This window comes from Streptomyces sp. NPDC048600 (assembly GCF_055587025.1).
Genome location: NZ_JBVJGZ010000009.1, coordinates 101,768 through 159,438, shown reverse-complemented (window position 1 = coordinate 159,438; position 57,671 = coordinate 101,768). Strand labels below are relative to the sequence as shown.

General features: G+C 73.1%; 43 protein-coding genes, 1 tRNA gene and 1 pseudogene (1 of these 45 cut by a window edge). 26 read left to right on the top strand and 19 right to left on the bottom strand.

Features of this window, described 5'->3' with window-relative positions:
- From ACZ6SQ_RS15195 to ACZ6SQ_RS15140, 12 genes are all read left to right on the top strand, one after another.
- Nucleotides 1-594, top strand: partial view of an ABC transporter substrate-binding protein gene (locus tag ACZ6SQ_RS15195; protein ID WP_469561336.1) — the 3' portion only. The gene continues 1,125 nt to the left of window position 1, outside the view; the window shows 594 of its 1,719 coding nt (coding positions 1,126-1,719); its start codon lies off the left edge, out of view; its stop codon occupies nt 592-594.
- A 2-nt stretch (nt 595-596) separates the two neighbouring features.
- Complete coding sequence (locus tag ACZ6SQ_RS15190; RefSeq protein ID WP_469561331.1) at nt 597-1,679, top strand: ABC transporter permease; 1,083 nt, start codon at nt 597-599, stop codon at nt 1,677-1,679.
- Nucleotides 1,676-2,665, top strand: coding sequence for an ABC transporter permease (locus ACZ6SQ_RS15185; protein WP_469561328.1), 990 nt, complete (start codon nt 1,676-1,678; stop codon nt 2,663-2,665). Before ACZ6SQ_RS15190 ends, ACZ6SQ_RS15185 begins: the two co-directional genes overlap by 4 nt.
- Nucleotides 2,662-4,314, top strand: coding sequence for a dipeptide ABC transporter ATP-binding protein (locus ACZ6SQ_RS15180; protein WP_469561325.1), 1,653 nt, complete (start codon nt 2,662-2,664; stop codon nt 4,312-4,314). The genes ACZ6SQ_RS15185 and ACZ6SQ_RS15180 overlap by 4 nt, the downstream gene beginning before the upstream one ends.
- A 77-nt stretch (nt 4,315-4,391) precedes the next feature.
- On the top strand, nt 4,392-5,765 hold the full coding sequence (locus ACZ6SQ_RS15175) for a hypothetical protein (RefSeq protein ID WP_469561321.1): 1,374 nt from the start codon (nt 4,392-4,394) through the stop codon (nt 5,763-5,765).
- A gap of 90 nt (nt 5,766-5,855) precedes the next feature.
- Nucleotides 5,856-5,928 (top strand) — tRNA-Gln (locus ACZ6SQ_RS15170).
- Between the two features lie 231 nt (nt 5,929-6,159).
- Nucleotides 6,160-6,585, top strand: a complete 426-nt coding sequence (locus ACZ6SQ_RS15165) for a hypothetical protein (protein WP_469561318.1) — start codon at nt 6,160-6,162, stop codon at nt 6,583-6,585.
- Between the two features lie 274 nt (nt 6,586-6,859).
- Complete coding sequence (locus tag ACZ6SQ_RS15160) at nt 6,860-7,726, top strand: DUF4132 domain-containing protein (RefSeq protein ID WP_469561315.1); 867 nt, start codon at nt 6,860-6,862, stop codon at nt 7,724-7,726.
- Complete coding sequence (locus ACZ6SQ_RS15155; RefSeq protein WP_469561312.1) at nt 7,723-12,630, top strand: DNA-binding protein; 4,908 nt, start codon at nt 7,723-7,725, stop codon at nt 12,628-12,630. Before ACZ6SQ_RS15160 ends, ACZ6SQ_RS15155 begins: the two co-directional genes overlap by 4 nt.
- A gap of 145 nt (nt 12,631-12,775) precedes the next feature.
- Nucleotides 12,776-13,936, top strand: coding sequence for an ATP-binding protein (locus tag ACZ6SQ_RS15150; protein WP_469561308.1), 1,161 nt, complete (start codon nt 12,776-12,778; stop codon nt 13,934-13,936).
- Nucleotides 13,933-17,721, top strand: a complete 3,789-nt coding sequence (locus ACZ6SQ_RS15145) for a vWA domain-containing protein (protein ID WP_469561306.1) — start codon at nt 13,933-13,935, stop codon at nt 17,719-17,721. Before ACZ6SQ_RS15150 ends, ACZ6SQ_RS15145 begins: the two co-directional genes overlap by 4 nt.
- Nucleotides 17,718-19,619: a hypothetical protein gene (locus ACZ6SQ_RS15140; protein WP_469561303.1), complete on the top strand. Its 1,902-nt coding sequence runs from the start codon at nt 17,718-17,720 to the stop codon at nt 19,617-19,619. The genes ACZ6SQ_RS15145 and ACZ6SQ_RS15140 overlap by 4 nt, the downstream gene beginning before the upstream one ends.
- Before the next feature lie 103 nt (nt 19,620-19,722).
- Here the strand turns inward: ACZ6SQ_RS15140 and ACZ6SQ_RS15135 are convergent, their stop codons facing one another.
- The 3 genes from ACZ6SQ_RS15135 to ACZ6SQ_RS15125 all read right to left on the bottom strand — a co-directional run bounded on the left by ACZ6SQ_RS15135 (nt 19,723) and on the right by ACZ6SQ_RS15125 (nt 22,351).
- Nucleotides 19,723-20,784, bottom strand: coding sequence for a YeiH family protein (locus tag ACZ6SQ_RS15135; RefSeq protein ID WP_469561300.1), 1,062 nt, complete (start codon nt 20,782-20,784; stop codon nt 19,723-19,725).
- Complete coding sequence (locus ACZ6SQ_RS15130) at nt 20,784-21,362, bottom strand: cysteine dioxygenase family protein (RefSeq protein ID WP_469561297.1); 579 nt, start codon at nt 21,360-21,362, stop codon at nt 20,784-20,786. Before ACZ6SQ_RS15130 ends, ACZ6SQ_RS15135 begins: the two co-directional genes overlap by 1 nt.
- 83 nt (nt 21,363-21,445) lie before the next feature.
- Nucleotides 21,446-22,351 carry a LysR family transcriptional regulator gene (locus tag ACZ6SQ_RS15125; protein ID WP_469561294.1) on the bottom strand — a complete coding sequence of 302 codons (906 nt, stop codon included), beginning with the start codon at nt 22,349-22,351 and terminating at the stop codon, nt 21,446-21,448.
- A 209-nt stretch (nt 22,352-22,560) separates the two neighbouring features.
- On the opposite strand from ACZ6SQ_RS15125, the gene ACZ6SQ_RS15120 reads away from it, so the two are divergent.
- The 4 genes from ACZ6SQ_RS15120 (at nt 22,561) to ACZ6SQ_RS15105 (ending at nt 28,343) form a co-directional block, all read left to right on the top strand.
- Nucleotides 22,561-23,442, top strand: a complete 882-nt coding sequence (locus tag ACZ6SQ_RS15120) for a hypothetical protein (protein ID WP_469561291.1) — start codon at nt 22,561-22,563, stop codon at nt 23,440-23,442.
- Nucleotides 23,442-25,589: a bifunctional serine/threonine-protein kinase/ABC transporter substrate-binding protein gene (locus ACZ6SQ_RS15115; RefSeq protein ID WP_469561286.1), complete on the top strand. Its 2,148-nt coding sequence runs from the start codon at nt 23,442-23,444 to the stop codon at nt 25,587-25,589. Before ACZ6SQ_RS15120 ends, ACZ6SQ_RS15115 begins: the two co-directional genes overlap by 1 nt.
- Before the next feature lie 9 nt (nt 25,590-25,598).
- Nucleotides 25,599-27,884, top strand: coding sequence for a bifunctional serine/threonine-protein kinase/ABC transporter substrate-binding protein (locus tag ACZ6SQ_RS15110; protein WP_469561284.1), 2,286 nt, complete (start codon nt 25,599-25,601; stop codon nt 27,882-27,884).
- 138 nt (nt 27,885-28,022) lie between these two features.
- Nucleotides 28,023-28,343 carry a hypothetical protein gene (locus ACZ6SQ_RS15105; protein ID WP_469561281.1) on the top strand — a complete coding sequence of 107 codons (321 nt, stop codon included), beginning with the start codon at nt 28,023-28,025 and terminating at the stop codon, nt 28,341-28,343.
- A 36-nt stretch (nt 28,344-28,379) separates the two neighbouring features.
- On the opposite strand, the gene ACZ6SQ_RS15100 is transcribed toward ACZ6SQ_RS15105, so the two are convergent.
- Entirely contained in the window at nt 28,380-28,967 is a 588-nt protein-coding gene (locus tag ACZ6SQ_RS15100) for a CGNR zinc finger domain-containing protein (RefSeq protein WP_469561279.1), read from the bottom strand.
- 90 nt (nt 28,968-29,057) lie between these two features.
- On the opposite strand from ACZ6SQ_RS15100, the gene ACZ6SQ_RS15095 reads away from it, so the two are divergent.
- Nucleotides 29,058-29,867 (top strand): MBL fold metallo-hydrolase, encoded by an 810-nt coding sequence (locus ACZ6SQ_RS15095; protein ID WP_469561276.1) that lies wholly within the window; start codon nt 29,058-29,060, stop codon nt 29,865-29,867.
- A gap of 21 nt (nt 29,868-29,888) precedes the next feature.
- Here ACZ6SQ_RS15095 and ACZ6SQ_RS15090 read toward each other — a convergent pair whose 3' ends face one another.
- Together ACZ6SQ_RS15090 and ACZ6SQ_RS15085 are read right to left on the bottom strand one after the other, a co-directional pair.
- Nucleotides 29,889-31,073, bottom strand: coding sequence for a sensor histidine kinase (locus tag ACZ6SQ_RS15090; protein WP_469561272.1), 1,185 nt, complete (start codon nt 31,071-31,073; stop codon nt 29,889-29,891).
- A gap of 95 nt (nt 31,074-31,168) precedes the next feature.
- Nucleotides 31,169-31,831: a response regulator transcription factor gene (locus ACZ6SQ_RS15085; RefSeq protein ID WP_469561269.1), complete on the bottom strand. Its 663-nt coding sequence runs from the start codon at nt 31,829-31,831 to the stop codon at nt 31,169-31,171.
- 87 nt (nt 31,832-31,918) lie between these two features.
- Here ACZ6SQ_RS15085 and ACZ6SQ_RS15080 point away from each other — a divergent pair, with 87 nt between their 5' ends.
- Nucleotides 31,919-33,529 (top strand): DUF1349 domain-containing protein, encoded by a 1,611-nt coding sequence (locus ACZ6SQ_RS15080; RefSeq protein ID WP_469561267.1) that lies wholly within the window; start codon nt 31,919-31,921, stop codon nt 33,527-33,529.
- A gap of 6 nt (nt 33,530-33,535) precedes the next feature.
- On the opposite strand, the gene ACZ6SQ_RS15075 is transcribed toward ACZ6SQ_RS15080, so the two are convergent.
- The 6 genes and pseudogenes from ACZ6SQ_RS15075 to ACZ6SQ_RS15050 all read right to left on the bottom strand — a co-directional run bounded on the left by ACZ6SQ_RS15075 (nt 33,536) and on the right by ACZ6SQ_RS15050 (nt 40,357).
- The gene (locus ACZ6SQ_RS15075; RefSeq protein ID WP_469561264.1) at nt 33,536-34,654 is read right to left on the bottom strand and encodes a right-handed parallel beta-helix repeat-containing protein; all 1,119 of its coding nucleotides are present in this window, start codon (nt 34,652-34,654) and stop codon (nt 33,536-33,538) included.
- 198 nt (nt 34,655-34,852) lie between these two features.
- Nucleotides 34,853-36,064, bottom strand: coding sequence for a vWA domain-containing protein (locus ACZ6SQ_RS15070; RefSeq protein WP_469561261.1), 1,212 nt, complete (start codon nt 36,062-36,064; stop codon nt 34,853-34,855).
- Nucleotides 36,065-36,074: 10 nt separating this feature from the next.
- A complete protein-coding gene (locus tag ACZ6SQ_RS15065; RefSeq protein ID WP_469561259.1) occupies nt 36,075-37,271 on the bottom strand; it encodes an AAA family ATPase in 1,197 nt (398 codons plus the stop codon).
- The gene (locus ACZ6SQ_RS15060) at nt 37,268-39,076 is read right to left on the bottom strand and encodes an ankyrin repeat domain-containing protein (protein ID WP_469561256.1); all 1,809 of its coding nucleotides are present in this window, start codon (nt 39,074-39,076) and stop codon (nt 37,268-37,270) included. Before ACZ6SQ_RS15060 ends, ACZ6SQ_RS15065 begins: the two co-directional genes overlap by 4 nt.
- On the bottom strand, nt 39,073-40,227 hold the full coding sequence (locus tag ACZ6SQ_RS15055) for a leucine-rich repeat domain-containing protein (protein ID WP_469561253.1): 1,155 nt from the start codon (nt 40,225-40,227) through the stop codon (nt 39,073-39,075). The genes ACZ6SQ_RS15060 and ACZ6SQ_RS15055 overlap by 4 nt, the downstream gene beginning before the upstream one ends.
- A gap of 57 nt (nt 40,228-40,284) precedes the next feature.
- Nucleotides 40,285-40,357 (bottom strand): annotated as a pseudogene (locus tag ACZ6SQ_RS15050).
- 367 nt (nt 40,358-40,724) lie between these two features.
- Between ACZ6SQ_RS15050 and ACZ6SQ_RS15045 the strand changes: the two are divergent.
- On the top strand, nt 40,725-41,288 hold the full coding sequence (locus ACZ6SQ_RS15045; protein ID WP_469561250.1) for a dihydrofolate reductase family protein: 564 nt from the start codon (nt 40,725-40,727) through the stop codon (nt 41,286-41,288).
- A gap of 114 nt (nt 41,289-41,402) precedes the next feature.
- Nucleotides 41,403-42,098, top strand: a complete 696-nt coding sequence (locus ACZ6SQ_RS15040) for a hypothetical protein (RefSeq protein WP_469561248.1) — start codon at nt 41,403-41,405, stop codon at nt 42,096-42,098.
- Here ACZ6SQ_RS15040 and ACZ6SQ_RS15035 read toward each other — a convergent pair.
- Nucleotides 42,083-43,525, bottom strand: coding sequence for a multicopper oxidase family protein (locus ACZ6SQ_RS15035; RefSeq protein WP_469561245.1), 1,443 nt, complete (start codon nt 43,523-43,525; stop codon nt 42,083-42,085). The genes ACZ6SQ_RS15040 and ACZ6SQ_RS15035 overlap by 16 nt on opposite strands.
- A 246-nt stretch (nt 43,526-43,771) precedes the next feature.
- On the opposite strand from ACZ6SQ_RS15035, the gene ACZ6SQ_RS15030 reads away from it, so the two are divergent.
- Nucleotides 43,772-44,263, top strand: a complete 492-nt coding sequence (locus ACZ6SQ_RS15030; RefSeq protein ID WP_469561243.1) for a hypothetical protein — start codon at nt 43,772-43,774, stop codon at nt 44,261-44,263.
- Nucleotides 44,264-44,337: 74 nt separating this feature from the next.
- Here the strand turns inward: ACZ6SQ_RS15030 and ACZ6SQ_RS15025 are convergent, their stop codons facing one another.
- The 3 genes from ACZ6SQ_RS15025 to ACZ6SQ_RS15015 all read right to left on the bottom strand — a co-directional run bounded on the left by ACZ6SQ_RS15025 (nt 44,338) and on the right by ACZ6SQ_RS15015 (nt 49,116).
- On the bottom strand, nt 44,338-46,458 hold the full coding sequence (locus ACZ6SQ_RS15025) for a cellulase family glycosylhydrolase (RefSeq protein WP_469561240.1): 2,121 nt from the start codon (nt 46,456-46,458) through the stop codon (nt 44,338-44,340).
- A 250-nt stretch (nt 46,459-46,708) separates the two neighbouring features.
- Nucleotides 46,709-48,433 (bottom strand): acyl-CoA dehydrogenase family protein, encoded by a 1,725-nt coding sequence (locus ACZ6SQ_RS15020; RefSeq protein WP_469561237.1) that lies wholly within the window; start codon nt 48,431-48,433, stop codon nt 46,709-46,711.
- 125 nt (nt 48,434-48,558) lie between these two features.
- Nucleotides 48,559-49,116, bottom strand: a complete 558-nt coding sequence (locus ACZ6SQ_RS15015; RefSeq protein WP_469561234.1) for a PadR family transcriptional regulator — start codon at nt 49,114-49,116, stop codon at nt 48,559-48,561.
- Between the two features lie 277 nt (nt 49,117-49,393).
- On the opposite strand from ACZ6SQ_RS15015, the gene ACZ6SQ_RS15010 reads away from it, so the two are divergent.
- Entirely contained in the window at nt 49,394-50,281 is an 888-nt protein-coding gene (locus tag ACZ6SQ_RS15010; protein ID WP_469561232.1) for a prohibitin family protein, read from the top strand.
- A 112-nt stretch (nt 50,282-50,393) separates the two neighbouring features.
- Here ACZ6SQ_RS15010 and ACZ6SQ_RS15005 read toward each other — a convergent pair whose 3' ends face one another.
- Nucleotides 50,394-51,560, bottom strand: coding sequence for a DNA gyrase subunit B (locus ACZ6SQ_RS15005; protein WP_469561230.1), 1,167 nt, complete (start codon nt 51,558-51,560; stop codon nt 50,394-50,396).
- A gap of 247 nt (nt 51,561-51,807) precedes the next feature.
- On the opposite strand from ACZ6SQ_RS15005, the gene ACZ6SQ_RS15000 reads away from it, so the two are divergent.
- The 4 genes from ACZ6SQ_RS15000 to ACZ6SQ_RS14985 all read left to right on the top strand — a co-directional run bounded on the left by ACZ6SQ_RS15000 (nt 51,808) and on the right by ACZ6SQ_RS14985 (nt 56,265).
- Nucleotides 51,808-53,034, top strand: a complete 1,227-nt coding sequence (locus ACZ6SQ_RS15000; RefSeq protein WP_469561228.1) for a hypothetical protein — start codon at nt 51,808-51,810, stop codon at nt 53,032-53,034.
- A 278-nt stretch (nt 53,035-53,312) separates the two neighbouring features.
- Nucleotides 53,313-53,726 (top strand): Imm10 family immunity protein, encoded by a 414-nt coding sequence (locus ACZ6SQ_RS14995; RefSeq protein WP_469561226.1) that lies wholly within the window; start codon nt 53,313-53,315, stop codon nt 53,724-53,726.
- Between the two features lie 247 nt (nt 53,727-53,973).
- The gene (locus ACZ6SQ_RS14990) at nt 53,974-55,563 is read left to right on the top strand and encodes a hypothetical protein (protein ID WP_469561223.1); all 1,590 of its coding nucleotides are present in this window, start codon (nt 53,974-53,976) and stop codon (nt 55,561-55,563) included.
- Nucleotides 55,564-55,725: 162 nt separating this feature from the next.
- Complete coding sequence (locus tag ACZ6SQ_RS14985) at nt 55,726-56,265, top strand: FG-GAP repeat protein (RefSeq protein WP_469561221.1); 540 nt, start codon at nt 55,726-55,728, stop codon at nt 56,263-56,265.
- Here the strand turns inward: ACZ6SQ_RS14985 and ACZ6SQ_RS14980 are convergent.
- Both ACZ6SQ_RS14980 and ACZ6SQ_RS14975 read right to left on the bottom strand, forming a co-directional pair.
- Nucleotides 56,154-56,825 carry a zf-HC2 domain-containing protein gene (locus ACZ6SQ_RS14980; RefSeq protein ID WP_469561218.1) on the bottom strand — a complete coding sequence of 224 codons (672 nt, stop codon included), beginning with the start codon at nt 56,823-56,825 and terminating at the stop codon, nt 56,154-56,156. The two genes, ACZ6SQ_RS14985 and ACZ6SQ_RS14980, sit on opposite strands and share 112 nt — an antisense overlap.
- Complete coding sequence (locus ACZ6SQ_RS14975) at nt 56,822-57,397, bottom strand: RNA polymerase sigma factor (protein ID WP_469561215.1); 576 nt, start codon at nt 57,395-57,397, stop codon at nt 56,822-56,824. Before ACZ6SQ_RS14975 ends, ACZ6SQ_RS14980 begins: the two co-directional genes overlap by 4 nt.
- Nucleotides 57,398-57,671 lie beyond the last annotated feature (274 nt).

The window sequence follows — 57,671 nt, the reverse complement described above, 5'->3', positions numbered from 1 at the left end:
ACGCCCTACGACCACTTCCCGGCAGGTGAGAGCGGCAACCCGGCCAAGGCGAAGGAACTGCTGAAGGAAGCCGGCTACCCGAAGGGGCTGACCGTCACCCTCACCCACAACACCGAGGAGAACCGCGAGACCGGCCCGGCCACCGCCACCGCCGTGCAGGAGGCACTCAAGGCCGCCGGGATCACCGTCGAGCTCCAGGGGCTGGAGTCCAATGCGTACAACGAGGCGCGCTGGACCACCTCCAAGACGCCGGGCTTCTTCATCTCCCGCTGGGGAGCGGACTGGCCGTCCGGCGGTCCGTTCCTCGCCCCCGTCTTCGACGGTCGGCAGATCGTGACCAACGGCTCCAACTACAACCACGCCCAATTCGACGACCCGGCCGTCAACAAGGAGATCGACGAGATCAACAAGCTGACCGACCTCGACGAGGCGGCCCGGCGCTGGGGCGCGCTGGACAGCCGGATCGGCGAACAGGCCCTGGACGTCCCGCTGTTCCACCCCGTCTACAAGCGCCTGTACGGCAAGGACGTCAAGAACATCGTGATCAGCGACTGGACCGGCGTCCTCGACATCTCCCAGGTCGCGGTCAAGTAACCATGGCCGAGGCACTGTTCACCACGGGGGCCGCCACCACCGAGGCGGTCCCCGGCCCCGCCGCCACCGCCGTCTGGCAGCGACTGCGGACCCGGCGCTCCGCGATCGTCGCGGCCACCGTGCTCGGACTGCTGATCATGCTGGCCCTCGCCGCGCCGCTCCTCGCGGCCCTGGAAGGCCAGTCCGTGAACGCCTTCCACGACGACCTCGTCGACTCCGCCCGAGGCGGCGTGCCGTATGGATCGTTCGGCGGAGTCGGCGCCGAGCACTGGCTCGGCGTCGAACCCGGCACGGGGCGCGACCTGTTCGTCCGGCTGCTCCACGGGGCCCGCGTCTCGCTGCTCGTGGCCACCGGGGCCACCGCGCTGCAACTCGCCGTCGGCATCGCGGTCGGACTCGCCGCAGGACTGGGAAGCCGACTGGCGGACAGCCTGCTCGGCCGCGTCACCGACGTGATGGTGTCACTGCCCACCCTGGTCATCGCCATCGCCCTGACGGCCGTCGTCCCGGCAGACTTCCCCCGGCCGCTGCTGCTGATCCTGGTCCTCGGACTGCTCGGCTGGGGCGGGACCTCGCGGGTCGTGCGCGCCCAGACCCTGACCCTGCGCAAGCTGGACTTCGTCTCGGCCGCACGGCTCGGGGGCTCGGGCACCTGGCGGGTGGCGCGGCGTGAGCTGCTGCCGTCGCTGGCCGCACCCGTCGTCACCTACGCGTCCATCCTGCTGCCGTCGAACATCGTCGCCGAGGCCTCACTGTCGTTCCTCGGCATCGGAGTGCAGCCACCGACACCGTCCTGGGGACAGATGCTGTCGAACGCGCAGACCTGGTTCCGCGCCGACCCCGCGTACGTGCTGCTCCCGGCCGGTCTGCTGCTCGTCACCGTGCTCGCGTTCACCGTGCTCGGCGAGGCGCTGCGCACAGCGCTCGACCCCCGCGAGGCCGGCCGGCTGAGGGGCGGTACCCGCGGCAGAGCCAGAGCCGGTGCCGTGCGCAGGATCCGTACTCCGCGCAGGATCCGTACCACGCGCAAGATCCGTACCACGCGCGGGATCCGTACCTCGCGCAAGGAGGAGAAGGCATCGTGACCCGGTATCTGCTCAAGCGACTCGCGGCGGCCGTGCTGGTGATCCTCGCCCTGTCCGTCGTGGTCTACGCGCTCTTCTACGTCGTCCCCGGCGACGCCGCCCGGATCGCCTGCGGTGAGCGGTGCAGCCCGGCCCAGGTCGAGCAGGTGCGGGAACGCCTCGGCCTCGACCACTCGGTGCTCGCCCAGTACGGCCATTTCCTGCAGGGCCTGTTCGCCGGGCGCGACTTCTCCACCGGCACCGGCGTCCAGCACTGCGACGCCCCGTGCCTGGGACTGTCGTACCAGACCGACCAGGAAGTCACCCAGCTCGTCCTGGAGCGGCTGCCCGCCACCGCGTCCCTCGCCTTCGGTTCGATGGCCCTCGCCCTGCTCATCGGTGTCGGCACCGGCCTGCTGTCGGCGGTGCGCCGCGGCAGTGTGCTGGAGCGGGCGCTGACCCTGCTCACCCTCGCCGGCACCGGCATGCCCGTGTTCATCCTCGGCCTGCTGCTGCTCATGGCGGTCTGTGCCTATCTCCAGTGGCTGCCGTTCCCGTCCTACGTCCCGCTGACCGACGACCCCGAGCAGTGGGCCTGGAACATGCTGCTGCCCTGGCTCACCCTCGGCCTCTTCGAGAGTGCCAAGTACGCCCGCCTGACCCGCTCTTCGACGCTGGAGACCCTCGCCGAGGACCACATCCGCACCTTCCGCGCCTACGGCGTGCCCGAACGGTCCGTCGTCACCCGGCACGCCCTGCGCGGCGCCGTACCGCCCGTGGTCGCGCTCAGCGCCCTCGACCTGGGCACGATGCTGGGCGGGGCCGTGCTCACCGAGTCCCTGTTCGGCATCCCCGGGCTCGGCAAGACCCTCATCGACAGCATCCGGGACGTCGACCTGCCCGTGGTCGTCGGCGTCGTCCTCGTCATCGGCACGGCCGTCGTCCTCGCGAACGTCGTCGCCGATCTGCTCTACGCACTCGCCGACCGAAGGGTGGCACTGACGTGAGTCTGGTTGCCGTATCAGGCCTGACCGTCGACTTTCCGGTGGGGGAGGGACGGACCGTACGGGCCGTGGACGGGCTGTCGTTCGAGCTGGCGGCGGGCCGCGCACTAGGCATCGTCGGGGAGTCCGGGTCGGGCAAGTCCACAGTGGCCGCAGCCCTGTTGGGGCTGCACCGTGACACCGGGGCGGAGGTCTCCGGCTCGGTGCGCGTCGCCGACGTCGACGTCCGGACCGCCGATGAGCAGGACCTTCGGCGGCTGCGCGGCGGCCTCGCGGCCATGGTCTTCCAGGACCCGTTGTCCTCCCTCGACCCGTACTACGCGATCGGCGACCAGATCGCCGAGGTGTACCGCGTGCATCGGCGCGGTGTCTCCCGTCGTGCCGCCCGCGCGCGGGCGGTGCAGGTGCTGGACCGTGTGGGGATACCCGACGCCGCACGACGTGCCCGCTCCCGGCCGCACGAGTTCAGCGGCGGCATGCGGCAGCGGGCGCTGATCGCGATGGCGCTGGCCTGCGAGCCCCGGCTGCTCGTCGCCGACGAACCCACGACCGCCCTGGACGTCACGGTGCAGGCCCAGATCCTGGACCTGCTCCACGAACTCCGCACGGAGGACGGGCTGGGCCTGGTCCTCGTCACGCACGACCTGGGCGTGGCCGCGGGCAACGTGGACGAGGTGTTGGTGATGAGAGACGGGCGCGTGGTCGAGCGCGGTCCGGTGAGTTCCGTACTCACCGCGCCTCAGGAGGCTTACACGGGTGCGCTGTTGGCGGCGGTGCCCAGGCTTGAGCGCGAGGTGTCCGCTGCCGCTCAACCCGCGCGTACGTCGGCGTCGGCGAATGCCCCCTTGCTCGAAGTGACCGCGCTGAGAAAAGAGTTCGGCACAGGGCGTAGAGCCCGAGCCGCGGTCGACGGGGTCGACCTGACCCTCCGCGAGGGCGAAGCCCTGGGCATCGTGGGCGAGTCCGGATCGGGGAAGACGACGCTGGGCCGGATGGTCGTCGGCCTGCTCGCACCCACCCAGGGCATGATCAGACACCGTGGCGACGCGCGTGTCCGCGTCCGACGGGATGTCCAGATGGTGTTCCAGGACCCGGGGTCCTCTCTCAACCCCCGCCGCAGCATCGGTGAGTCGGTCGCCGACCCGCTGCGGGCAGCCGGTGAACTGCCGGACGCCGAGATCCGCGCCAGAGTCCGTGACCTCCTCGCCCGCGTGGGACTCGACCCCGACGCCTACCATCGCTACCCGCACGAGTTCTCCGGCGGACAGCGCCAGCGCGTGGGCATCGCCCGGGCACTCGCGCCCGGCCCCCGTCTGCTGGTGTGCGACGAGCCGGTGTCCGCCCTCGATGTCACCACTCAGGCGCAGATCATCGAACTCCTCGCCGAACTCCGACGCGAACTGGGCCTGGCACTGCTGTTTATCGCCCATGACCTGGCCGTCGTCCGCCAGGTCAGCGACCGGGTCGCGGTGATGCGTCGCGGCGAAGTGGTCGAACAAGGCCCCGTCGACCAGGTGTACGACGCCCCGGCCCATCCCTACACACGCGCACTGCTGGCCGCCGTACCCGTACTGGCACCGGATCTGGCGGCAGAGCGCCGTACCGCGAGACGAGACCGGCGCCGCGGACAGGAGGCAGCGGTGGCTCGCTGAGCCGGGCGAGCCGCGCGGCCCCTGGGCGGACGGATATCCAGTGGTGCCCTGGTCGGGCTGATGACAAGGTGACGCTCATGGCGTCACCTGTTGTCGAACAACTGCTCCGTGAACTGCACGCGACACTCACCCTGCGCAAGCGTCCGGAGGACGTGGCGCGCCTCATCCAGGACCTCCACATCGCGCAGGGCACCGAACTCGACACCGGGACCGAGACGGCGCTCGCCAAGGCCGCCGAGCACTCGCTGCGCACGCTCTGGCACGGCTACACGTCCATGCGGGAGGAGTTCGCCCGCCCCGTCGGCGCGCAGCGCCAGTTGACACGTGCGGCCGCCCTGTTCACCGGCGTCCCGGAGCTGCCGGAGGGCGCCGGGGACGATCCCGTCCGGATCGAGGCGGTGATCCGGCGCGCAGGTGACGAGATCGGTCGGTCGTACGGGCAGAACGACTTCGGCAGGGACCGCCTCGACCGTGACGAGCGCGCGGAGGCGGGCCTCGGCGCGATCTCGAAACGTCAGTACAACAAGCGCTTCAGGCTGCTGCGCCGGATGGAGGCCAAACTGGCCCGGCTCCTTCATGAGCGACAGCGCCGCGAAGTGACGCTGACCGGCAAGGGCGCACTTGCTCACACCCTGCCCTACGAGTTGTTCGCCGCGGACCCGGACACCGCCGCCTTCATCGCCTACTTCACGGCACGCGGCTACATGCGCAGTGTCTTCACCAACGGCCGGCAGCGGCAGGCGTTCGACGAGGTCGCCGAGGCCTTGCTGCAGCGCTTGCGGGACGCTCCCGACCGGACGTACTGGTTCGCGGTCGCCCATGTGTATCCCAAGGCCGACGTGCTGGCTCATGTGTCCGACCAGGACCTCACACAGCTGCTGGTCCGGTGGAACCACTTCCTGCGTCGGGTCGCGGACCTGCTGGAGGACGCCTGGAACCGGCATCCCCTGGAGCGCGACACGATGATCGTGCGCCGCGGCGACGACTCGTCGACGTGGAACCAGGCGGCGCAGGCCTGGAACACGGCGCGAGCCCATTGGTTCTCCCTGCTCGCCGAGTTGGGGCAGGACGACGTCCTGGACCGGGTCTGCCCGGGCAAGGTGCCCCGCCTGATGGCCGCCGACGTCGCGTACTGGCACCGGATGAGCGGCGGCGGGCTGCACCCGGACACCTATGTCTGGGCGGAGCTTCCGCTGCCGTGGGAAGTCCTGCGGGGTGAGAAGGAGTGCCCGCGCTCGCTGGTCGCCGCCGTCTGCGCCCGGCATCGGGTGGACCCGGTGGCCGGTGCCTGGACCGCGCCCAGACCGGCGGCCGCGGCCGAGGAGTTCCGGCGGACGCCGGAGCTGGTGCACGGGGTCGCCGTGGCCGACCCCCTCATGGCCAGCGCGCTCCGCTCGGCGGGGGTCTTCCCCGGAAAGGGGCAACGGGCCGCCGCGCAGGAGTGGTTGTGACCGTCGCCTGTCACCGCCTGGGGCAGGGGCAGCCGCAGGGGCAGTAAATCAGTTGTCCCGCGAGGCGGACCCGGCGATGATCACAGCGGCGACGAGGAAGCTCTGCGGTGGAGCGCCCGGCTCTGATCCCGGGTGGACGCAGGTTCGAATCCTGCCCTCGTCGCCTTTTCGCGTGCAGGTGAAGGGGGCCGCTCCGTTCCAGGTCCTTGCGGGAGGCGGCGAGGTCGCAGGCCGGCCCACGCTCCCCGAGCTCTTGAGGCAGACCGGCCGGTCCGGTACTTGTACCGCTGTGCCTGGCCTGCGCCTGCCCGTTTGCCCGGCGCCTGACTTCCGTTGCCGGAACGCCAGGGGTTGCGGCAGGATCTGCTGGTCGGCAACGCCGGGAGGCAGTCGGATGACCAGCGTCACTCAGGGAGTGAAGGTCACCTCGCCGTGTCCGGCCTGTGGTGGAGTGCTGACCCGTGACGTCGGTCAGTTCATCGACCGGGGTCGACTGTGCTGGGGCGTCGAAGGCCGTTGTGAAACATGTCCCGAGGCATGGTGTGAGACGGGTACCGGTCCCGCACCCGAGGCCATCAGGCGGGCACTGCTGCTCGAGCACGGGGCCGTCCGGCTTCGGCTGGAGACCCAGCAGCCCAGTCGCGTCACTGTGATGAGAGCCTTGCGCGAGATTCGCGGTCTGTCGCTGGGCGAAGCACGGGTGACGGCGGCAGAGCTGGGTGACGGCGGTCTGACCGGCACTTCTGTGGAGATGACGTACCTGGCGGAAGGGCTGCTCATGCGATCCGTCGCCACGACCCGCCGTCCGGCGCGCGGCTGACTGCCCGCTGGGATCCGCTGACTGGCGCGGGCCGAACGGCGGGGACGACATCACGGTTCGAGGGGCTGTCGCGGTGGGAGCCTCGGCGTTTTGCGGAGGGGAGCGCCTCCCCTGCGCGTGGGCCGAGAGGCGGCGGGGCGGCGGGAATTCGGGGGTCGGGAGTCGATTGTCAGTGGGCGGCGCTAGCGTTTCCCACATCGTCGCACTGGGGCCGAAATTCCCTCGGCTGAACTGTGCTTTCTTCTTGTGCTCTTGACGCGGAAGGCTGTGGCTCGTGGGTTGGCTGTCGGCGGGTGACGGGTATGAGGTCGCCCTGGTGGAGGGGCGGGTGGCGGCACGCGCCACCTCGGGCAGGGCTGCGGGGCGGCAGTTGAAAACACTGCCGCGCGCGCTGAAGGACCACCCGGAGGTGGAGCGGCTGCGGCGGTTCGCCGAGTGGCTGGACCGGCACGCGGCCGGGTGCGTCGCCCAGGTCGACGCCTGGATGGTGTCGTCCCTGCCCGTGCCCACCGGCCTGCTGGCCCGGGTCTGGCCGGACGAGGCGTGGCAGTCCGCGCTGCGCGACCTCGCGGTGGTCGGCGACGACCCGGACGAGGTCGGCTTCCTGCGCGGCGCCACCGAGTCCGGCGAACTGCGGATCGTGAACCTGGACGGTGAGACGGTCCGGCTCTCCCCGCGTACGGTGACGCTGCCGCACCCGGTGCTGCTCCCGGACCTCGACGACGTACGCGAGTTCGCGGCGGAGCTCGGGATAGTCCAGGGCGTCGAGCAGATCCACCGCGCGACCTGGCGGCGGCCGGACGACCTCGACGCCAAGGCCACCGAGGTGCGCGACTTCACCGGGGGCACGTTCCGCTCCCGTTTCGCCCTCGCCGCGCGCGCGTCCTCGCTCGGCTACCGCGTCTCCGGCGGGTACGCCACCGCCCGTGTGCGGGACGGCGGGCGGACCGTCGAGGCCTCGGTGTGGATCGGGGAGCCGTACTGGGACGACGAGGTGGAGACGGGGAGCCTCACCTGGCAGGACCAGGACGGCCGGGCCCTGCCACTGCGTGAGGTGGGCCCGGTGGCCTGGTCGGAGGGGATGCGGATGGGCGCGGCGCTGTACGCCGGCCGTGTGATCGAGGAGGGCAAGGACGCATGAGCGGGGGGACCGAGGTGTCGTACGAGGGGCTGTTGACGGCGGGCGGGGTCCTGCCTCCGGACACGGAGGGGGCCGGGGAGCAGGCGGTGCCGCTGACCACGCGGACCTACCGTCACCCGGGGCTGGAGGACAGGGTGGTGGTGCGGCTGGTCGCCGAGGAGCTGGGCGCGGCGGAGGACCTGGCCGCCGGCTACCTCGGGCTCGTCCAGTACGTGGACCCGGCCGTGGTGGGCCTCGCCCAGCGCCAGTCGCTGGGCTTCCCGGAATGGGTGCTGGTGCACCACCCGCAGGACGGCCATCACGCGCTGGGCGTCATGCCGGACCTGGAGCGGGCGGCCCGGCAGGCGAAGTCCAAGCCGAAGGCGGCCCTGGACGCCTACCTCGACCTCGGCACCCGCTTGGCGGCCTCGGTGCCGCACTTCCTGCCCACGTTCTACGAGCAGGCCGGGCGGGTGTTCCTGGGCGAGGAGAACGCCACCTACGCGGCTCAGCTGTTCACCCGCGCCCGTAAGGCGGAGGCGGAGCACGGCCTGGTGGTCGAGGAGGAGCGGCTGGACGCCGTCTTCCTGGAGTTCGCCCTGGCGGGGGCGCTCCCGGTGAAGGTGCTGTCGGCGTACGCGAGGGAACTGGCCGCGCGCGTACCGGCCGACGAGGCGCTCGAGCGCTTCACCCGGCTGTGTCTGCGCCGCACGGCAGGCGGCCTCCCGCCGTCCGCCCAGATGGCGAACGACCTGCGCAGGCTGGCCCGCGCCGCCGGCCGGGACGCGGAACTGACGGAGCAGGAGTATCTGGCCGAGCTGCTCGTTCTGCCGGCCACACTGCGTGCGGCGGCGGGCTGGTGGAAGGGCCACCGGGCGGCCCTCGTGGCACTGGCCGCGCGGCAGCCGCGGATGCGCGGCGCGCTGCTGGACATGATCCCGTCCTGCCACGACGACGAGATGCCCGCGATGTGGCTGGCCGTCCTGGAGACGTCCGGTGCCGTGGCCGGGCTGTGGGACACGTCGCTGCCCGGGGAGGAGCGCCCCCGGGACGGCGCGGCCGGCTGGCTGGAGCGGTTCCTGGCGTTCCGCGAGCGGGTGCGGTCCTGGCGCGGCTCCACCCGGATGACCGAGCTGTACCCCCTCGTGGAGCGGATGGCGGACCATCTGCGGGCCGAACTTGCGTCCGCCGGGCGCGGGCTGAGCGTCGAGCACGACATCGACCTGATCGACCTGCTGCTCTCCCTCGACGTGCCGGTGGCCGCCCCGGAGAAGCGCCACCGCCTGATGCTGGTGCAGTGGGCACCGGGCGAGGGACACCGTGACCTGGTGTCGCTGGGCGCCGACCCCCGTTTCCACGAGGCGTTCCTGCGCGGTGCCGAGGAGTTCGGGGACAACGACCAGACGCTGCGCGCGATCCGCCTGCTGGCGGTGTCGCCGGGCGGTCGCCCGCTGCTCGCGGACTGGGTGCGCGGGGTGGTCCGCCGGTTCACCGCCGTCGGCCTGCCTCAGCTGCCCGACGCGCTGAGCCGCCTGAAGTGGCTGCCCGCCGAGGCGCTGGCGCTCGCCGAGGACGAGGTGCGCGCGGCCGTCGCCACCGACCTCTCCCCGGTCCTGGCACGCACGCTGAAGGCCGGACTCTTCGACGAACTGGGCTGGCCCGCCTGGGAGGACGCGGCGTCCGCGCTGGTCCCGAAGAACGACGTCGAGGACCTGATCGTCGCCGACGCCTGGCCGCACCTCATCGTGGCGGGCGCCGCCCAGGCCCGGGTGATCGGCGCCGAGGGCACCGTCCTCACCCACGATCTGCGGATCCCCGCGAACGACAGCTGGGGCGACCCCGGCTTCCACCACGTCGACGGCGAACTGCTCGTCTACTGGAACAACCGCGGCGACGGCCTGCGCGGCTACTGGCACTCCCGCCCCGACCAGCCCCAGACCCTGCAAGGGCCGCGCTCCACCCGGGGCACCGAGATGGACTGGTACAAGGGCGACCTGCCGATCACCCTTCCCCTGCCCGGCGGCGGCCGCACCACCGGCGCCGGCGTCCTGCACGCCGGGGACACCACCCTGCCGGAGGAGGTCGGCATCCTCTCCGACGGCGTCGGGTACTGGGTGTGGCGTGCCGCCGAGGACGAGGCGGAGCGCGGCTGGTGCGAGTACGACCCGGCCACTGGGGAGACCGGCCGGCCGAGCCGGCCCGCGTTCCTGGCGGACGCCCTGCGGGACGCCCCCGGGGGCAGCGAGTTCGTCGGCGGACGGCTGCGTCCCTCGCCGACGGCGGCACCGGCCCCGGCCTGCGCACCCGTGGACGGGCTGATCGGGTTGCGCGTGGTGCGGCTTCTCGACGGCTCCTTCCGCGCCGAGAACCTCGCCGGGCACACGATCACCCTGCCCTCGGAGGCGGGCAGCCCTGCCGCGCTCGTGATGTTCCCGGGCGCCGACCGGCCCAGCGCCGTCGTCCGCAGCGGCTGGCAGCTCGAACTGATCGACCCGGACGGCGTCGTCACCTCGGTGGCCAAGACCGACCGTACCCCGGGTGTCTTCGGCCAGGGCACGCTGCTGCTGCCGCCCGTGCAGTACTGGGAGTGCATGACTCCCCGTGACCCGGAGGGCTCCGAGGCACTGCGCCGGATCGACCGGGACACCGCGGCGGCCCTGCTGGTGGCGGCCGCGCGGGAGGACGAGAAGGCGCTGCCGCTCGCCGTCCGCACGCTGCTCTCCGTCAGCGACGACGCGCTCGTCGCGGGCATCGCCGGAGTGGTGCGGTACGCGGCCGGACAGCAGGCCGTCCTGGACGCGGCGGCCGACCGGCTGACCCGGGCGCTCGACGGCGACCTGGTGCAGGAGGGCCCGGCCGGTCCGGCCGACGCGGTGATCCAGGACGCGGCCAGCGGTCTCGGAGCCCAGCGCAGCTATTGGTGGGGCCGAGACGACGAGGACGACACCGTCTTCCGCGCCCTGCGCGTACTGACCCGCGCCGCCGGACTCGACGAGACCGCCGTGCCCGCGGAGCGGACCGTGCAACTGCACCTCGACGGACCCGCACTGCCCAGCGGACAGCCGGACCTGGACACGCTGCTGGACCGCGTGACGGCCCTGGCGTTCCGAGCGGCGGCCGGCACCACCACCGAGGAGCAGCGCGAGGTGCTGAGCCTCCTGCTCGCCCGGTTCGACACCCTCGGCCTGACCGGGGCGCCCGGTTCTGAGCACTGGCGCAAGGTGGTCATGCGACTGCCTGCCGGCCCGCTGCGCACCCCGTCGGGCGACTGGCGCGAGGGCACGTGGAACGGAGTGCTCCCGCTGGGCGGCGGGGCGTTCGTCGCCTTCACGGGACGCCGCTCCCTGGACGACGACGGTGGCGTGTTCACCGGACTCTTCCACGACCCGGCCGGGCGGTTCGCCGCACCGGACCCGTACACGCTCGTGGAGTCGGCGCCGCTCGGCGAGTCCGTCGAGGCGGGCCGGACCGTGACGCTCCTCGCCGAGCTGGCCGCCCGCGGCCCGGCGCCGTGGTTCCCGGCGGCGGCCGAGGAGTTCGCCCGGCTCACCGGAGTCACCGAGACCATGGCCCGGCTGATCGTGGCCGGCCTTCCCCGGGTCGACGAGTACGAGCGGACGTTCCTGACCACGGAGGCACGCACCCTCATCGGGGTCAAGGTCGCGCCGGCCGCCGTCGCCAAGGACGAACTGCGTGGTGTGAACGGCGACATCCGGGCCGCCGTGGTGGCCGCACTGCTGCCCGACGACCCGGCCCGCCTGTGGACCGAGGGACCCGACGTGGCGGCCGCGGCCGAGGTCTGGAACGCCCGGGTCGGCCGACGGACCGCAGTCCCCGAGGAACTGCTCAGCGACGCGCTGCGCGCCGTCAAGCACGCCGGGTGGGAGGTGCGCAAGGCGCTCCCGGCCCTGCTGCACCCGGCCGGAGAGCCGCGCCTCACCCAGGACCTGGAGTGGGCGGTGGACGGCGACCGCGTCCGCCCCGTAGGGGAGAACCCGGTCGGGTTCACGGCGGACACGCTGATCGGGTCGGTCGGTCTCGCCGCCTGGCTCGCCCACCGGCTCCCGGCCGGTGACCCGGCCCGCGCGGCACTGCCCTCGGCCCTCACCACCGTCCGCGAGCGGCTGGCCCACCCCGGTCTCGTCCTCGACCTCGGGGAGTACATCAGCCTCCCCGCGTTCCGGAAGACCGCGGGCACCCCGACCGAGACGGGCCAGGGCTACGAGCGGTACGGCGCCGTCATCCTCGCCACCCACGACGACCAGCCCGCTCCGGGCCTGCGCGTCGACCTGCTCGACGAGGCGGGCCAGGACCCGTATCTGCCCGCCCTGCGCGTCGAGCACCAGCGGCCCTACGCGGCCGAGGTGGCGCTGCGCCTGACCCGGTCCACGCGCTTCGCCGCCCTCCTCGCCGACCCGGGCGAGCCCCTCGCGGGCGACCGGGACAAGGACGGCACCTGGTGGCCGCAGGACCCGAGCCGCTCCGTGCCCGACCTGGTCACCCAGGCCGCCAAGGAGTACGGCATCGGCGAGGACGCCGCCACGGTGTACCTGATGCTGCTCGCCATGCCCGACCCCACCGACCGGATGACGGCGCGGTGGACCGGATGGAAGCCGGCCCGGCTCAAGGCAGCCCGCGCCGAACTGGCCGCCACCGACCTGGTGGTGGAGGCCAGCCGCACCCGGGCCGGACGCTCGCTGTTCCTGCCCGGCGGCTGGACCGACCTCGGCGCGCCGCGCGTGCCGCTGGAGCCGTGGAAACTGCCGCTGTACGGCGACCTGATGGACGGCGAGCACACGTCGTTCGGGGTGGTCGTACCGGCCGAACCGGCTGCCGACCTGTACCGCAGAGCCTGGCAGCGGATCCAGGACGGCGACACGCCCCGGTTCGAGGAGCTGAAGGTGCGCCGGGGGCGGCGGCGCTGAGCCGCGGGCGGCGGGCGCGGGGGCGCCGGGTCACACCGGCGTCCCGGCCTGCCCCGGCACACCGCTGGCCACCCCGGCACCACACCCACTCACCGTCCCCATCATCCTGAGCACGACAGACCGACCTACCCAGCAAGGAACTTGAATGCCTTCGACCGACACGGCGACGGCCCTTCCGGCCCGGCAGACCCTGCCCGCCGAGGAGCGTCACGCCACCGAACTCGCCTTCCTCGCCGCCCACGACGAGGGGCCCCGCCCGCCCGGCTGGCGGCTCACCCCGCGAGCGGTGATCACCTTCGTATGCGGCAGCGGCGGTGAGGCGCTGAAGCTGCCCAAGCCGCACGAGACACTGCCCGACAAGCTGGTGATCGCCCCCAAGTTCGTCGGCGAACGCGCCCTCGTGGAACGGTGCGTGGTCACCCTCGCCGGTGAGCGTGGCCTGCTGCTCGTCGGCGAGCCCGGCACCGCCAAGTCGATGCTCTCCGAGCTGCTGTCGGCCGCCGTCTGCGGTACCAGCGCGCTCACCGTGCAGGGCACCGCGGGCACCACCGAGGACGCCATGCGCTACGGCTGGAACTACGCGCTGCTCCTCGCCCAGGGCCCGACCCCGCAGGCGCTGGTCGACTCGCCGGTGCTCAGCGCCATGCGCACCGGCCGCGTCGCCCGGGTCGAGGAGATCACGCGCTGTCTGCCCGAGGTGCAGGACGCCCTGGTGTCGATCCTGTCCGACCGCCGGATCAGCGTGCCCGAGCTGTCGGGCACCGACGACGCCCAGGTGGCGGCCGCCCCCGGGTTCACCGTCATCGCCACGGCCAACCTCCGCGACCGCGGTGTGTCGGAGATGTCCGCGGCCCTCAAGCGCCGGTTCAACTTCGAGACCGTGCACCCGATCGCCGACGTCGACGCCGAGACCGCGCTGGTGCGGCGGCAGGCCACCGCGGCCGTCGAGCGGGCGGGCGCGGCCTTCGGGGTGGACGACGCCGTGCTCGACGTCCTGGTCACCGTCTTCCGTGATCTGCGGGCCGGCCGTTCCACCGAGGGCTGGGACGTGGAGCGCCCGGGCACGGTGATGTCGACGGCCGAGGCCGTGCAGGTAGCCACCTCGCTCGGGGTGGCCACCGCGTACCTGCCGGGCGGCGACGCCCTCGACCTGGTGCCCGGACACCTTCTCGGTGTGGTCCGCAAGGACGACCCGGCCGACCACGCGCGGCTGCTCGGTTACTGGGACGGTCCGGTGCGCCGCCGTGCCGAGGACGGCTCGGCGACCTGGCGCCGTCTGTGGGACCTGCGGGAGAACCTCCGGTGACACTCGCTCAGGACCCGCGGGACGCCGTCGAGGCACTCGCCGGCTGCTCGACGCCGTATCTGCTGGGGGTACGGCACCACAGCCCGGCGCTCGCCGCGGCGGTACCCGCCCTGCTGGACGCGGCCGGCGCCGAGGTCGTCTGCGTGGAGCTGCCCGCCGACTTCCAGCCGTGGCTCGTCCATCTGTCCGCCCCGGGCACCCTGGCGCCGGTGGCGCTGGCCGGGGCGGGCGAGGGCGGGCGGCTCGGCTTCTACCCGTTCGCCGACTTCTCGCCCGAACTCGCCGCGGTCCGCTGGGCGCGCGAGCGGGGGGCCGAGGTCGTGTGCTGCGATCTGCCGATGGCGGATCCGGCCTGGCACGGCGGCGACGGCACCGCCCCGGCAGGGGACACCCGTACCGCGCTCGCCGACGCCCCGCCCGCCCTCTCGCCCACCGCCTTCGCCGACGCGCTCACCGCCGCGGGCAGCGGGCGGGACGGCGACGACCTGTGGGACCGCTGCGTGGAGGTGCTCGCACCCGGCTGTCCGCCGGAGGCGATCAGGCGGGCCGCGCTCGGCGTGGGCTGGGCGCTGCGCCGTGACGCGGAGTCGTCGGGCACGGTGCCGTCCCTGGACCTGGCCCGGGAGACCCACATGCGCGCGACGATCGCCCACGCCTCGACGGGCGGGCGCCGCGTCGCGGCCGTCGTCGGCTCGTTCCACGCACCGGCCCTGACGGCCGGAGCGAACACGACGGACGGGCCGGATGCGGCGGGCGCGGTGCGGGCGCCGGGGGCGGGCGACGGGCCGTCGACCGCGGTCGGTGTGCTCTCGGCCGGTGCGGCCGCCGTCGGGGAGCAGCCGTCGGTCGTCACCTCGCTCGTGCCGTACTCCTTCGACCTGCTCGACTCCCGGTCCGGCTACCCCGCGGGCATCCGTGACCCGCGCTGGCAGCAGGCGGTGTTCACGGCCGCCGGTGATCCCGAGGTGCTGCACGGCGCGGCCGCCCGGGTGATCACCGACGTGTGCCGGGAGCTCCGGGCCGCCGGGCACACGGCGGGCACCGGCGAGGCCGCCGAGACCCTGCGGATGGCCAGCGACCTGGCGAGTGTGCGCGGTCTCGCCGCCCCCGGGCGGAGCGAGGTACTCGAGGCGCTGACGACCGTGATGGGCCAGGGCGAGCCTCTCGGCCGCGGCCGTGCCCTGGCACGGGCGCTCGAGGTGGTCCTGGTCGGCACCGAGCGGGGCCGCATCGCGCCGGGCACTCCCCGCTCGGGACTCGGTCCGTCCGTGGAGGCGGAGCTGGCCGCGCTGAAGCTGCCGGGCCCGGACGACCCCGCCCCGCGGGAGCTGCGGCTCGACCCCTTCCGCTCCGCCCTGGACGGCCGCCGGGAGATCCTGCTCCAGCGGCTCGCGGTGTGCGGAGCGGGCTACGGCGAGGCCCAGGAGGTGACAGGCACGGGCGACGGCACGGCGCTCACCACCCGTTGGCGGCTGGCGTGGACCCCCGCGGTCCCCGTGCGGCTCGACCTGGCCGGGATCCGGGGCGTGACAGCCGCCCTGGCCGCCGAGGGAACGCTGCGGGAGTCCTTCCGACGGGACTCGGCGGACGGCGGGCCCACTTGCGCTCTCGTGCTCGCCGCGCTGCGTGCCGCGGCCCGCTGCGACCTGCCCGCGCTGGTCGCCGAGCGGCTGGCCGGCGCCGCCGCCGTCCTCCCCGCCTCCGCGACGCTTCCCGAACTCCTCGAGGCGCTCGACCTGCTGGACGCGCTGTGCCGCGGACATCTGCCCGGCACCACCGCCGGGGGCCGGGAGGCGGCCGCGACACTCGCCGCCGACCTGCTGGAGACCGCGGTCCGTTCGCTGCCCGGACTCGCGGGAAGTGACGAGGCGGAGGAGGCCGCCGCGCTGATCGCCCTCGCCTCACGGGCCGGTGACCACCGGCTCGGGCTGCGGATGGACGACGCTCTGGGCACCCTCGCACGTACCGGGTCCCCGCTGGTCCAGGGCGCCGCGCTGGCCGCCCGGGTCCTGCTGGATCTCGACGATGCCGGAGAGCTGGGCGCGCGCACCGCCGGCTGGATCGACACGGCCACCGACCCGGAGGGGCGGCTCGCGCTGGCCCGCCGGCTCACCGGACTGCTCAGCGGCGCGGCACCGCTGCTCCAGTCGGCGCCGACCGCTCTGGACTCGCTGCTCAACCGCATCGAAGGGCTCACCGACCAGGGGTTCCTGGACCGGTTGCCCGCGCTGCGCGGCGGCTTCGACACGCTGAGCCCGGCCGGGCGCGACCGTCTGCTGGGCACCGTGACGGAACGCCTCGGCGACCGCCTGGACCTCTCCCTCGGCGCCTCGCCCCGGCTCCTCGCGCTGTGGACGGCGGCCGACGCGGCGGGCCTCGCGGCGGTGACCTCCCTGGGACTGCCGACGGGCACGGAGGCGAACCCGGCCGGGAGCACCGACACCGCCGCCCCACAGGCATCGCCCCAGGCTCCCCCGGCTGCCGCCACGCCCGAGGCCGCCGAACCCGACCCCGAGGCCGCCGAGCCCACACCCGAGCCCGAGGCCGTACCCGAGCCAGACTCCGCACCCGGAGGCGGCACCACGACCGCACCCGGAGGCGGCACCACGACCGCATCCGGAGGCGGCACCACGACCGCATCCGGAGGCGACACCACCCCCGCACCCCACCTTTCCCCCACCGACCGCTGGCGCCTGCTGCTCGGCCGGGAGAGCGAGAAGCTGCCCTCGGGCGCCCGCCGCTACGCACACGCGCTGGACGAGCTGTACGGCACCGGGCGGGGCGAGGGCGCCGCTGACCTCGGCCGGGAAGGAGGCGCGGGCGGCGGCCAGGAGGCGGCCTTCCCCTCGGCCCGCGAGTGGGCCGAGGAACTGGACGCGCTGTTCGGCGCGGAGGTCCGTGAGGAGGTGCTGGCACGCGCCGCGGATCAGGGCCGTACCGATGTGCTGGCCGAGCTGGACCCTGCCTCGGTGCGCCCCTCGGTCGACCTGCTGACCTCGGTGCTGTCCCTGGCCGGAGGCATGCCCGAGCAGCAGCTGGTCAAGCTGCGACCGCTGGTGCGCCGACTGGTCGACGAGCTGGCGAAGGAGCTGGCGACCCGGATGCGTCCGGCGCTGACCGGCCTGGCCACCCCGCGTCCGACCCGCCGCCCGGGTGGCAGGCTCGACCTGCCGCGCACCCTGCGCGCCAATCTCGCGACCACGCGCCGCACCGCCGACGGCCGGACCATGGTGGTGCCGGAGAAGCCGGTGTTCAGCACGCGTTCGCGCAAGGAGGCGGACTGGCGGCTCATCCTGGTGGTCGACGTGTCCGGGTCGATGGAGGCCTCGGTCGTCTGGTCGGCGCTGACCGCGGCCGTACTGGGCGGAGTACCCACCCTGTCCACGCACTTCCTCGCGTTCTCGACGGACGTGATCGACCTGACCGACCGGGTGGACGACCCGCTGTCGCTCCTGCTGGAGGTACGGGTCGGCGGCGGCACCCACATCGCGGCGGGGCTGGCGCACGCCCGTTCCCTGGTGACCGTGCCCAGCAGGACGATCGTGGTGGTGGTGAGCGACTTCGAGGAGGGCTACGCGCTCGGCGGGCTCCTCGGCGAGGTGCGGTCGCTGGCCTCCTCCGGAGTGCACCTGATGGGCTGTGCCGCGCTGGACGACACCGGCAACCCGCGCTATTCGGTGCCCGTCGCCCAGCAGCTCGTCGCGGCCGGGATGCCCGTCGCCGCCCTCAGTCCCCTCGCCCTCGCCCGCTGGGTGGGCGACCGCCTCCGCGGAGAGAACCGATGAACACCGACCAGAGGAACGCCGGACTGCCCCCGGTGACAGCCGACGTGGTCGCCGCCGCCGTCGAGTCTCTGACCGCACGGCTGCGCAAGAAGCTGGACGCCGCGATCGAGTCGTACGCGGCCCTGCCCGTCGAGGCCGCCGACGGCGTGCTGCGCATCAAGTGCGGTGAGGACGCCGAGGTCGCCCTGACGCCCGGCCCCACGGGGGCGGTCACGGACGCCGGGCAGGCGGTGTGCAGCTGTCTGCTTGCGCCCCGCTGCCTGCACCGCGCCGCGGTGCTCGGCGCCTGCCCGGTCGCCGACGCGGACGCCGTCGCCGAACCGGCACCTGCCCCCGCGGACACCGTGCGGGAGACCGGGACACCGGCGGGTGCCGAGGCCGTGGCGCCCACAGGGGACGGCACACCGGACGAGCCCCCGGCACCGACCGGCCCGACCCCCGCCCAGGTCGCCGCCGCGACCGCGCTGTGGGCGGCCGCGGCGGCCGTACTCGCCGCCGGGGTGCCCGCCGCGGGCGCCGTCCCGCAGGCCGAACTGCTGCGCGCGGCGCACACCGCCCGGCTGGCCGGACTGCACCGCGCCGAGGCCGCCGCCCTGCGGGTGGTACGGGGGCTGCGGGCGGCCCGTGCCCGGCACAGTGGGCACCGGCTGGCCGACCTGGTGGCCAATGTGAGCGAACTGCTGCTCACCACCGCCCGGTTGGCGGCCCGGGACCCGGACCCGGGGCTGGTCGGTACAGCCCGCCGCGCCTACCGTCCCGGCGGCGGGCTGCGGGTGCACGGCGTGTGCCGGGAGCCGGTGATCGCGGCGACCGGGTACGGCGGTGTCGTCACGCATCTCGTGTCCGAGGACGGGCGCTGGTTCTCGGTGGCCGACGTCAAGCCCGGCGGTCCGGCGCGGGCCCGGGGTGCGGGCACGGCGAGCGTGGCGCTCGGCTCGGGCGCCCTCGACCATGCCCAGCTCTCCCGTGGCGGGCTGCTGATCTCGGGTGCGACGCTCTCCCCGGACGGCCGCCTCGGGGCCGGCAAGGGCGTGCGCGCGACTCCGGTCGTGGGTCTGCCCTGGACGCAGGGTGCACTCGCCGCGCTGTTCGCCCGTCCCCTGGCCGAGGCGGTGGCGGCGCGGCTCGCGGCGAGAGCGGGAACCGACCCGGAGCGGGCCGGGCAGACGGCCGACGAACTGATCGGCTGCGACGTGGTCCTCGTCGGTGCCGCGGGGGAACACCTGCTGGCCCGGGAATTGACCGCGGGCCGGGCGGAGGAGGACGGCCCGCTGATCCGGCTGGCTCCCGCCAACGGCCACCCGGACCTGGCCCACACGGCCAACTTCCGCCGGCTGGCGTCCCGGCCGGGCCTGCGGCTGCGGGTGATCGGCCGGCTGGACCCCGACCGTGCGGCGACGCTGCGGCCGCTCGCGGTGGGCCCCGTGCCGGACACCGAGGAGACCCTGCGGCTGCCCGCGGAGTGGGATGGCCACGCCGACCTGGGCTACGACCGCATCCAGGGCGCGCATTTCCCCCCGCCCGAGGTGCTGCCGCTCACGGGCGGAGTCGTCGGGGTCCCGCCGGACCCCCTCGCCCAGGCCCCGCTGTGGCGGCTGCGGCGGCTGGTCGAGGTCGCGGTGTCGGGAGGCCGCCGGGCCGTCGCGGAGCCCGCGCGAGACGGTGACAGGGCCGGGAGCGGGGCGGCGCTGCGGCGCGGCGGATTCCGGGCGGCGGCGGACCTGTCGGCCGCGCTCACCGCGGAGGCGGACCGCCGCACCCGAGACGTCTTCGGCCGCACCGCCGAGGCCGACCCGGACCGCTACGCCCAGGTGTGGCTGGCCGCGGCGGTCTATCTGGCAGGCACCGAACAGGCGCTGGTGCAGGCGACCTGGGAGCACGGGGAGGCGCACGTCTAGGGCCCGGCGTCCGGTCGCCGACACGATCCGGAAGACAGCCCCGGGCGGGAGCCCTCGTACGCCGACGGTTCACGCGGGAGCGGTGCGGCCCTTCACAGCCGCCTCACCCCGTGACCAGCAGAACCCCGGCGTACGAGACCCCCGCCACGACCAGCCAGGCGCAGAGGCCCAGCAGTGCCGTGCGCGCGCCCGTGCGCGCGAGGGAGGGGAGGTCGACCGCGCTTCCGAGCCCGAACAGGGCCGCGGCCAGCAGGAGTTCCTGCCCGGTGTGAGCCCCCTCCAGGACTTCGCCGGGCAGCAGCCCGGTGCTGCGCAGGGTCACCGCGGCGAGAAAGCCGACGACGAAGAGCGGTACGAGCGGAGCCCGCTTCCGGCCCGACCCGTTCGCTCCGCCCGGTCCGCCCGCGTCACGGCTGCGGCGGCGCGCGGAGAGCGCGACGGCGGCGACGAGGGGCGCGAGCAGCGCGACCCGCATCAGCTTCACCAGTACCGCCTGGCCGAGGGCCGCGTCACCGGCCGTCTGCGCGGTGGCGACGACCTGGCCGACGTCGTGCACACTCGCGCCGACCCAGCGCCCGAACTCGGCGTCGCCGAGCCCCAACGGCCCGTGGAGCAGGGGTAGTACGGCGATGGCGAGGGTGCCGCAGAGGGTGACCAGGGCCACCGAGGTGGCGGCGTCCCGTTCGTCGCTGCCCCGAGCCTCGCCGACGGCGCCTATGGCGGAGGCGCCGCAGATGGCGTACCCGGCGGCGATGAGCAGGGGCTGGTCACCGGGCAGGCCCAGCCGTCGGGCCAGCCACCAGGTGCCGGACAGGGTGGCCATGACGACGACGACCGTCATGACGACCGTCGCCCAGCCGAGCCCGGCCACGTCGTCGAGACCGAGTTGCAGCCCGAGCAGGACGATGCCTGCACGCATCAGCCGCCTGCCCGCACAGGACAGTCCCGGGCGGCCGGACCCCCGCACCGTCCCGCGCAGGACGGGCAGATGCGCGGCGAGGACTCCGAGCACCACGGCCGCCGTGAGCATGGGTACGGCGGGCAGAAGCCGGTGGACGGCGACGGCGAGGGCGAGGCCGAACGCCGCGAGCAGGAGTCCGGGGCGCAGGGACGGGGCTTCGCGCACCCCGCTGCGCTGCGTGGGCCGGTCCCGGAGGAGGGCCATCAGCAGTCGGTGGGCAGTTGGTAGACCCGCCGTACGCTGCTGCCGAGGCGGGAGATGTCGGCGCCGTAGACGTGGAGGGATATCGCCGTCGAGGGGCCGGGGTTCCAGACCCGGTGGATGTCCCCGGGAGGGGCGAAGCCGCAGAACTCGCCCTGCTCGTTGACCACTTCGGCGGTGGCGACGAGCCTGGCGGTGCCGTCGGCCGCCGGGAGGAGCCGGTAGCGCCGCTCGCGTTCCTGACCCTGGTGCACCCCCGTGGTGCACCAGGACACGTGGTCGTGGATGTCGGTGGCCTGGCCGGGCAGCCAGACGAGGGCGACGACGGAGAAGCTGCCGTCGTGCTCGGCGTGCAGCAGATGCTGCCGGTAGCGGGTCGGATCGCTCTGCCGCTGCTCGTCGGTGAGCAGGTCGGGCGCGCCGAGGTGGGGCGCGAGGCGTTCGCCGACGAGGTGGGCGGTGAGGTCGGGCGGGAGGCCGCGGCCGACGTCCTCTCGTAAGCCGGAGAGCAGCGCTTCGAGACGTTCGGTGGTGCGGGCCGCGGTGAAGGCACCCGGGACGGTGGTCGAGGCAGGAGTCATACACAAGAGCGTCGGACCGTTGCGCTATCACGTCCAACGACAGTTTCTTGGCATATCCCAAGCAGCGCTTATGGGTTGAGCGGTCAGCAGCCCGTCTTCCCTGCGGCCACGGTCTTCAGCTCCTGGAGGACGAGGGCCGTGGCGGGGATGCGCAGATGCTCCCGCAGGACGTAGGCCGAGACCTTGCGCCGGGAAGCGGGCTGGAGCGGCCGGCCGGCCACCTTCGCGCGGTGCATGAAGGTCAGCATCAGCGCGGGAACCATGGCGACGCCGAGCCCTTCCGCCACCAGGCTCTGCACCGCAAGATTGTCGTCCGTGGTGAAGGCGATGTCGGGTACGAAGCCCGCCTCCGCGCACTCGTGCAGCAGATTGGCCCGGCAGCGCGGACAGCCGGCGATCCAGCGTTCCCCTGCCAGGTCGGTGAGCCTGACGACCCTTCTCCGCGCGAGCCGGTGCCCGCTGGGCAGCAGCACGGTCAACTGGTCCTCCAGAAGCGGAGTCTCGACCAGTTCCTCCGGGACGTGTTCGTGCATGCCCGGATAGGTGAACGCCAGGGAGATGTCGCACTCGCCCTGCACCAGACGGCGAAGGCTCTCCGGCGGCTCGTTCTCCAGCAGATCGACCCGTATGCCCGGGTGGGCGGCCGCGAGCCGGGCCAGGGCCTCGGGCAGCAGGGTGGAGTTGGCGCTGGGGAAAGCGCAGACACGGACCCGGCCCGCGTGCAGCTGGGCCAGGGCGTTCATCTGCTCCCGTGCCGCCGACAGCGAACCGAGTATGTCGCCCGCGTGCCGCGCCAGCGTTTCACCGGCCTCGGTGAGCCGCACCCCTCGGCCCACCCGCACGAACAACGCCATCCCGACGTCCCGTTCCAGCGCCTTCATCTGCTGGGTGATCGCCGGCTGGGTGTACCCGAGAGCACGCGCGGCCGCCGAGTACGAGCCGGTCCGCACGACTTCGTGGAAGGTCCTGACGTGCCGGGAATCGAACACCGCTGCATCATAGTGGCGCCGGCAGCGACCCCGCCGATTTCCGGAACCGCACAACCCCGGCGAACCGTAACAGTGCATGCTGATCACAGCGTTGCATGCCGTAGGCGGCCAGGCCGGGCATGCGCGGGGGGTACGGACCGCGAGGGGCGGAGCGGATGAGGCACGCGTCGGGGAGACTTCGGTGCGCGGTGGGGGCGGTGGTGTCGGCGGTGATGCTGGCATCGGGCTGTACGGCCGAGGGGGAGAGCGCCGACAGGGAATCCAAGGGCGGCGGGACGGGGGAGTCCGGGGTCGCGGGAAGGCCCGCCGCTACGCAGAGCAGCGGAGAGGCGGACGGACCGGCGCCCGCCCCCGCGCCGACGGTGGAGGCCGATCCGGCGAAGGTGCCGCGGACGAAGGCCGCGGCCGGGCGGCTGATCGGCCAGGTGATCGCCGGCCCTGAGCTGTTCGGCTCCGAGGCGCGGCGGGACTCGCCCTACGAGAGCGATCCCGACACCTGGTCGGTGCTCGACGAGAACTGCGTCTGGCAGCGCGAACCGCTGCCCGAACGGGTGCTCGCCACCCTCACCCGGCACTTCGTCCGGCCCGCGGCCGAGGGCAAGGGCGCGGTGCGGATGACCGTCACCGTCACCGTGCACCCGGCGACCGCGGACGCGGCCTGGGAGCAGGCCGGAATGCTGGAAGAGGCACTGGGCTGCTCCGAACAGACCCTGAGCGAGGGCAGGAAGCTGTCGAACCTGTTCTCCAACGCCTCGGTCTGGGGCGAGGGCGGCAACAGCTTCGCGGAGGACTCCCTCTTCGAGATCGGTACGTGTTCGAGCGCCGGCGAGGGCGGTCCCTACCCGTATCAGTACCAGCAGGCCACCTTCGGGCCGGTCGTGGTGTCGATGTCCGCCTGCGCCGGCGAGGGCTGGGACGCACAAGGGCTCCTGACCGAGGTGAACGGCCCGGTGCCACGGATGCTGCTGCGGGCGGATAAGCAGATCGGACGGCCCGTGGACGGGACGGGCGCGAAGGCGGACCCGGCCGGATGGGCGGTGCCGGGAGCCGCCGGGGACACGACCGCCACCCCCGCGACGGAGGGCATGTGATGGAGCGCCTGCTGCCCTCGGACCCCTCGCACCTGGGCGGGAACCGGCTGCTCGGGCGGCTCGGAGCGGGCGGGATGGGTGTGGTGTACCTGGCCCGCACTCCGGCCGGAGAGCTGGCCGCGGTCAAGGTGATCCAGCCGGAGTACGCCCAACAGCCCGAGTTCCGCGCCCGGTTCGCGCGCGAGGTGGCCGCCGCCCGCGGCGTGGACGGGCCATGGGTGGCCCGGGTCCTCGCCGCCGACCCGGACGCCCCGGCACCCTGGCTGGCATCGGCCTTCGTCCCCGGGCCCTCGCTCGCCGAGGCGGTGGCCACCTGCGGTGCGCTTCCCCCGCGCGCCGTGCGGTTCCTGGGCTCCGTACTGGCGCGGGCCCTGGACGCGGTGCACGGCGCCGGCCTGGTGCACCGTGACGTCAAGCCGGGCAACGTCCTGCTGGCCCTGGACGGCCCGCGCCTGATCGACTTCGGCATCGCCCGTGCCATGGACGAGCGGACCGCGTTGACGGCGACCGGGCTGGTCGTCGGCTCCCCGGGCTTCTGGTCGCCCGAGCAGGCGCGCGGGCAGTGGATCACTCCCGCGAGCGACCTCTTCTCCCTCGGCTGTGTCCTCACGTACGCCGCCACCGGCCGGCCGCCGTTCGGCCTCGGAGACAGCGCGGCCCTGCTCTATCGCACCGTCCACGACGCACCCGATCTGCACGGCATCACCGACGACCCGCTGCGTGCCCTCCTGGAACGCTGCCTGGCCAAGGATCCCGGAGCACGCCCCTCGGCCGCCGAGGCCGCCGCCGCGCTCGGGGACGGCATGACGGGCACCGACATCGACTGGCTGCCCGACACCGTGGTCCGGATGATCGCCGACCGTGCCGCCGGACTGCTGGCGCTGCCGGGCGTGCAGGACACCGAGGCCGGAACGCCCCGCACGGCCGCCGCGCCGCCCGGTCCCGGCCGCCGGCGCGTGATGGTCTGGGCGGCGGGCGGTGCCCTGCTCGCCGCGGGCGCCGGCGGTGGCGCCTGGGCCCTGCTGCGCGACGACGACACCCCGACCGGACGGGTGAGCGGGAAACGGCGGTGGCTGCTCGGTGTCCAGGCCGACCTGTCGGGTCCGGGCATGGCCCTGGGACGCGAACAGGAACGGGCGGCCCGGCTCGCCGTGGCGGAGCACAACGCCCGCGCCGACAAGCCCTTCGAACTGGTCCTGCGCGTCGAGGACGACGGCGGTGACCTGAAGAAGGCCCGCGCCGCGGCGCGGCGGCTGTCCGGCGACCGGGACATGTTCGCCGTGTTCGGCCCGACCGGCGCGACGACCGCACCCGTGGTGGACATCTACGAGAACGCCGTGCTGCCCCTCGTCACCATGTCCGAACTGTCCATCGGCGCCATGTCGACAGCGCAGTTGCGTCAGCCCCGGCACTACTTCCGGGCCGCGCCCCTGAACAGCTACACCGCGTTCGGTGTCGTGCTGGCACTGGTGCGACAGCACGGGCGGCATCTGGGCATGGTCATCGACCGGGCGGGCCGGATCAGCGGCTGGGAACCGGCCCAGATGATGCACCAGCCCGCGGGCATCGCCGAAGTGTCCGTGACCCACAAGGTCGTTCCCGTCTCGATCACCGACGGCACCCCTGCCGTAAGGGAGTTGCTCGGCCGGGGTGCCGACAGCGTCTACTACTCGGGAACGCCGCAGCGTGCCGCCGACGTGGCCCGGTTCCTGCACGCCAGACGTTTCACCGCACCGCGCTTCCTCGACCCGGGTTCGGCGGGGGAGGCGTTCCTCGAGGCGGCGGGCGAGGCGGCGGAGGGCTGGCAGGCCGTGATGTCCTGCTCCGACCCGGGCGCCCGCGCGGCCCGCGCCTTCGCCGCCGCCTACCAGCGCCGCTACCGTGCCCGGCCGGGCCCTTGGGCCGTGGAGACGTACGACGCCGTCCGCCTGGTCGTCGACCGGCTCACAGCACTCGCCGGCCCCGGCGTCCGACGCCCCTCACGGGACGCGCTCAGCGACGCACTCGGCAAGGCGAAGTACAGAGGTCTCGCCGGTACTTACTCCTTCAACGAGCGCCGTTGGCTCAACGCCGAGAACGTGTACCTCTATCAAGTGCGCAACGGGCGCTTCCGGTTCACGGAGCCGCTCACGGTCGGGGGAGTGTGAGGGCGGGCCATGCACGCGCTACGAGCTGACGACCCGGTCGGCATCGGCGGGCACCGACTGCTCGCCCGGCTCGGCGCGGGCGGCATGGGAGTCGTGTACCTGGCCCGCACCGGCACCGGGGAACTGGTCGCCCTGAAGGTGATTCGCGCGGAACACGCCGCCGACCCGGCCTTCCGCGCCCGGTTCCGCCGCGAGGCCGCGCTGGCCGGGCGGCTCACCGGCCGCTGGACGGTGCCGGTGCGGGCGGCCGACGCCGAGGCCAGGGAACCCTGGCTGACCACCGACTTCGTGGCGGGCCCGTCCCTGTCGGAGGCGGTCACGGCGTGCGGACCGCTGCCCGTCGTCTCGGTCCTCACGCTCGGCGCACGGCTCGCCGAGACCCTGGCCGAGGTGCACGCCACGGGTCTCGTGCACCGGGACGTGAAGCCGGGCAACCTGCTGCTGACCCGTGACGGCCCGCGGCTGATCGACTTCGGCATCGTGCGGGGCGCCGGAGCGACCGCGCTCACCTCCGCGGACACCGTCGTCGGCACACCCGGCTACCTCTCACCCGAACAGGCCCGGCAGTACGGCGGTGAGGTCGGACCGCCGAGCGACATGTTCTCCCTCGGCTGCGTACTGGCGTACGCCGTGAGCGGCCGGCCCCCCTTCGGCGCGGGCGACGCGCTCGCCGTCCTCTACCGCACGCTGCACGAGGATCCCGATCTCGACGGACTGCGTCAACTGCCGCCGCCCGCGAGGGAGATGGTCTCGCGCTGTCTGTCGCGCGACGCCGCCGCCCGGCCCACGGCGCCCGAGTTCGCGGCGGCGCTGTCGGCCACGCGACCCACTCCCGACCCGCGCCGCTCGGGGGTCTGGGGACCGGCGGCGGGACCGGAAGCGGCGTCGACCGGGACAGGGGCGGCCGCCGATATCCCCGCCGACGGACCCCCGGGCCGAGACGCCACCGCGACCGACTGGCTCCCTCCCGGGGTGCTGCGACTGGTCGCCGACCGTGCCGCCCGCGCCCTCGACCCACCGCCGCGCTCCCACGCGACGGCGCCGACGGCCGCGGAGCACCCTGTCGCCGCCCGGCCCGTGACCTCCCGCCGCCGGTTTCTGCTGGCTGGTGGCGCGGGAGCCGCGTTGCTCGCGGTGTCCGGCACGGCGGCCGGGGTGTTCCTCAGCCGCCGTTCGTCCGCGAAGGAGGACAACCGCCCCCTGTACACGCTCGGGCTGCACGCCGACCTGACCGGCCCCGGCAAGGCCACGGGGGAGGCGACCCGCCGGGGTGCCCTGCTCGCCGTGGAGGCCCACAACGCCCGTTCCGACGTGCCGTTCAGGCTCGCGCTGCGCCCGGCCGACGACCGTGGTGAGGCTGGCCGGGCCGCTGCCACCGCCCGGGGGCTGCTGTCCGGCGCGTCCCCCGTCGCGGCCGTGATCGGCCCCATGTCCGAGGCGACCCTGACCGCCGCCGAGCCGGTGTACACGGCGGCCGGGGCGGCGATGGTGCTGGTGTCCTGCGACGGCGGCGGCCTGTCACCGCTGGTGAAACCCACCCTGTACGTGACCCGGGCGACCCGGGCGATGCAGACGATGCCCCTGCTGTACTACCTGACCAGCGTTCGCCCGGTGAGCCGGGTCGCCGTGGTACGGGATCGCGCGGGCGGCCCGGTCGCCGAGGACCTCACCGCCGACCTGATGGAGGCACCGCCCTCGGAGGGGACGACCACGGTGCACCCCGTGGACGCCGGGGACGACGTCACGGCAGCCGTCGCCGCGGCGCTGGCCACGGGCCCCGGCGGGATCGTCTACGCCGGTACGTCGCCCGAGCGCGCCGCCCAGGTCGCCCGGCAACTGGCCGAGGCACGGTTCACCGGGGCGAAGGTGACGGTCGATCCGGTCATGGACCCGGTCTTCCTCCGCGAGGCGAAGGACTCGGCCGAGGGCTGGGTCTTCGGCTCCGCCCGCACCGCCACGACCGCGGCCGCCTCCGGCCCCGCCGCCCGGTTCGCCACCACCCACCGCGAACGCTGGGGCGCGCAGCCGGCACCCTGGTCGGCCGAGGCGTACGACGCCGTGGGCCTGCTCGCGCAGACGCTCACGGGACTGGTCGGCGACGAGCAGGAGGACCAGGTGGGCCGCGGCGTCCTCGCCGAGGCGGTGTTCCGCCAGCGCTACGAGGGCGTGGCCAAACCGATCGGCTTCGACCCGAGAACCCGCCTCCTCGTCGCGGAGAACTCGGGCTTCCTCTACGAGACCCACGGCGGCGCGTTCCGCTACCTCGGACGTTATGACCAGGTACGGAAGGACTGAGGCGAGCGCCCGACGCCGCATCCGGTGCCGGACGGCACAACGGCAGCCGACCCGATCGGGACGCTCACGCTGCCGCGCCGTTGTCAGTCCCGCGTGAGAGGCTGCGGATGGCCGAGCAGGTGAGTGGAGGGCGCCCGGATGGGTTTCGACGGTGATGTCTGGCGACTCATGCGCCAGGACGAGCTGCTCGGCGAGATCGTGATCGACGAGGCCGACTTCCCCTGGCTGAGCGGACGTTTCGTTCCGGCGCCGGCGTTCGGAGAGGTGAAGCCGTGGTTCGACGAGACCCTGGCTCTCCTGGAGGCGGAGGAGTACGAGCGGTTCGACGCCTCCTACGACCGGATCGCGAACGCCTTGACGCTGGTCGCCCCGTCGGGCCCGGTCGCGGAGTTCCTCCTGCACGTCAGCGAGGCACATGCCTGGTTCAGATGGAGCGACGAACCCTTCGACGAGGCCTGAGCCCGCATCGGCGCGCCGGCCCCCGCCGTCGTGCGGTCAGGTCGTCCGGCGGGCGTAGGCGCGGGCCGCGCGGGCGCGGTCGCCGCAGCGGGTGGAGCACCACTGGCGGCGGCCGTGGCGCAGCAGGTAGCGGTTGCAGGGGGCGGAGCCGCAGGCGGTGAGACGTTCGGCGTCGGGGCCGGTGAGCAGGTCGGCGGCGTCGCCGGCCAGGGTGGCGAGGGCGTGGTCGACGATCTCGGTGGTGGGGTGCGGGGTGGCGCGGTAGGGGCCGGTCTTGTCGTCCCAGCGCAGTACGGACGTGGTGGAGACACGGGTCATGGCGTCGTTCACGGCCATGACGGCGGCGGGGAGGGCGGGAACCCCGGCCGCGTAGGCGGACAGCAGTGACCTGATCTGTTCGCGCAGCGAGCGCAGTTGTGCCGCGCACATGTCCTGCATGCCGATGTCGACGGGCGCGAGCCCGCGCGCGGTCAGCCACCGGTTCGCCTGCGGGGGAGTGCCCAGGAGGTCGACCGTGTGGCCGCCGGGCAGCGCGATCGCGCTGTTGGCCAGGGCGAGCGAGGGGTGCTCCTCCTCGCCCTGCGCGGGCGGCAGCCCGGGTTCTTCCGTCGCGGGCTCGTTCATGGACCTCATGGTACGGCTTGCATGTATCCGTGAGAAAGAACTACGGTCGTCTCACGGTTCAAGCGAATCTATCCGTGAGGTGTGTGCTTCGTGTCTTCTCTCCCGGCAGCGGCCGACTCTTCTCTCCCGGCGACGGCGGCGACCGACCGGTTCCCGGTCAGCGTCTTCGGCGGCCCGACCGCCCTGTTCGAGTACGGCGGCCTGCGCTTTCTGACCGACCCGACCTTCGACGGCCCGGGCGACTACCCTCCCGTCCTCACCAAGACCGCCCCCTCCACCGCCGACCCCGCCGAACTCGGCCCCGTCGACGTCGTCCTCCTCTCGCACGACGAACACGCCGACAATCTCGACACCTCCGGCCGCGCCCTGCTCGCCGACGTCCCTCTCACCCTCACCACGCCGGGCGGCGGCCGGCGCCTCGGGGGGAAGGCGAAGGGCCTGGCCGACTGGGAGTCCGTCGCACTGGAACGCCCCGACGGCGGCACGCTGACCGTGACCGGCGTCCCCGCGATCCACGGACCCGGCCCGCGTGAGGAGGTCGAGAGCGTTCTCGGCCAGGTCGTGGGCTTCGTCCTCACCGGTGAGGGCCTGCCCACCGTCTACGTCAGCGGCGACAACGCCTCGCTCGACGCGGTGAAGGAGATCGCCGCCCGCTTCGGCCCGGTCGACACCGCCGTGCTCTTCGCGGGCGCGCCGCGCTTCCCGGTTCTCTTCGACGGCCGGTGCATCGTCCTGGACAGCGCCCAGGCCGCCGAGGCCGCTCGGACACTCGGGGCCCGCCGCGTGGTTCCGGTCCACTACGACAGCTGGGCCCACTTCACCGAGGGCGGCGACGAACTGGCGGCGGCCTTCGGTGAAGCGGGCCTGGCCGACCGCCTGGACTGGGGCCGCCACCACTGACCCCGGGGGGGCAGCCCGGCCTCATGGCTCAGGCACGGACGGAAAGGCGACCTCGATGTCGAGGCCGCCCTCCGGCCGGGCGTGCGCGCTGAGCCCGGCCCCGTGCGCGTCCGCGACGGCACGGACGATGGCCAGCCCGAGCCCATGGCCGTCGGCGTGCCGGACACGCTCCCGGCTGACGCGGCGGAACGGCTGGAACGCCCGCCGGACCTCCTCCGGGCGGACGACGGGCCCGGTGTTGCGGACCGAGACGCGCGCCCGTCCGTCCCCGTCCGTCGTCACGATCCGGACGGTGCCGTCGGGCACGTTGTACCGCAGGGCGTTGTCGACGAGGTTGGTCACCAGGCTCTCGACCAGCCCCGGGTCCCCGGCCGTCGGCGCCGCCGCCAGCTCCGTGCCGACCCGTACACCCCGGCGCCGGGCTTCGTCGGCGCGTGCCGTCACCACCTTCCCGGCGATGTCGGCGAGGTCCAGCGGCGTGTGCTCCTGGACGCCCTGCTCGCCGGTGGCGAGGGTCAACAGCGAGTCGATGAGGCGTTCTTGTGCCGCGCCGAGCGCCAGCACGTCCTGGCAGACCGCCCGCAGCGACTCGACCGAGGCGTCCGGATCGGCGAGCGCGACCTGGAGCAGTGTCCGCTCGGCCGTGAGCGGGGTGCGCAGCTCGTGCGAGGCGTTGGCGACGAAGTGCCGTTGTGAGTCGAAAGCGGCCTGGAGCCGCTCGAAGAGGTCGTCGAGCGTGGCGGCCAGTTCGGTGAACTCGTCACCGGACCCGGTCGGGCCGAGGCGCCGGTCGAGGCGGGTCGCGGAGATGTCCCGTGCGGTGGCGGTGATGGTCCGCAGGGGCCGCAGATACCGGCCCGCGATCAACCAGCCGAGGACCACCGCGAGTACGGCCATCGCGGCGAAGCCCAGCGCCGTGGCGACGAACAGCGGGCCGAGGTCGGCTGTGGCCGTGGGGGCGGGGGCGGGATCGCCGGGACGGCCGACCGGCCGGCTGCTCGACGAACCGGCCTGCATGAGCGGGATGCTCAGCAGTACGCCGCCGGACACCAGGAACGGGCCGGCGTAGAGCAGGGTGAACCGCGTGCGCAGGGTACGTCCGCGTCCGCGTATCGAGGGCCGCTCACGAGCGAGTTCGCCCCGGCCCGACAGCCGCGGTCGCTCCCCTGTGGGAGTGCCCCCGTCCGGCGGCCGCTGACATGCCACGGTGCCGCGATCCGACAGCCGCTCCCGTGCCGCCGTGCCTCGATCCGGCAGCCACTTCCACTCCGCCGTGCCCCGATCCGATCGCCGCTCGCGCATCACGCCGCCCCGATCCGGTAGCCGCCCTCGCGCACCGTGTGGATGACCGGCGGATCGCCGAGCTTGGCGCGCAGACGGCGGATCGTGGTCTTGACCGCCGTGGTGAACGGGTCGGCCGCCTCGTCCCAGACCCGCTCGAGCAGCTCCTCCGTGGAGACCAGCCGACCCTGCTCGGTGAGCAGACACTCCAGGACGGCGAACTCCTTCGGGCTGAGTTCCAGCCGCCGTCCGGCACGTGACACGAGACGGCGGCCGGTGTCCAGGGCCAGATCCCCGCTCTCGAGAACCGGGGGCAGCGCGGTGGTCGGCCGACGGGCAAGTGCCCTGATCCGGGCGACGAGTTCGGCGAAGTCGAACGGCTTCGTCAGGTAGTCGTCGGCGCCCAGGCCGAGGCCGTCGACCCGCTGCCCGACGGTACTGGCCGCGGTCAGCATCAGCACCCGGGTCGCCGGGTGCGCGGCCACGATCCGCCGGCACACCTCGTCGCCGTGGACCACGGGCAGATCCCGGTCCAGGACCACCAGGGCATAGCGCGTGTGTGACAGGCGCTCCAGGGCCTCCGCACCGTCGAGGACGACGTCGACCGCCATGCCCTCCCGGCGCAGGCCTGTCGCGACGGCTCGGGCCAGCACTTCGAAGTCCTCGACGATCAGTACACGCATGGCCTCAGCATGCCATCGCGCCCGGTGTCAGCCCGGTGTCGGCCGGGGCCACCGGGCTGACACCGGCCGCGCCGTAGAACCGCTGCCATGAGCGAACCGACGAAGGGCCCGCCCGGACGACGGCACGATCGTCCGGTACCCGGCGAAGTCACCGAGGCGGAGGGCGTGTACGCGACGACGGAGAGGGCGCGCGCGGCAGGGACCGGGCCGTCACCAAGGGCGTCCTGGGCTGCCCTGCGGGCCGCACGGGGCGGCTGGCTGGCCATCACGGTCTCCGTGCTGGTCATGGGACTGCTGGGAGCGCTGGTGGCGATCGGCAACCGCAGCACGTGCAGCAGGGGAGAGGAGGAGATCGCCTGCCCGACCGCCCCCGTCGGGCCGGACGGCGCGGCGGTCTCCGACCGGTTCTACTTCGTGCACCGGCCGTTGAGCGGAGACGGCAGCATCACGGTCCGGCTGACCTCCATGACCGGCCGGATCAAGGAGCCGCCGCCCCCGGGCACCGAAGGACCGGGCCCGGAACCCGTTCCAGGGCTGGTGCCGTGGGCGAAGGCCGGAGTGATGGTGAAGGACGGTGTGAGGCAGGGCGCCCCTTACGCGGCGGTCATGTACACCGCCGAGCACGGCGTACGGATGCAGCACGACTTCGTCCATGACACCGCCGGTCGACCGGGGAAGGTCTCCGCGGCGCAGCCCCGCTGGCTGCGCCTCACGCGGGCGGGAGACACGCTGACCGGCGAGGAGTCCGCCGACGGAGAACGCTGGACGAGGGTCGGCACCGTGCGGATGGACCTGCCCGAGACCGTGCGGATCGGCATGTTCGCCGCCTCACCGGGCGCCCTCACCAGGGGCGCGGGAACGGAGCTCCGCTTCAGCGAGGTCACCGCCGGCTTCGACCGGGTCAGCCTCGCAGGACCCTGGGAGCGGGACGACATCGGCGTCACGCTGGAGCCGGACGGGGTGACTCCTCATCATCCGGGCGGCGTACGGGAGTCCGGCGGACGGTACTCCGTGACGGGTGTGGGCGACGTCGGGCCGGCGGACAACGACGCCGGGCTGAGGATCGAGAGCGTGCTGATCGGGACCTACGTCCTGATGGTCGCGCTGGTCGTGGTGGCGGTGCGCTCGGTCACGGGCCGACGCCTGCGGGACGACGCCGGGCTCACCCGCGCCCAGCGGCAGAGGGCCCTGACGGCCAGGGCATCGGTGATCGGCGCCGTCGCCTTCGCCGCGGGTCTGCTGGGCGCCCTCATCACACTGATCGTGGCCAAGTGGCTTCTCGGCTCGAACGGCGTTCCCGTCCACACCGTCCCCTGGCAGACCGAGGCGCGGACGGTGGTCGGTACGGCGGTACTGCTGGCGGCGGCCGCGGTCCTCGCCCTCGGCCTCGGCGCGTCCGTCCGGCGCGCCGTGCCGGCGGTCGTCGTCGCTCTGGCCCTGCTGATCGTGCCCGACGTGCTCGCGGTCTCGGGTGTCCTGCCGACCCATGTGTCCCAGTGGCTGCTGCGGGTGACGCCGGCAGCGGGCTTCGCCGTTCGGCAGAGCGTGCCGGACTACGCCCATGTGACCGGGGCGGGGCTTCCGCAGGAGGGCTACTACCCGCTCGCTCCCTGGCCGGGTGTGGCGGTCTCCTGCGCGTTCGCCGTTGCGGCCCTCGGCTGGGCGCTCCGGCGCAGGTCGCGCGTGACGGACAGGTGAGGGGCATCAGGAGCAGACGGGGGCGTCGTCGACCACGTTGCTGGTGACGTCGTCGAAGACGTTCCCTGTGGAGGCCGCCAGGCACGCACGGTGGCTGTAGACGCCGTACTGCATGCCGGCGAAGGTGTTGCCGGTGACGTCGGCACGGATGGGCTGGTCGAGTTCGACTCCGCTCTTGTCGGTGTATCCGATGCCGTGGACGTTGTTGCCGGAGATGACCAGGCCGGTCACGGCGTTGAGCGGGCCGCCTTCTACGCCGAGGGCGAGGATGCCGCAGGTGAGGCGGGTCCCGCTGATGTCGTTGTCGCGGATTCTGATGTCTTCGGCGGCGGCGTTCTGGATGCCGGCGTAGACGATGCCGGGGAGAACGCCGGTGCCGAAGGCGGAGCCCGCACGGATGATGTTGTCGTGGATGTCGATGTGCGCGAGGTGGTCGTCGGGGGAGTTCGGCTCGATGTCGATCGGGCCGGGCATGCCGGAGCGGGTGCAGTCGGTGAAGGTGTTCCCGAAGACCTCGACCGTGTCCCCCGTGACGATGGAGACGCCGTTGCGGTTGTCGTGACGGGCCCGGAAGGAGTTGCCGGGCCCGATCCTGGTGTTGACCGAGGTGCCCACATTGACGTAGACGCCGTCGCCGATGATGTCGACGAACCGGCAATTTCTGACCACGGTGCCGGACAGCGCGCCCTGAATCCGGACGCAATGCCTGTGCTGGGACCAAGTCGAGCCCTGACGGGAGGAGTTGCCGTCGAACCTGAGGCCGTCGAGCGTGACGCCGGGTCCGTTCACCTTGAGGATCTCGTCGGACTGCCAGGACGTGGTCGTCGAGTCGTCCGGGAATCTGAGGGTGGAGCCGTTGCCCTGGACGGTGCAGTGCGCGGGGATCGCCAGCGACTTCACGGTGTAGGTCCTGCCCGCCGGGAAGACCAGCGTCTTGCCGCGCGCCGCCTTCGCCGCCTCCTCGGGCGAGGAGTGGTCCGCCACGAACACCGTGCCGTCGGCGCCTCGAGCGCACTGGCCCGGCGGACAGTACCGGGCCGGGGCGCACGCTCCGGCCAGGGGCAGCGCCAGCAGCGCCAGCATCGACCGCCGGGACAGCCGGCTCCGCTCGGAGAACACCTCCACGTGCGACCTCCGGTGAGGAGACAACCCTGGGGAGATGCGATCACGATCTCGCCGGTTTGCCGGAGAGGCGCGAGCGAATGCGGCGTTGTCGCCCGCAGTGCGGTGGCGGGATGCCCAGGGGGCCGACACTGCCGGCCCTCGAACGTCCGCCCTCCTCTGCCCGGAGGTCCGGCAACGCGTCGTGCACCGACCGGTCGATCAGCGGGGCGGAGTGATCCGTACGGTCTCCGCCCAGGCGGGCGGCTGCGGGGCGTCCTCGCCGATCAGCGCCACGATGAGCCGGCAGGACACGGGCTCCGCGGGCCAGGGCGTGTACCCGTCGGTGAGGACGACGACGATCTGCGGGGGTTCGGGCGCGGCGAGCGCGGTACGGATGCCCACGGTCATGTCCGTCCCGCCGCCGCCCGCGAGTTCGACCTCGGACACGGCCGACACCCGGGCGACGGCCTGTACGTCGGCGTCGCACGCGAGGACTGCGACCCGGTTGCCGCCGATGCCCACCTCGCGCAGCACACCGGACACCTCGGCCAGCGCGGCGGCCAGGTCGTCGTCGCCCATCGAGCCGGAGGTGTCGACGACGATCGCCACGCGCGGCAGCGGCCGGCGCAGACTGGGAAGGACCACGCGGCCGCCCAGGGCGGGGGTGCGGCGCGAGGGGCGGCGATAGGTGTAGTCGACGGCGCCGCCCGCCCAGGCGGCGGCCTCGCGGACGGCTCCGGTCAGCGCCTTGCGCCAGTCGACGGTGGGCTCCAGGACCTCCTCCGCCCAGCGCCTCCAGCCCGCCGGTACCGATCCCCGGGAGCGCTGGTGGGCGCGGACGGCCTGGGCGGTCTGCCGGCGCAGCGCCTCGGCCTCGACGGGGCCGAGCCCGGCCACACCGTCGCCGCCGCTCCGTCCCAGGTCCCAGGGCGCGGGCACACCGTGCGCGCCGGACCCGCAGTCCACGTGGTGCGGGGGAGAGGGCGGGATGCCGGGCAGGTAGCCCTCGAAGAGACCGCCCTCGGGCAGCCCGAACAGGCGCGGCTCCATCCGTCCTTCGGGCAGCCGCAGCCCGTCGGAGAGGAGGTCGTCGTTGATCTCGCAGTCCTGGGCGATGTTCACCCGCAGCCGGTCGCGCTGGTCGGCCGCAGGCAGTTGGTCCGCCCGGCCGTGATGGTCGCGCAGCAGGTGCGCGGCCTCGTGGATCCACACCCCGGCCAGGTCCTCGACGTCGGTGGCCTCGACGAACTCCGGCGCGACGTAGCAGCGCCAGTACCGGTCGACGGCCATGGTGCGCACCTGCCGGGAGGCCACGACGGTGAGCGCGTACAGGGCGGAGGCCAGGTACGGGCGTGCCTCGGCCGCCTTGTAGCGGGCGGCCAGCAGCTTGGCGCGGTCCAGTTCCCCGGCCGGGCTCCCGGTGGCGGTCACGGGCGGCCGGTCAGCGCGCGCCCGGCAGGGCGCCCGCCAGCTGGAGCAGTTCCAGGAAGGCGTCGATGCCCGGCGGGATCGGCCAGTCCGGCTCGCGCATCACGGCGAGGTCGCGGGCGGCCCGCGCGGCCACGTCCGGCACCCCGGCCTCCACGGCCTTGGCGAGGACCTCCCAGCCCGCCTCCCAGCGGGGCAGGGTGGGCTCGCCCTGCACGGCGGCGACCACGGCGATGAGGAACGCCAGCTGCCGGTCACCGCGCTCGGGCAGCGCGAAGGCGGACGGGTCGGCGAGCACCCGGTCGGGGTCCGGCAGGTCGAGGTTCTCCAGGTACGACAGCAGCTCGATGCCCGCGGCGTCGCCGACCGCGCCCGTCACGGCGGCGGCCTGCGCCTCGTGTCCGGCACCGGAGGCGTAACCGGCGGCGAGCAGCCGCAGCGCCATCTCCCAGGTGCGTGGCGAGGGCCAGGCGCGGCCGCGGCCCTCGGTCTCCTTCGGCATGTGGTGCACCAGACCGGGCCGGGCGGTGAGGAAGCCGGAGATCACACCGCGGGCGCGGGCCACCGCGCCGGGCGCCCGCGCCGGGTCCACCGTGGGCAGCACGGTCTCGGGCCAGGTGCCGGCCATGCCGCGGGCCACGGTGCGCGGGTCGTGCGTCCAGTCGAGGTGGACGAAGCGGTTGGCGAGCGGCGGGGTGAGGTGCCAGCCGTCGGCCGCGCTGGAGGGCGGGTTGGCGGCGGCGACGATCCGTACCGACTCGGGCAGGACCAGGCTGCCGACCCGGCGTTCCAGGACGACGCGCAGCAGGGCGGCCTGCACGGCGGGCGGCGCCGAGGACAACTCGTCGAAGAACAGCAGCCCGTGGCCGGTACGGGCCAGACGCACGGCCCAGTCCGGCGGGGCCATCGGCACACCCGAGGCGGCCGGGTCGTCGCCCACGATCGGCAGTCCGGCGAAGTCCGACGGCTCGTGGACGCTGGCGACGACCGTCTCCAGGCGGACGCCGAGAGCGTCGGCGAGCTGTTCCATGCCGGCGGACTTGCCGATGCCCGGCTCACCCCACAGCAGGACGGGCTGATTGGCCGTCACCGCCAGTGCGAGCGCCTCCAGTTGGGTGTTGCCTGCCGACTCGCTGCGGGTGACGCGCAGCCGGGCGTTGAGCGCGTCGGCCGCAGCGAGGGCCGCGGGCACGGCGGGGGAAGTGGTCATGCGTGCGGGTCCTCGTCCTCGGGAGGCGGCATGTCGTCCTCGTCCCAGTCGGGTTCGGAGTCCCGCTCGCTCATGTAGTCGTCGAACCAATCGGAGCCGATGCCGGGGTGTTCGTCGAGCACACGGCGGCGCAGGAACATCAGGTCGGTGCGCTCGTAGCGGCGCACGACCTGGGCGAGGGACAGCTCCATCTCGTCGATCACGTCGATGCGGGCACCGGCGGCGATGAAGTCCTTGACCAGAGCGGCCGATCCGCCGCTGTGGACGGCGTTCTGCAGCGGTGTGCGGTCCGTCTTGTCGTGCGCCTCCAGGTCCAGCCCGGCGGCCAGCAGCCGCGGCAGCAGCTCACGGTGGTCGAGCAGATGCAGGAGGTGGAGCAGACCGCGTCCCCGGCCGTCGCGCACATGTGGGTCCGTACCGGCGTCGAGCAGGTCCAGCACGGCGGCGGTGTCCCCGTGCTGGATGTGCAGGAACAGCTCGCGCCGCTGGTCGCGCAGCCCGCGCGGCAGCCGTCCCTCGCCGCTGGTCCAGGCGTGCCGGACGGCGAAGCAGCCGGTCACCTTCCCGCCGAAGGCGCGCAGGGCGAGTTCGCGCTGCTGCTCCTGCTGGGAGTGCGGGATGTCCAGGGCGCCGTCCCGGGAGACGACCTCGTGCCAGTCCCGGCCGCAGCGGACCCGGACCGGTGCGGGCACCGCCGGGCCGGACGGACCGACGGCGGGCCCGGACTTCGGGAACAGGGCGGCGGAGACCAGCGGGTGCAGCTCATCGGGCCGGACCCGGCCGCCGAGCAGCAGCCCGACGTCGGGCAGCCGCTGCCAGACGTACGAGGGCAGCATCGGGACGTCGTCCTCCTGGTCCCGGTCCCGTCCGCTGACACGCACACCCGCGATCTCGGCCTCGCCGGGGGCGAGTTCGAACCGCAGATGGCCCTGCCAGCCGACAGGGAGGCGGAACACCGGGCCGCGTCCGGCGCGTTCGAGGAGCCGGATCTCCGCGGCCGTGCGGGAGAGGTCGGGGGAGACGCGGGTGACCAGCTCGGCCACGTCGAGATCCCGGTAGGAACGAGGGCCCCGGGGCGGTGTGGTGAGGTCGAGGTCGAGCCCGGCCGCCGCGTACGCCTCGACATGGGCGCCACGGGACTGGAGCACGGCGACCCACTCGGCGTGGGCGGCCGGGTCGTTGTCGCCCGGGTCCTCGGCCGGCAGCTCCTCCGGAGTGAGCGGGGTGCCGTCCGGGCGCAGAAACGGCAGCCGCTCGCAGCCCACCGGGCCCGCGCTGTAGCGGAGTTCGCCGGTGCGGCGGGCGTCCCAGAAGCGCCGGGCCGCCGTCCAGTCCTCGGTGGTGTACGTCAGCCCGTGCAGCCGGTCCTTCCCGGGCGGTACGGCGGGCCCGAAGTGCAGGCGCAGCCGCTGGGGCCCTTCCAGCATCGGGGTCGTAGTCACCGACAGCACCGGGCCGAGGGTGCCGTAGGAGGCGAGGACGACCCGCCGGGCGGGGGTGAGTGTGGTGTGGCCGCCGAGGACGCGCGGCAGATGCCAGCGCAGCAGGTCCGGGGCCAGATGGAGCAGGTCGTCAGCGACGCGGGCCGCGACCTCGGGGCCGTACTCGTCGGCGACGCGTTCCGGGTCGAGACCGGCGGGCACGTCCAGCGCGGCCACGGCGCAGGCGGCGCGCCAGTCACCGGCCAGCCGTGCCTGCGTGGCGGCCTCGATCATCCGGCGCGGGACGGCGTAACGGCGGACGCGGGCCCAGGCGGAGGCGTCGTCGGGCGAGAGGGCCGCGGGTGACACCGGCTGCGGGTTCATCGGTACAGGCTGCCTATCGCGCGTACGTCGGGGTGGGTGGGCCGGGCGGGGCACAGTCGTTCGGTGAACGACCGCTTGACCCGGCGCGGCAGGCCGGGGCCGAGACCGACGTACTCGAGGCGGTGCCCGTCGGGCAGGGCGGCGAGCAGGGTCTTGGCGCCGCGCCCCGTGATGCCGGTGTGGCGCAGTTCGAGGCGGCGCAGCGGGCTGCCCGGCAGCGCGGTGGCCAGGGCGTGGGCGCCCTCGTCGCCGGTGGCGTTGCCGGGGGCGCCGAGGCTGCGCTCGGACATGGCCCGGCCGAGGTCGAGGGTCTCGATGCCGTCGAGCGCGTCGGCGAGGGCGCGGGCCCCGTCGGGGCCGATGCCGTTGCCACCGAGGCCGAGCCGGACGGGCCGCGCCACGTCCGTCGCGGCGGCCAGCACGGCGGTGCCCTCGTCGCCGAGGTGGTTGGCCGTCAGGTACAGCTCGCGGACACCGGCGTCCCGGACGAGGGCGGCGAGCAGCGGCGCGTCGGCGGGGGTGAGTCCGTTGCCGCCGATGAAGAGGCGTTCGAGCGGGGCGTCCCGGTCGAGCAGGGCGTCCAGCAGGTGCCTTACGCCCGCGCCACCGAGGCCGGTGTTGAAGAGGTCGAGCGTGCGCAGGCCGGTGTTGCGGCGCAGCAGCCCGGCGAGGGCGCGGGCCCCGGCCTCTCCGACGGGGTTGCGCTTGAGCCACAGGGCACGCGGCGCGCTGTCGTCGGTGAGCGCCGCGGCGAGGGCGTCCACGCCGTCCGGGCCGATGCGGTTGCAGCCGAGGTAGAGGGTGCGGATGCCGTGCGAATCGCCACCGTCACGGGCCGCCACCAGCGCGTCGGCCAACGAGCGGACACCGGCGTCGCCCAGGGAGTTGGTGCCCAGCAGCAGATGCGCGGCGTGCGGGGAGGTGGCGGCGACGGACAGCAGCCGGGCGGCGCCCTCGGGGCCGAGCCCCTGCTTGCACAGATCCACGCGGCCGTCGGCGCGCAGGGTGCCGAGCGGGAAGGTCTCGTCGTCGGTCACGGGCCGTGCGTCGCCCAGGCGGGCCACCAGGGGGCCGAGCGCCGCCGGGTCGGCGAGCGGCAGGTCCGGGTGCTCGATCGCGGGGCAGCGTACGGGCGTTGTCGGCTGGTTCATCACCACTCCACCGGTCCTGCGCCGGTGCCCGGCGTCCGCGTCGACATCAAGTAGACGCAAGACCGGTCGGATTCGAACCGACGTCCTCCAGCTCGATGCGTGGGCGCGACGACCTCTGCGCTACGGCCTTGCTGCGGAGGATCATAACCACACCGGCCTTCGAATGTGGGGCTGGGGTTCACGGGAGGCGTCGACGATCCCGCCCGCAGGCCGGCGGTACGCGCCTGGACACGCCCGCCGAACCAGCCCCGCCCTGGGCCGCCCTGCCGCTTTCTGCCGCGAGACCCGCGTGCCGCCACCGGCATCCCGGTCCGGCGTCGGCGACAGCCGTACGATCGGGTCGCCTGGACCGCCCACGACCGAGGAGTCCTCGACCCGCGAACGGTCACCGACCATGACGGATCAGCTCGCAAAAGATAGGAGATCCCGATGCCTGGCCCGAGGGTGAACCTCTTCACGATCACCGTCCGCCGCTCCGCCGCTCCGAGCGTGACGTCATGCTGATCTACTCGATGAGCGTCTCGGTGGACGGCTTCGTCACCGACCGCGAGGGCGACTTCGGTTGGACGGCCCCCAGTGAGGACCTGTTCGGCTTCCACATCGAGCAGGTCCGTGGACTCGGCGCCTATCTGTGCGGCCGCAGGCTCTACGAGTCCATGCTCCCGTGGGAGACGGATCCCTCGATGCGCGACGGCGAACGCAGGGCCGAGTTCGCCGACATCTGGGCCGCGCTCCCGAAGGTCGTCTTCAGCCGCACGCTCGACAGCGTCGAGGGCAACGCCAGGCTCGCCCGGACGTCGGTGACCGAGGAGGTCGGCGCGGCACTCGACGCGACCGACAAGGACGTCTCGATCGGCGGCGCCGCCCTGGCCGCGTCGGCGATCGAACTGGGCCTGGTCGACGAACTGCGCATGTTCCGCTACCCGATCGCGGTCGGCGGCGGCACTCCGTACCTGCCCCCGGTCACCGAGGCCATCCGGCTGGACCTCGTCGAGACCAGGACGTTCGGCGCACGTGTGATCTTCGAGCGCTACAGGTACGTCCGCGACAGGCCGGACTGACCCGGCCGCCGCCCCGGGGTGCATCCGGCCGTGAGCGCGGGTCTGGACGGGCCCGAAAGGCCCGGCGGCCGGCGGCCGCCCGTCGATGTCAGTGGCGTCCTCTTGGATGGGCCCATGACCGTGTACGACGTAGCCCGCCGGCTTCCCGACATCCCCGACCTCCGGGACCTCTGCCGCTCGCTCGCGATGCTCGACGCGATCCTGAGCCCGGAGTGGGAGAACCGGTACTACTCCTTCGACGCCGCATGGGGCGAGGGCGAGGAGAAGGCCTCGATGCGCAACGGTTCGGGGGACGAGTACTCCATCGTGTTCTCCCCCGCCGGGGCCTACATCCGCAGCTTCGGCCATGAGTCGCCGATGAGCCCGTACGGACACGACGGCGAGCCCTGGCCCGGAGTGATCGACGAGGTTCCCGAGGTCTTCAAGGCTCTCGTCGAGGAGCCGGCGTTCACGGACGAGTACGGTGTGCCCGTCGTGACGGCCTGCCTGTGGCGGCGGAGGACGGACGACCGGTGGAGACACGGCACGATCGACTTTCCGTCGGGCCATCCCGACTGCGATGCCGCCACGAGCCTGTTCCACCTCCTCGTCGACCGCTCGCCCGAGGCGTTCCGGCGCTTCGCCGAGGACTACTACGAGGTGTCCGTGGACCTGGCGGCGGTGAGTGCCGTGTACGCCCTGCGGCCGCTCGACCAGGAACTCCTGTCGTCGCTGAACAAAGAGGTCACCCTGGCGGAGCTGGCCCGGGACATCTCCGAGATCGGCTATCCGCAGGTCAACGGCAGTCGACATGTCTACCCGTCGGCCTGATCGACGTACTCGACGGTCTGCATCATGCCCAGGTCCTCGTGGTGGAGTTGATGGCAGTGGGCGACGGCGCGGCCGGTGAAGTCCTCGTACCTGACCAGGAAGGTGGCGGAGTCGCCGGGCTCGCCGCCGGCCAGGCCGATGGTGTCGTGCCAGACCGGCGGGTCCAGCCGTTCGCCGTTGCGGTGGGTGAGGAGCAGCTGGTTGGTGTGCAGATGGAAGGGATGGTTGAACGCCGGCACGGTCTCGTCGGTGCGGACGGTCCAGCGTTCGACGGTGCCGAGGCGCAGAGTGTGGTTGGTGAAGCCGGGATCGAACAGCCCGTAGGCGGGGTCGCGGGTGAGGTCGCCGTCTGGGTCCGCCGCGGGGGTCGCGTGGGTGCCGAGCATGCGCATGGCGTTGGGGAACGCCCCGGGGAAGACGCCGGGGTCGGCGTGGAAGACGACTTCCCGGTCCGCGTCGGGGCCGGTGACGTCGTTCTCGTCGAGGAACGGCCTGCCCGGCGGCAGCGAGACCGGCAGCTCCATCGGCGGCTCGACGGGCTCACCCGCGACCTCGATCGTCATCAGCGGCCCGGGCACCGAGAAGGCGCGCAGCTCGTACCTGCCGGGCGCGTCGGCGCGGACCAGGACGTCGGCGCGGTTGCCCATGGTCATCTCCATGAGGTTCCGGGCGACGGGTGCGGAGAAGGTGACGCCGTCCTGCGCGATCTGGTGCATCGTCGGGCGGCCGGGGTCGGCGGTGATGTGAAGACGCAGGGCGTTGAACGCGGTCGCGGCGACCAGCCGCCACCGTTGCACCTCGCCGGGGCGCATCCGGATGGTGGGGTTGACGGTTCCGTTGACCGTGAAGGTGGAGGGAACGCCGGTCACCCAGTTGCCCGACGTGAAGGCGGGGACCCTGCCGTCCTTGAACTTGAGTTCGTTGACGCAGACGACGACGTCGGCGGCCTGCCTGATCTCCGGGACCTCGTCCACGTCGCCTTCGACGATGATCACCCCGGCCATGCCGCCGACGATCTGCTCGGCGGTGGATCCGTGCAGATGAGGGTGGTACCAGTACGTACCCGCGGGGTGGTCGGCCGGCACGTGAATGGCCGTCACGTACTGCGGCTCCGTAACGCCCGCAGTGACCTCGTCGGCGGTGCGCGGGGCGAATTCGCGCAGGACGTTGTCGGCCGATCCGGACGGGGAGACGTGCATCCCGTGGGTGTGCAGGTTGAAGCTGTTGGGGTGGTGCGGGGCGTGGGGGTCGTCGCTGTGGGGCGGGTTGGGCGGCAGGCCGTTGACATGCGTCAGGTACAGGGTGTCCCCGCCGCGCACCCGCAGCGTCGGCCCGGGGATCGCCCCGTTGTAGGTACGGGTGGTGACCCGGCCGTGGCCCGGGATGTCGACGTCTGTGAAACGGACGTCGAGCGTCTGCTCGGTCACCGACCACGTCCCGGCGGGTCCTGGTCGTGATGCCGTGACGGGCGGTTGCGGAAAGGCCGTCGGCACGGCCGCCGCGCGTTGCCCGGCCAGGATGCCGCCGGGCACCGCCACGAGGCCGGCGACGGGGATGGCCTTCAGTACCTGCCGACGACTGATTCCGCCGTTTTCTCCCATAACTGGGCAATTTAGATCAGTCCGGTCAAGGCCCATGGGCGGCACACCGTGGCGGCTGTCTACGCTCGCGGCATGCGGCGCAGCGATGTGACGCGGGACGACGGTACGTGGCTGGGGCTGGCCCTGGACGTACGGGACCGTCCCCGGCCGGGGCTGTGCGTGTTCAGCACCGGCGCGGCACCCCTGCCGCCCTCCCGGTCGGCACGGCCCGCGGCGCTCGCCTTCGTCGAAGGGCAGCACGAGGGCGTGGAGTTCTGGCGGACCGACGGGTACCGCTCCTTCGTCCCGCCCTTGCGCGCCGACAGGGGCCGCGCGCTGGCGGGCAGCCCGGAGCGGTGGGCTCACCGCTGCGCGCAGTACCTCATCGACTCGCCGGACAGCCCCTTGAACGACGGCCGGTGGCTGCTCTCGTGCGAGAGCCCGCGCCGACGCCGGCGCCACGCCGACGCACCGCATGCGAAGTACTGGGGCTCGATGCTCGTCTACGGCCATCGGAACGGATACATCTACTGGTTCCTCCATTCCCATGGACGGGAGGTACTTCCGAGCGGATTTCGCCGGTGACCGGCCCCTGAACCGCACCGCCCCGGTCGGCGGTCCCACCGGTGTGTGCAGCGGTGGGGCCGCCGAAGGGGTGATCAGGCCGGGGGAGTGCCCCAGGCCAGGGTGGTGCCGGTGTAGGCGGGTACGGCCGGGGCGTCGGAGTAGGAGGGGGACGTCGTGCGGCTGTAGTCGTTCGTCTCGTCGAAGTTCGTCCAGTCCGCCTTGCTCATCCGCAGCTGGATGTCACCGCTGTCACCACCGGCGGGCACCGAGCCCCCGGAGAAGGTCACCTCCAGGTACGCGTCCGCGCCCGTCACCGGTGACGGCAGCGGTACGACTCTCAGCTTCACCTGGCCGCAGCCGACCACGGCGTAGTCGCACCAGGCGTTGACGGCGGCCGAACCGTCACGCGTGAAGTAGTACCGCATCGAGACGGTGGTGAGGCCGACGGCGGAGGAGCTGGTGTTGACCAGCCGCAACGAGTGCCGGACGGCGTTGTCCGTCGCGGATGTGTCGTCGTTCTTGGACCGCACCTTCACGGCTCCGGTCGGTGTCCCTGACGACGACGTGGTCACCGTCAGGGCGGCCGAGGCCGGTGAGACATTGCCCGCCGCGTCCCGGGCGCGCACGGTGTACTGGTACGCCGTGGCAGGGGTGAGCCCGGAGTCCGTCCAGGTCGTGGCGGCCACCGGCGTGGCCGTCACCTTGGCCGAGCCCCGGTAGACGTCGTACCCGGTGACGCGGACGTTGTCGGTGGACGGCGTCCAGGACAGCGTGGCGCCGGTCGAGGTCACGGCACTGCTCGTCAGCCCCGTCGGAGCGGTCGGGGCCTGTGTGTCCGTCGGGTCGCCGGGGCCGCCGCCGTGGACATCGCTGACACTGATGCCGGTGGTGCTTGCGGCGCCGCCGAGCGGAACCTCGTGGTCGAGACTGACGAACTTGCCGCCGTGCTGCCACAGGGCAGGCTTGAGCAGGGCGTACTTCGCCTCGTCCCAGGTCTTCCAGTCGTTCAGCAACAGGCCGCCGGTGTCACCGGAGTTGGGGTTGAGGCACCAGAACGTCTGGTGGATACGGTTCTCCGTGATGAGGTCGCGCAGCGCCGTCATCCACTTCTGGTTGGGGCCGTTGTCGAGGAAGCCGCCCCATTCGCCGATCAGCAGCGGCGCCTTGTTCTCCTTGTGGAGATAGAGCCAGTTGGGATCCCAGACGTCGCGTTCGAGCGTCGTACGGTTCCAGTCGCCGGTGAACCAGGGCTGCTGGAAGACGAGAGGGCCGTAGTCGTGCGGCGAGTAGACCAGTTGGTCGTTCTGCGCGCCGAGATCGACGGGATGGTCGCGCACTCCGCGCAGGTTGCCGCCCCACCAGGTCGAGTGGAAGTCGGTCGGGGTCGTGGACGTCCAGCTCACGCCCGGCTTGGGGTAGATCTCGATGCCCTCGCAGAGCACCAGCAGGTTCGGGTTGACGGCGAGCATGCGCCTGCCGGCGTTTTCGCAGGCGTACTTGAAGTTGTCCTGGTCCGTCGAGCCGTCCCACTTGGCGCGCGGACTGGTGTTGGCGGTGCCGTGCGGTTCGTTCTTCACGTCCACGGCGACGACGGTGTCGTCGTTCTTGTACCGGGCCGCCACCCATTCCCACGCCGTGTAGAAGTCCGCGGTGGTGACGGTGCCCTTCCACCACACCGGGTACACATGGCCGGAGTTGTCCGCCTCGGCGCTGTGCACGTCGAGCAGGACCTTGATGCCGTACTGCTTGCACAGCGCGAGCCAGTGGTCGAAGACCTGGAGGGAGGTCATGCCGGTGAGTTCGGGGTTGGCGTAGGTGTTGACGCCGCTGGGCACGGTGGCCTGGCCGGCCTTCCACTCCAGCAGCAGCTGCGTGGAGAGGGGAACGCGGACGATGTTGATGCCCCGGTCGGCCATGGACCGGGTGACCTCGGTGAGGTTCGCGGACCACAGTCCGTGGAAGACCCGTTCCGTCGCGTTGAAGCCGAACCAGTTGACGCCGGTGAGCCAGACCTCGTCGCCGTTCGCGTCGACGATCTTGTTGCCCTGTGTGTGCAGCCAGTCGTCGCCGGGGGCGGCAGCGGCGGCATTGGTGGCGGCCGAACCGGCGGGGGCGGCGACGGGCGGAGCCGCCGTTCCCGCGGACCCCCAGGCCGTGGGAGCCGTCGCTGACAGCAGCCCGGCGGCCAGTGCCGCGGCGAGCAGGGATCTCACGCGCCGGAGCGGGCCGCGAAGTCGGCTCCGACCTGGTGACTGTCCCACGGTGTGCCCTTCTGTCGTCTGGCAGGAACGAGCGGCACGTGCGGTTTGGGAGCGCTCCCATTCTTGCGCAGTTCATGAAGCCAGGCGCCTGACGCGCTGTCAACCGTTGTGACAGAAGCGGCTGTTCGCGGCAGCCGGCACCTCGCGGAGCACGGCGACGGTCGCCGTACTCCGCGAGATGCCTACGGTTTCGCCTCGGACCTCAGGGCGTCATCTCGTACGCGCCCGACAGGGCCTCGACGCGCTGCCAGACGCGCTCCGAACGTGCCTCGTCGACGACCGGGCGCCGGACCGCGCCGAGTGCCCAAGCCTGCTGCTCCTCGGTCGCGGAGTCCTTGCCGTGCAACTCGACCGCGTGCGCGGAGAAGTCCCGCACGAGGACGGCGAACAGCTCGTCGAGGACGCCCTCGTCGATGCCCGCCAGTGCCGCCTGCTCGAGGACCAGTTGTCCGTGCACGACGAGCGCGAACAGCTGCCCGACGGCGAGGAGCAGGTCGAGGTCCCGGCTCTGCTTCTCGTCGGGCGCCGCCGTGCGGACGAACTCGCAGAGCGCGTCGGCCTGTTCGCGGAAGCGGGCGACGTTGGCGAGGTGGGCGTACCCGTCGAAGGCCGGCCGCCAGTCGTGGAAACGTACCGAGCCGAGGCCACGGGCGGGCCCCTGCCGGAAGAGGAAGTCGTCGTCGGCCGCGTCGAGGCGCGTCGGGACGGGCTCGTACGCGACCGGGTCGAGCAGGTGGTTGCGCATGAACTTGAGGATCAGCGCCAGGTTGACGTGCACGGTGCCCTCGAGCTTCGGCAGGCCGCGGATCTCGACGGCGGCCTGCGCGAAGTAGTTGTCCTTCTCGAAGCCCTTGGCGGCGATGACGTCCCACATCAGGTCGATGACCTTCTCGCCCTCGGTGGTCACCTTCATCTTCGTCATGGGGTTGAAGAGGAGGTAACGGCGGTCGTCGGGGCCCGCGGTGCGGAAGTAGTCGACGGCGCGGTCGCTGAACAGCTTCATGCCGACGAGCCGGACGTACGCGTCGGCCAACTCGCGCCGCACGTGCGGGAAGGCGGTGACCGGACGGCCGTAGAGGATGCGGTTCTGGGCGTGGGTGACGGCCTCGTACATCGCGTGCTCGCAGATGCCGATCGAGGCGGTGCACAGGTTGAACTTGCCCACGTTGACGGTGTTGAGGGCGGCGTCGAAGGCGGCGCGGCCGGTGTGCAGCACGTCCTCGGCGGCGACCGGGTAGTCCTCCAGGCGGAACTCGCTGACGTACTTGGAGGAGTCGACGACGTTCTTCACCAGGTGGTAGTTCGCGTGACGGCTGTCGGCGGCGAAGAAGACGTAGCCGTCGGGGCCCTCGATGTCCGTGCGGCGGCCGAAGACGGAGACGAGCCCGGCGGCGTTGCCGTTGCCGATGTAGTACTTGGAGCCGGTCGCCCGGAAACCGCCCGAGCCGTCGGGCTCCAGCAGCATGTCGGTGGAGTAGATGTCGGCTCCGTGGGCCTTCTCGGACAGGCCGAAGGCGAACACCTCACCCTGGGACAGCAGTTCCGCGGCGCGGGCCCGGGCGGCGGGGTTGTCGCTCTGCCAGACGGGGCCGAGACCGAGGATCGTGACCTGCCAGGCGTACCAGTAGTCCAGGCCGTAGAAGCCGAGGATCTCGTTGAGCGCGGCTATACGGGCGGTGTCCCAGCGCTTGTCGCCCTCGCCCTCCCCGGCGGCGGAGGCGGGCGTGAGGAACGTCGCGAAGAGCCCCTCCTCGGCGGCGAAGGCGAGGAAGTCGCCGAGCCAGGCGCGGGTCCGGTAGTCCTCGATCAGCTGTCGCTTGCCCCGCTCCTCGAACCAGTCGACGGTGGCACGCAGCAGCCTGCGGGTCTCCGGGTCGAAGTGCGCGGGGTCGTACGTCCGCGGGTTGAAGAGCAGCGCGTCGGTCATGGGTGCCGCCTTTCGGCTGGGAGGGGGTGAGGGTGGGTCCGGGCAAGGGGCCCGGGGCCTGCTCGATGGCCGGTGGGTGGTGATCGATGCTCAGTGCTCAGCGATCGCTGATCGGTGGTCTGTGATCACTGACCGCTACCGAAGCCGGCGAGTGTGGCGAGGACGTCGTCGAGCCAGGCGATCATCATGCGTTCGTAGGCGATGCCGCCGCGCAGGACGACGTGCTGGAGTTCCCGCTCGGCGTCGGGCGGACCGTCCGCCGCGGGTTCCCCGAAGTCGCGGGCCTCGCCCGCGAGGTAGTGGGCGAGACGGTCCGTGTGAGCCTGCCGGTGCCGCTCGACCTCGCCGATCAGCGCGGCCGGATCGTCGAAGGCCGCGCCCCGGACCTTCACCGCCAGGTCGTGCCGCACACTCTCGGGTTCGGTCGGTTCGTGGAGCCACGCGGAGAGCGCGTCCCTTCCGGGCCCGGCGACGGAGTACTCCTTCTTGTCCGGGCGCCCGTACTGCGGAACGTCCCGGACGTCGACCCAGCCGTCGGTCTCCATGCGCTTGAGGACGCGGTAGATCTGCTGGTGGGTGGCGTTCCAGAAGTACCCGATGGACCGCTCGAAGCGCCGGGCCAGCTCATAGCCGGAGCCCGGCTTCTCCAGCAGGGACACGAGGATCGCGTGGTCGAGCGCCATGCTCCCGATCCTCCTATGCACCTCGTTGCATAGCAACCGGGGCGTGGTGAGACACGGCTCACCTGGCGTGGGTCGCGTGGGTGGTCGGCGGTGGTGGTGAGCGGCGCCGAGGACGGTCGGCGCCGAGGACGGTCGGCGGTGAACTGACGGGCGGCGCGGGGACCCGAGGGCGGCGAGACCCATCCCCCGTACGGCCCGTGCACCAGGGCCGGTTAGCATGCGCTGCGCGCTGCCCCGAGGGCGGTGCGGGGGTTCGTTTCCGAGGGGGAGAAACACTGTGTTCGTACTGTCCGTACTGCTGCTCGTCGCGGCGGTCGTGCTCTTCTTCGTCGGCCGCGGCGGCAGCGCCGGCGGCTGGCGGATCGGGGCGGTGCTCAGCGGCCTGGGAGGCGTGCTCGCCGGCGTCTTCGCCTGTGTCCATGTCGTGAGCGCCTACGAGGTCGGCGTGCCCGTGACGTTCGGGAAGATCGGCTCGCCGCTCTCCTCCGGCGTCCACTTCACGTCGCCGTTCACCGACATCACGCCGTTCTCCACCCGCCCGGTGGACCTCAACCTGAACGACAAGGACGTCGTCGAGGTCCGTTCCTCCCAGGGCGGGGTGCTCTACGCCGACGTCACCGTCAAGTGGTCCGTGGTGCCCGGCAAGGCCGTCGCGCTGTACCGGCTGGCGGGCAGCGAGGAGGCCATCCAGGAGCGTCTGGTGCTGGCGGACAGCCGTGAGGTCATCCGCAACGTCTTCGCCAAGCACACCAGCGAGGAGGGCTACGCCTCCGCCCGTGAGCAGATCGGCGCGGAGATCGAGTCCCTCATCAAGGAGCGCCTGGCCCCGCGCGGGATCGACGTCACGGCCGTCAACCTGCGCAATGTGCGGCCTTCGAAGAAGCTCCAGGAGCAGATCGACAAGAAGATCCAGCAGGAGCAGGCCACCGAACGGGCCGTCGAGGCGTCGCGCACCGCCAAGGCGCAGGCCGAGCGCAAGCGGATCGAGGCGGAGGGCACGGCCCGTGCCAACAAGATCATCGAGCAGTCGCTCAGCGACAAGGTGCTCTACAACCAGTGCCTGGAGGCGTACAGGGAGGCCGCGAAGGCTCACCCGGTGTACGCGGTGCCGTGCGGCACGAACGCCAACGGCACGCCGGTGATCGTCGACAGCACCAAGAACTAGCCGCGGTCATCTGCGTGGAGCACGGTCGGGCCGCTGGATCGTCGTGATCCGGCTGCCCGACCGGGACCGGCAGCGCGGTCGTACGGCGTCCTGCCCGGCCGCCCGCAGTCGTTCAGTCCTGTCGGCCCGCCCGGAGGAGCCGGCCGACGAACTCCGTGGCCTGCTCGGGGTGTTCCTCGAACCAGTCGGCGAGGTGCTCGCGGACGGCCTCGGCGACACAGGGCCGGACATCGGAGTTGCCCAACTGCCCCCGTGTGGAACCCTGGAACGAGGGCTGGTCGAGCTCGACCGACACAACTGCCGTGAGGCCGTCGGTGATCCGGTCGGCGTCGGGACCGGGGTCCCCTGCCGCGAGCAGGCGCTGTTCACGTGCGTACGCGGTGACGGCGGCCGCCACTCCGTCGCGGAAGCCGTCCAGATGCGTGCCGCCCTCGGGAGTGGCCCGGCTGTTGGCGAAGCCGCGCACCCGTCCCTCGCGGGAACCGCTCCACAGGAGGGCCACTTCCATGCGCCCCGCCATCCGCGGGTCCTCGCGCTCGAAACCGATGACCTCAGGATCCAGAACCGCCCCTGTCCCGGCGGCGAGGGCGGCCACGAAGTCCCGTACTCCGTCCGGGAATCGGAACCGCACCGCCCGCGTACCGCCCGGCGGCCGCTCGTCGGTCAGAGAGATCCCCAGGCCCCCGTTGAGGAAGGCGAGCTGTCGGAAGCGCTCCGCCAGAACGGCGAACGAGCACCGCGTCGTCTCGAAGATCTCGGAGTCGGGCCAGAAGGCGATGGTCGTCCCGTGTCCGCTCGCGGGTCCCGCGGCGGCGGTCGAGCTGACGGCGACGCCTCGCGCGTGCTCCTGGACCCGGCGCTCTCCCGCATACCGCACCTCGGCCGTCAGCCGGCTCGACAGGGCGTTGGCGACGAAGAGGTCCGTACCGATACCCACATGCGCGACGCGGCGGTCAACCGGTGGGCGGCACCCCATGTGCAAGGTGGTCAGCAGCGCTTCGAGGCCCGGGCCGACGGAGTCCGCCGCGGCTTCGAATGAACCGCCCCGCGCGTCGTCGGTGACCCGCACGCCGCCGTCGGGCGTGAGTGTGACGTCGATCGAGTCGCCGCCCTCGGCCAGGATCTGGTTCACCGCCCGGCCGACGACCGCGAACACCAGCTCATGCAGCCCGCGTTCGCCGGTGGAACCGACATACATCCCGGGCCGTTTCCGAACGGCTTCCCACCCCTCCAGCACCTCGATCCGGGCAGCGTCGTACCCCGTGCCTTCCCCACTCACGAAGACCCCTCCCATGGCGTCCGGTAGTTGCCCTCAGCCTAGGCCGAAACCGAGAAAACACCAGGTCAAAGCGGTTTCGCCAAAGCTGTGGACGGCCACTGGCCGACCTGCCGCCCCAGGGCTCCCGAACCGGCCCGAGAGAGGGCACGGGTGCCTGCCGAAGCGGCGGACGACCCCTTCCTGAGTGCCCCTCGGGCCTCCAATTCGGATGGCGGGTGCGTAGCCGGACAGGGCAGGGTGCCGGGTGATGAGTGACGAGGACGAGATGGTCTACGCCCGCTCCGATTCCGCCGAGGGGCTGCTGCAACGGGGCCGGGGGCTGGGCGCGGTGCGGGTGTTGCGGGATCCGTGGGGATCCGCCGCGTTCGTGTACGACGGGATCCGCCGTGACTGGCGGTGGGACGGGACCGACGATCGGTCGCTGTACCTGGCGCGGCTGGTTCAGGATCTGAAGCTCTCGCTCGCACCGGTCGTGGACCAGCTGACGAGCGACGAGGAAGCCTGCATGCGGGCCTGCGAGGTGCTGGAGCTGCTGGCTCTCGCGGGGTCCGACGAGGCCAGGGACGGGCTTCGGGCGTACGTCGGCAAGGGCGAGCACTGGGTGGAGGTGCTCGAGTCGGTGGCGGCCGACTGGCCGGTGCCGTGGTGGGAGGACCTCGGTGACGTGGCGCGCGCTCGGATCGGCGCCGAAGCCGAGCTTCCGTGGTCGTCCGAGCCGTGGACGCGGTTCGGGATCGAGGTGCGGAGCCGTCCGAGCGCCCCGCGGCCGTCCCTGGCCGGGCTGGGCACCGCGGAGCTGCTCGCCCTGCTCGCCGAGACCCGCACCGAAGTCGCCACGAAGGTCGACGCGTTGAGAGCGCTGAACGGCCGAGAGCCCGCCGCCGAGGAACTGATCCCGCTGGTTCCCTCGTTGGGGACCTCGGACGGCCGTCGCCCCCTGCCGCGGCTCAGGCGAGCCGTCGAACGCCTCGGCGCCCTCGCCGTACCGGCGGCACGCACCTGGGCGCGGGACGACTGCACCTGGCTGGCCGAGCTGGGTACGGACGTCCTCGCCGATCACCGCGGCCCCGAGGCCCTGCCCGGTCTCGTGGCGGAACTCGCCGGACAGTGGGAGGCACGGACCTGGTGCGGACCCGACCGCACGGCCCGGAGTCTGGCCCGGTTCGGGTCCGACGCCGCCCGCGCGGTGCCCTACCTGCGGCGCTTCTGGCTGCACACCCCGCACTCGTACGAGCGCGTCGCCTACCTGGAAGCACTGACCGCCATCGACCGCGACGGCCTGGACTACGTGTTCACCGAGTCCCTCTGGGACTGCGAGGAGGGTTCCCGACTGCTCGGGATCGCCTCGGCACCCGCCAACTCGGATGTGCTGGACCGGATCGCCGTACTGCGCGACGACCCGATGGAGACACCGGAGGTCCGCTCCGCGGCCCAGGCCCGGCTGGTCCCCCTTCCCAGCCGGCATCCGTCCTGAGCCGCGTCTGGTAGGGCAGGCGTGGCCCCGCGGCGGTGAAGGGGACCGGCGGGTTGTCGCCGGTCCCACTGTCGCCGGGTGTTGAAGTGACCGGCCGACGGTCACTCACCCCGTCGGGATCCGCTCGGCGGCGGTGCTCGCACAGCGGGCTCGGTCAGCCGAGGCAGCATCGCCGGGTGCGGCGCCGTGCTCGGGTGGTGAACACGTGCGGGCTGCCGTCGTTCGGTCTCGCGTCAGGGGTCGCGCCGATTGTCGGTCCCTACTGGTAGAACCCGTTCATGACCTACAGATTCACCGCACGGATCGCCTGCGGGTTCGACGACCGGGACGCAGACAACTGCCTGATGGCGGGCGTGGCCGAGGCGGACGACGACGAGGCGTTCTCCCTGATGTTCATGTGCGACTTCGACGAGCCCGATGCGCAGGAAGGGTCTCCGGGCATGGGCACCCATTGCCTCGTCACCCGCGACCAGGGCACCGCCTACGGCTGTGTCCGCGAAGTGGAGTTGAGCGGCGATGTGCTGCGAGTGACCGTGGATCCGCGGGCGTTGGAGGATCTCGGCCTGACCGATCCCGTGGTCGAGGCCTTGCTCCGCGCGCCGCAGGAGGACGTGGCGCGGATGCGTGAAGTACTGTCGCGGATCCTGGCGTACGGCCGCCCGGAGTCCCGCCCGAGCAGGGTCGGGGTGTGACGCGTACGGCATCGGCCAGGGGGTGAGCAGACGCCTGCGCACAACACACCGCAAGCGGTGAGCGTGACCCTCTTCCGGCCTGAGGGGTTGCGGTACGGTCGGGTGCCGGTTCGTCTCGGTGCGCATGCCTCGTGATCCGATCCCGATCCCGATCGCGTACTCGGACGAGCCGATTCCCTCGGAAGACCGCGGGAAGGAAGCGGCCGGGCGCCTGGCAGACTGTGCGCCACCTTGGGGGGAGAACGTCGTGCCGGATGAGCTGACCGTCCGCCGGATACTCGGGGACCAGCCTTTCGCCGAGATCGGCCGGCCCGTGTGGGCGGTGACCGACACTCGTCACGGCTGCGTCATCGCGGCCGGTGACCTCGGTTACGTCAGCTGGCGCGGCAGCGGCCAGTGGCTCAGCCACCGGATCGGCGTGTACGAGGCCGACACCCTGCTCCCGCGGCATGTCATCGCCTCCCGCCACTCCGTGTGTGCCATCGAGCCCCACCCCGAGCTGCCCCTCGTCGCCGTCGGCACCGGCCGCTACGACGGCTCGTGGGACTTCGAGGGGCAGCTGCTCCTGCTGCACCTCGAGACCGGGCAGGTGACGGACCTGCTGAGCAAGAGCCGCCAAGTGCGCCACCTGCGCTGGCTGGAGGACGGCAGGCTCGCGATGCTGCTCTCCCCCGAGGACAAGGACGGCGGCTTCCACAAGGGCTTCGAGCTGGCCGTCGCGGCGGACGACTGGCTGTCCGCCCCGGCCGGTCTGGTCGACCCCCGCGACGCACGCCACCCGATGGTCGAGAGCGGGCTCCTTCACGATCCGCAGGTGGAGGACGTACTCGCGCGGTTGACGGAAGGCCGGTGGCGGCGGCGGGGAGAGGTGCGGGACCTCGCGTTGCCGGCCGACGGCCGGGTGCTCGCCACCGGCCGGCACACGGACCTCGAATGCTGGGATCCGTCGGGCGCGCTGAAGTGGGCCCTGCCTGCGGACGGGGAGGGCAGCGTCCGGGTCGAGGCCGCCCCGGACGGTGAGTCGGCGTGGGTGACGTACCAGGGCTACCGGCGCGACGAGGCGACAGGCCGACTGGTCGACCGCGCGACCACTGTCCGGCGGATATCGACGGCCGACGGTGGCGCACTCGACGACGTGGACGTGCCGTCGGCCCCCGCACTGTGCGCCGCGGACGACGGCTGGCTCGCCCTGCGCCCGCAGGGCCGCGACGCGGACACCGCGCTGCTGTTCGCCCCCACGCACCAGGAGGCGGCACCCCTCGGCCTCGCCCCCAGCCGCTCCAACTCCCCGGCCCTGCGCGTCAGACACAGCGCCCGCCTGCTGTACGTGGACGGCCCCGGCCCGGACGACGACGCGCCGTGGATCCACGCGATCGATCCTCCGGGCGCCCACGGTCCCGCCACGCTGCGCCCCCTCTTCCCCTTGCGCTGGGACCCGGAGTCCGCACTCCAGCCCTGGGCCGGCCCCGCCGTCGAGCTGACCGACACCCTCGTCCACGCGGGCCGGTCGTACGAACGGGGCGCCAGCTACATGGACTCCCGTGAGGGCACGTACGTGGTGAGCCGCCGACTGTCGGACGGAGAGGCGCGCTGGGTGTACGTCACCGACCAACCGCTCGCCGATCTCGACGGCGACGAACGGAGCTTGTACGTCGTGTATGTCACCGGCGAGGTGGAGACCCTGGACACGGCGACGGGCGAGGTGCGAGCCCGGCACACCCTGCGCGCACACGGCCACCCGGTCACGCCGGTGTCCGCCGCGTACCGGGCGGAGCAACAGCGGCTGGTCGTGGGGACGGTGGACGGGCGGATCCTGGACTGCTCGGTCCCGGACTGACCGACGAGGGACCGCAGGAAGACGCAGCCGTCGTCTGCCGAAGTCCCGCCCCGCACAACCCTTCACCCCGCTCCCGGGTCCAACAGGTGCCGGCGGGGACGGGCGCCTCGCCGGGCTGCGCCGCTTCGCGCCCGGCCGTACCGCGATCCCGGGAGTCGCACCGTGCGCGAGAAGCGACCCGCAGGCGAAGTCAGAACGAGGAAAGTCAGAACGAGCCGCACTGCCGCCACGGCCGCCGCAGCAGTGCTGCTGACACTCGCCGCCGCGACCGGCGCGACGACCACAGCCGGCGCCGCCGCCCCCGCGCCCATCACCCACGACGACTTCAACAGCGACGGCTACCGCGACCTCGTCGTCTCCGCCCCCGGCGGCACCGTCAGCGGGCAGAAGAGCGCCGGGTACGTCGCCGTTCTGTACGGCTCGGCGACAGGCGCCTCCACCTCCCGGCGGGCGACTTCCAGCATGAGCACCCCGTGCTGTTCGGCTCGGCGACCGGGCTGCACGCCGCCGACAGCCGATGGCTGCGGGAGGTCACCCCGGTGGCGGGCAACCGCTTCGGGACGGGACTGGCCGCCGGGCCCGTGTGGCGCTCAGCCCGCCGGGAAGCGCGCCGTGGCCAGCACGCTCCCGTCCGCGGCCACCAGACGGGCGCCGGTCACCGTACGGGGATCGACGTCGGCCGGTCCTCCCCAGTGCCCGTAGCCGTCCTCGAGCGGGAAGGAGCCCACCGAGGCCGTCGACCCGTCGGCGTGCACGAGCAGACACCGCACCTGTCCCCGGCCGCCTTCGCCGAGATCGACGGACATGTACACCCAGCCCTCGTCACCGGCGTGCGCGTAGACGCGGCCCACCTCGGCGCCGTCGGCGATCAGGGCCGCCTCCCGGAGTTCCGGCGCGGCCGACTGCGAGGCTGCCGGAGGAGCGCCCTGCACCGCCGTACCGATGGCCCACCCGCCGAAACCACAGGCCACGGCCGTGGCGACGGCGGCCGCCGCCAGCCGCAGCCGGTGCCGGCGGCGCTTCGGCGCGGGCGTCAGGCCCAGCGCCGAGGTCACCCGGCTCTCGAAACCGACCGGCGGCTCGGCGCCCGGCAGCAGCGCCAGCAGCCCGTCGCCGACCGCCGTCAGCCGCTCGACCTGCTCCCGGCACTCCGGGCAGTGGTCCAGATGAGCGACCGCCTCGGCCCGCTCGCGGGCGGGCAGCACCCCGAGCGCCAGTTCGGCGGCGCGCTCCCGCACCTGGCCGCACTCCACGCCGCTCACCGCCTCTCCTCCGCTTCCAGAAGGGCTCGTACCTTGAGCGTTCCGGTCCGGATCCTGGTCTTCGCCGTGCCCAGCGGAACGTCCTCGGCGGCCGCGACCTCCCGCGCCGTCATCCCGTAGATCCCCGCCATCACCAGGGCCCGCGCCTGTTCGCGGGGCAGCGCCGCCACCGCCCGCCGGACGCGCTCGGCACTGTCGTCGGCGAGCGCCAGCCGCTCGGGGGTCTCGGTCACGATGCCGAGCAGCGCGTCCAGGTCCTGCGAGGCGACCGGGCTCGCCCGCCGGGCCCGTACCGTGTCGATCGCCAGGTTGTGCGCGATGGCCGTCAGCCAGGCCCGCACCGAGCCGCGCCGGGGGTCGTACATCTGCGCGTGCCGCCAGGCCCGCTCGAACGTCTGCTGCGCGACGTCCTCGGCGAGCTGCGGATCGCCGAGCACGGTGAGGGCCACACCGAAGACCGTGCGCTGGAAACGGCGCACGAACGCGACTGCGAGCTCGGGATCGTCCGTCGTCAGTCCGGCGAGCAGCGTCTCGTCGGGCAGCCGCCCGCGGGAAACGCCCATGCGCCACATGACAGGTATACGTTCTACGGCCCGGAAGGGATTGCCCGGCTCCGGACGGCTCCGGACGGGTCCGGTCCGGCCCGATGCAGATGGATCGCCCTACGCCGATTGTCCTCCCGCTTCCGGCCGCGCGAGCCCCGGGACGCAAACCTCGCGGACGAGGGCTGGCGCGGGGGGGGCGGGGGAGGGCGGGTCCCCGCCCCCGCCCGCCCCCACACCCCAGCCGAGCGGGTCCCTACCCCCTTCCACAGGGGCGACCCCTAGGACCCACAACCCACCCCCC

Coding starts and splice junctions, on each gene's coding strand:
- ACZ6SQ_RS15105 (WP_469561281.1), top strand. CDS start 28,023: ATGGGTTTCGACGGTGATGTCTGGCGACTCATGCGCCAGGACGAGCTG.
- ACZ6SQ_RS15135 (WP_469561300.1), bottom strand. CDS start 20,784: ATGGCCCTCCTCCGGGACCGGCCCACGCAGCGCAGCGGGGTGCGCGAA.
- ACZ6SQ_RS15165 (WP_469561318.1), top strand. CDS start 6,160: ATGACCAGCGTCACTCAGGGAGTGAAGGTCACCTCGCCGTGTCCGGCC.
- ACZ6SQ_RS15115 (WP_469561286.1), top strand. CDS start 23,442: ATGGAGCGCCTGCTGCCCTCGGACCCCTCGCACCTGGGCGGGAACCGG.
- ACZ6SQ_RS15155 (WP_469561312.1), top strand. CDS start 7,723: ATGAGCGGGGGGACCGAGGTGTCGTACGAGGGGCTGTTGACGGCGGGC.
- ACZ6SQ_RS15140 (WP_469561303.1), top strand. CDS start 17,718: ATGAACACCGACCAGAGGAACGCCGGACTGCCCCCGGTGACAGCCGAC.
- ACZ6SQ_RS15015 (WP_469561234.1), bottom strand. CDS start 49,116: ATGGCGCTCGACCACGCGATCCTCGTGTCCCTGCTGGAGAAGCCGGGC.
- ACZ6SQ_RS15175 (WP_469561321.1), top strand. CDS start 4,392: ATGGCGTCACCTGTTGTCGAACAACTGCTCCGTGAACTGCACGCGACA.
- ACZ6SQ_RS15150 (WP_469561308.1), top strand. CDS start 12,776: ATGCCTTCGACCGACACGGCGACGGCCCTTCCGGCCCGGCAGACCCTG.
- ACZ6SQ_RS15080 (WP_469561267.1), top strand. CDS start 31,919: ATGAGCGAACCGACGAAGGGCCCGCCCGGACGACGGCACGATCGTCCG.
- ACZ6SQ_RS15045 (WP_469561250.1), top strand. CDS start 40,725: ATGCTGATCTACTCGATGAGCGTCTCGGTGGACGGCTTCGTCACCGAC.
- ACZ6SQ_RS14995 (WP_469561226.1), top strand. CDS start 53,313: ATGACCTACAGATTCACCGCACGGATCGCCTGCGGGTTCGACGACCGG.
- ACZ6SQ_RS15030 (WP_469561243.1), top strand. CDS start 43,772: ATGCGGCGCAGCGATGTGACGCGGGACGACGGTACGTGGCTGGGGCTG.
- ACZ6SQ_RS15110 (WP_469561284.1), top strand. CDS start 25,599: ATGCACGCGCTACGAGCTGACGACCCGGTCGGCATCGGCGGGCACCGA.
- ACZ6SQ_RS15085 (WP_469561269.1), bottom strand. CDS start 31,831: ATGCGTGTACTGATCGTCGAGGACTTCGAAGTGCTGGCCCGAGCCGTC.
- ACZ6SQ_RS15065 (WP_469561259.1), bottom strand. CDS start 37,271: ATGACCACTTCCCCCGCCGTGCCCGCGGCCCTCGCTGCGGCCGACGCG.
- ACZ6SQ_RS15040 (WP_469561248.1), top strand. CDS start 41,403: ATGACCGTGTACGACGTAGCCCGCCGGCTTCCCGACATCCCCGACCTC.
- ACZ6SQ_RS15000 (WP_469561228.1), top strand. CDS start 51,808: ATGAGTGACGAGGACGAGATGGTCTACGCCCGCTCCGATTCCGCCGAG.
- ACZ6SQ_RS15190 (WP_469561331.1), top strand. CDS start 597: ATGGCCGAGGCACTGTTCACCACGGGGGCCGCCACCACCGAGGCGGTC.
- ACZ6SQ_RS15020 (WP_469561237.1), bottom strand. CDS start 48,433: ATGACCGACGCGCTGCTCTTCAACCCGCGGACGTACGACCCCGCGCAC.
- ACZ6SQ_RS14975 (WP_469561215.1), bottom strand. CDS start 57,397: ATGTGGCGCATGGGCGTTTCCCGCGGGCGGCTGCCCGACGAGACGCTG.
- ACZ6SQ_RS15100 (WP_469561279.1), bottom strand. CDS start 28,967: ATGAACGAGCCCGCGACGGAAGAACCCGGGCTGCCGCCCGCGCAGGGC.
- ACZ6SQ_RS15060 (WP_469561256.1), bottom strand. CDS start 39,076: ATGAACCCGCAGCCGGTGTCACCCGCGGCCCTCTCGCCCGACGACGCC.
- ACZ6SQ_RS15055 (WP_469561253.1), bottom strand. CDS start 40,227: ATGAACCAGCCGACAACGCCCGTACGCTGCCCCGCGATCGAGCACCCG.
- ACZ6SQ_RS15130 (WP_469561297.1), bottom strand. CDS start 21,362: ATGACTCCTGCCTCGACCACCGTCCCGGGTGCCTTCACCGCGGCCCGC.